General features: G+C 38.9%; 63 protein-coding genes, 1 tRNA gene, 1 other RNA gene and 2 pseudogenes (1 of these 67 running past the window's edge). 54 read left to right on the top strand and 13 right to left on the bottom strand.

Translation table 11 applies throughout. The features are described from left to right. From spoVAC to yjcZ, 4 genes are all read left to right on the top strand, one after another. Positions 1 to 424, top strand: partial view of a stage V sporulation protein AC gene (spoVAC, locus tag AB1471_RS07150; protein WP_367779059.1) — the 3' portion only. It extends 44 nt beyond the left edge of the window; 424 of the gene's 468 nt are visible here — the last part of the coding sequence; its start codon lies beyond the left edge, outside the window; it ends in the stop codon at positions 422 to 424. Beyond that, positions 421 to 1,464, top strand: coding sequence for a stage V sporulation protein AD (gene spoVAD / locus AB1471_RS07145; RefSeq protein WP_367779058.1), 1,044 nt, complete (start codon positions 421 to 423; stop codon positions 1,462 to 1,464). The genes spoVAC and spoVAD overlap by 4 nt, the downstream gene beginning before the upstream one ends. 4 nt (positions 1,465 to 1,468) lie before the next feature. After that, positions 1,469 to 1,825, top strand: a complete 357-nt coding sequence (gene spoVAE / locus AB1471_RS07140) for a stage V sporulation protein AE (RefSeq protein WP_367779057.1) — start codon at positions 1,469 to 1,471, stop codon at positions 1,823 to 1,825. A gap of 83 nt (positions 1,826 to 1,908) precedes the next feature. Beyond that, on the top strand, positions 1,909 to 2,064 hold the full coding sequence (gene yjcZ, locus AB1471_RS07135; RefSeq protein ID WP_367779056.1) for a sporulation protein YjcZ: 156 nt from the start codon (positions 1,909 to 1,911) through the stop codon (positions 2,062 to 2,064). A 146-nt stretch (positions 2,065 to 2,210) separates the two neighbouring features. On the opposite strand, the gene AB1471_RS07130 is transcribed toward yjcZ, so the two are convergent. Further along, positions 2,211 to 2,375, bottom strand: coding sequence for a hypothetical protein (locus AB1471_RS07130; RefSeq protein ID WP_367779055.1), 165 nt, complete (start codon positions 2,373 to 2,375; stop codon positions 2,211 to 2,213). Positions 2,376 to 2,420: 45 nt separating this feature from the next. On the opposite strand from AB1471_RS07130, the gene spoVIF reads away from it, so the two are divergent. Together spoVIF and AB1471_RS07120 are read left to right on the top strand one after the other, a co-directional pair. Further along, positions 2,421 to 2,678, top strand: a complete 258-nt coding sequence (gene spoVIF / locus AB1471_RS07125) for a sporulation-specific transcription regulator SpoVIF (protein ID WP_367779054.1) — start codon at positions 2,421 to 2,423, stop codon at positions 2,676 to 2,678. A 124-nt stretch (positions 2,679 to 2,802) separates the two neighbouring features. Next, a complete protein-coding gene (locus AB1471_RS07120; RefSeq protein WP_367779053.1) occupies positions 2,803 to 3,099 on the top strand; it encodes a hypothetical protein in 297 nt (98 codons plus the stop codon). A gap of 45 nt (positions 3,100 to 3,144) precedes the next feature. Here AB1471_RS07120 and AB1471_RS07115 read toward each other — a convergent pair whose 3' ends face one another. From AB1471_RS07115 to AB1471_RS07105, 3 genes are all read right to left on the bottom strand, one after another. Beyond that, a complete protein-coding gene (locus tag AB1471_RS07115; RefSeq protein WP_437342345.1) occupies positions 3,145 to 3,567 on the bottom strand; it encodes a GNAT family N-acetyltransferase in 423 nt (140 codons plus the stop codon). A gap of 4 nt (positions 3,568 to 3,571) precedes the next feature. Further along, complete coding sequence (locus tag AB1471_RS07110; protein WP_367779051.1) at positions 3,572 to 4,087, bottom strand: YjcG family protein; 516 nt, start codon at positions 4,085 to 4,087, stop codon at positions 3,572 to 3,574. Positions 4,088 to 4,171: 84 nt separating this feature from the next. Next, a complete protein-coding gene (locus AB1471_RS07105) occupies positions 4,172 to 4,906 on the bottom strand; it encodes an alpha/beta hydrolase (RefSeq protein ID WP_367779050.1) in 735 nt (244 codons plus the stop codon). A 153-nt stretch (positions 4,907 to 5,059) separates the two neighbouring features. Between AB1471_RS07105 and AB1471_RS07100 the strand changes: the two genes are divergently transcribed. From AB1471_RS07100 to AB1471_RS07075, 6 genes and pseudogenes are all read left to right on the top strand, one after another. Beyond that, the gene (locus tag AB1471_RS07100) at positions 5,060 to 5,599 is read left to right on the top strand and encodes a phosphatidylglycerophosphatase A family protein (protein WP_367779175.1); all 540 of its coding nucleotides are present in this window, start codon (positions 5,060 to 5,062) and stop codon (positions 5,597 to 5,599) included. A 266-nt stretch (positions 5,600 to 5,865) separates the two neighbouring features. Further along, the gene (locus AB1471_RS07095) at positions 5,866 to 6,855 is read left to right on the top strand and encodes a TAXI family TRAP transporter solute-binding subunit (protein WP_367779049.1); all 990 of its coding nucleotides are present in this window, start codon (positions 5,866 to 5,868) and stop codon (positions 6,853 to 6,855) included. A gap of 65 nt (positions 6,856 to 6,920) precedes the next feature. Continuing rightward, positions 6,921 to 7,463: a DUF1850 domain-containing protein gene (locus AB1471_RS07090; protein ID WP_367779048.1), complete on the top strand. Its 543-nt coding sequence runs from the start codon at positions 6,921 to 6,923 to the stop codon at positions 7,461 to 7,463. Continuing rightward, positions 7,456 to 9,447 (top strand): TRAP transporter permease, encoded by a 1,992-nt coding sequence (locus AB1471_RS07085; protein ID WP_367779047.1) that lies wholly within the window; start codon positions 7,456 to 7,458, stop codon positions 9,445 to 9,447. Before AB1471_RS07090 ends, AB1471_RS07085 begins: the two co-directional genes overlap by 8 nt. 246 nt (positions 9,448 to 9,693) lie before the next feature. Continuing rightward, positions 9,694 to 9,765: transfer RNA gene (locus tag AB1471_RS07080), tRNA-Val, on the top strand. A gap of 220 nt (positions 9,766 to 9,985) precedes the next feature. Then, a pseudogene (locus AB1471_RS07075) lies at positions 9,986 to 11,026 on the top strand (PBSX family phage terminase large subunit); the annotation flags it as partial. A 437-nt stretch (positions 11,027 to 11,463) separates the two neighbouring features. On the opposite strand, the gene AB1471_RS07070 reads toward AB1471_RS07075, so the two are convergent. Further along, positions 11,464 to 12,252, bottom strand: a complete 789-nt coding sequence (locus AB1471_RS07070; protein ID WP_367779046.1) for a hypothetical protein — start codon at positions 12,250 to 12,252, stop codon at positions 11,464 to 11,466. Between the two features lie 782 nt (positions 12,253 to 13,034). Here AB1471_RS07070 and AB1471_RS07065 point away from each other — a divergent pair. From AB1471_RS07065 to ssrS, 9 genes are all read left to right on the top strand, one after another. Beyond that, positions 13,035 to 13,214, top strand: coding sequence for a YjzC family protein (locus AB1471_RS07065; protein WP_367779045.1), 180 nt, complete (start codon positions 13,035 to 13,037; stop codon positions 13,212 to 13,214). A 383-nt stretch (positions 13,215 to 13,597) separates the two neighbouring features. After that, positions 13,598 to 15,091 carry a spore germination protein gene (locus AB1471_RS07060; RefSeq protein WP_367779044.1) on the top strand — a complete coding sequence of 498 codons (1,494 nt, stop codon included), beginning with the start codon at positions 13,598 to 13,600 and terminating at the stop codon, positions 15,089 to 15,091. Between the two features lie 6 nt (positions 15,092 to 15,097). Further along, positions 15,098 to 16,183 carry a GerAB/ArcD/ProY family transporter gene (locus AB1471_RS07055; RefSeq protein ID WP_367779043.1) on the top strand — a complete coding sequence of 362 codons (1,086 nt, stop codon included), beginning with the start codon at positions 15,098 to 15,100 and terminating at the stop codon, positions 16,181 to 16,183. Then, positions 16,180 to 17,304, top strand: coding sequence for a Ger(x)C family spore germination protein (locus AB1471_RS07050; RefSeq protein ID WP_367779042.1), 1,125 nt, complete (start codon positions 16,180 to 16,182; stop codon positions 17,302 to 17,304). Before AB1471_RS07055 ends, AB1471_RS07050 begins: the two co-directional genes overlap by 4 nt. A gap of 175 nt (positions 17,305 to 17,479) precedes the next feature. Next, positions 17,480 to 18,598, top strand: coding sequence for an NAD(P)/FAD-dependent oxidoreductase (locus AB1471_RS07045; RefSeq protein WP_367779041.1), 1,119 nt, complete (start codon positions 17,480 to 17,482; stop codon positions 18,596 to 18,598). Positions 18,599 to 19,229: 631 nt separating this feature from the next. Further along, positions 19,230 to 19,394, top strand: coding sequence for a hypothetical protein (locus AB1471_RS07040; protein WP_367779040.1), 165 nt, complete (start codon positions 19,230 to 19,232; stop codon positions 19,392 to 19,394). Between the two features lies 1 nt (position 19,395). Beyond that, on the top strand, positions 19,396 to 19,569 hold the full coding sequence (locus AB1471_RS07035; RefSeq protein ID WP_367779039.1) for a DUF3813 domain-containing protein: 174 nt from the start codon (positions 19,396 to 19,398) through the stop codon (positions 19,567 to 19,569). A gap of 161 nt (positions 19,570 to 19,730) precedes the next feature. Continuing rightward, complete coding sequence (locus tag AB1471_RS07030) at positions 19,731 to 20,105, top strand: nucleotide excision repair endonuclease (RefSeq protein ID WP_367779038.1); 375 nt, start codon at positions 19,731 to 19,733, stop codon at positions 20,103 to 20,105. Between the two features lie 109 nt (positions 20,106 to 20,214). Continuing rightward, positions 20,215 to 20,409: non-coding RNA, 6S RNA (gene ssrS / locus AB1471_RS07025), on the top strand. A 103-nt stretch (positions 20,410 to 20,512) separates the two neighbouring features. On the opposite strand, the pseudogene AB1471_RS07020 reads toward ssrS, so the two are convergent. Continuing rightward, positions 20,513 to 20,689: pseudogene (locus tag AB1471_RS07020) on the bottom strand (manganese catalase family protein); the annotation flags it as partial. A 53-nt stretch (positions 20,690 to 20,742) separates the two neighbouring features. Here AB1471_RS07020 and AB1471_RS07015 point away from each other — a divergent pair. After that, entirely contained in the window at positions 20,743 to 21,330 is a 588-nt protein-coding gene (locus tag AB1471_RS07015; protein ID WP_367779174.1) for a cupin domain-containing protein, read from the top strand. A 653-nt stretch (positions 21,331 to 21,983) separates the two neighbouring features. Here AB1471_RS07015 and AB1471_RS07010 read toward each other — a convergent pair. The 3 genes from AB1471_RS07010 to AB1471_RS07000 are packed head-to-tail and all read right to left on the bottom strand — an operon-like array spanning position 21,984 to position 23,080. Next, entirely contained in the window at positions 21,984 to 22,553 is a 570-nt protein-coding gene (locus tag AB1471_RS07010) for a manganese catalase family protein (protein WP_367779037.1), read from the bottom strand. Positions 22,554 to 22,578: 25 nt separating this feature from the next. After that, positions 22,579 to 22,842, bottom strand: coding sequence for a spore coat protein CotJB (locus tag AB1471_RS07005; RefSeq protein WP_367779036.1), 264 nt, complete (start codon positions 22,840 to 22,842; stop codon positions 22,579 to 22,581). A gap of 13 nt (positions 22,843 to 22,855) precedes the next feature. Further along, positions 22,856 to 23,080 carry a spore coat associated protein CotJA gene (locus AB1471_RS07000; RefSeq protein WP_367779035.1) on the bottom strand — a complete coding sequence of 75 codons (225 nt, stop codon included), beginning with the start codon at positions 23,078 to 23,080 and terminating at the stop codon, positions 22,856 to 22,858. A gap of 632 nt (positions 23,081 to 23,712) precedes the next feature. Here AB1471_RS07000 and AB1471_RS06995 point away from each other — a divergent pair. Then, positions 23,713 to 23,979: an ATP synthase subunit C-like protein gene (locus AB1471_RS06995; protein ID WP_367779034.1), complete on the top strand. Its 267-nt coding sequence runs from the start codon at positions 23,713 to 23,715 to the stop codon at positions 23,977 to 23,979. A gap of 140 nt (positions 23,980 to 24,119) precedes the next feature. Here AB1471_RS06995 and kynA read toward each other — a convergent pair whose 3' ends face one another. Beyond that, positions 24,120 to 24,977: a tryptophan 2,3-dioxygenase gene (gene kynA / locus AB1471_RS06990; protein WP_367779033.1), complete on the bottom strand. Its 858-nt coding sequence runs from the start codon at positions 24,975 to 24,977 to the stop codon at positions 24,120 to 24,122. A 108-nt stretch (positions 24,978 to 25,085) separates the two neighbouring features. After that, positions 25,086 to 25,583, bottom strand: coding sequence for a hypothetical protein (locus AB1471_RS06985; RefSeq protein WP_367779032.1), 498 nt, complete (start codon positions 25,581 to 25,583; stop codon positions 25,086 to 25,088). Between the two features lie 252 nt (positions 25,584 to 25,835). Here AB1471_RS06985 and AB1471_RS06980 point away from each other — a divergent pair, with 252 nt between their 5' ends. From AB1471_RS06980 to AB1471_RS06840, 29 genes are all read left to right on the top strand, one after another. Beyond that, a complete protein-coding gene (locus AB1471_RS06980; protein ID WP_367779031.1) occupies positions 25,836 to 27,161 on the top strand; it encodes a phenylacetate--CoA ligase family protein in 1,326 nt (441 codons plus the stop codon). A gap of 83 nt (positions 27,162 to 27,244) precedes the next feature. Next, positions 27,245 to 28,201, top strand: coding sequence for a 1,2-phenylacetyl-CoA epoxidase subunit PaaA (paaA, locus tag AB1471_RS06975; protein WP_367779030.1), 957 nt, complete (start codon positions 27,245 to 27,247; stop codon positions 28,199 to 28,201). A 17-nt stretch (positions 28,202 to 28,218) separates the two neighbouring features. Continuing rightward, on the top strand, positions 28,219 to 28,572 hold the full coding sequence (gene paaB / locus AB1471_RS06970) for a 1,2-phenylacetyl-CoA epoxidase subunit PaaB (RefSeq protein ID WP_367779029.1): 354 nt from the start codon (positions 28,219 to 28,221) through the stop codon (positions 28,570 to 28,572). Beyond that, positions 28,569 to 29,372: a 1,2-phenylacetyl-CoA epoxidase subunit PaaC gene (gene paaC / locus AB1471_RS06965; protein ID WP_367779028.1), complete on the top strand. Its 804-nt coding sequence runs from the start codon at positions 28,569 to 28,571 to the stop codon at positions 29,370 to 29,372. Before paaB ends, paaC begins: the two co-directional genes overlap by 4 nt. 31 nt (positions 29,373 to 29,403) lie before the next feature. Then, a complete protein-coding gene (gene paaD / locus AB1471_RS06960) occupies positions 29,404 to 29,913 on the top strand; it encodes a 1,2-phenylacetyl-CoA epoxidase subunit PaaD (protein WP_367779027.1) in 510 nt (169 codons plus the stop codon). A gap of 32 nt (positions 29,914 to 29,945) precedes the next feature. After that, positions 29,946 to 30,257, top strand: a complete 312-nt coding sequence (locus AB1471_RS06955) for an EthD family reductase (RefSeq protein WP_367779026.1) — start codon at positions 29,946 to 29,948, stop codon at positions 30,255 to 30,257. Then, positions 30,247 to 31,026, top strand: a complete 780-nt coding sequence (locus AB1471_RS06950) for an enoyl-CoA hydratase/isomerase family protein (protein WP_367779025.1) — start codon at positions 30,247 to 30,249, stop codon at positions 31,024 to 31,026. The genes AB1471_RS06955 and AB1471_RS06950 overlap by 11 nt, the downstream gene beginning before the upstream one ends. A 15-nt stretch (positions 31,027 to 31,041) precedes the next feature. Next, positions 31,042 to 31,815 carry an enoyl-CoA hydratase-related protein gene (locus AB1471_RS06945; RefSeq protein WP_367779024.1) on the top strand — a complete coding sequence of 258 codons (774 nt, stop codon included), beginning with the start codon at positions 31,042 to 31,044 and terminating at the stop codon, positions 31,813 to 31,815. 33 nt (positions 31,816 to 31,848) lie between these two features. Beyond that, positions 31,849 to 33,366 carry an aldehyde dehydrogenase family protein gene (locus tag AB1471_RS06940; RefSeq protein ID WP_367779023.1) on the top strand — a complete coding sequence of 506 codons (1,518 nt, stop codon included), beginning with the start codon at positions 31,849 to 31,851 and terminating at the stop codon, positions 33,364 to 33,366. A 138-nt stretch (positions 33,367 to 33,504) separates the two neighbouring features. Next, positions 33,505 to 34,374, top strand: coding sequence for a 3-hydroxyacyl-CoA dehydrogenase (locus AB1471_RS06935; protein WP_367779022.1), 870 nt, complete (start codon positions 33,505 to 33,507; stop codon positions 34,372 to 34,374). After that, entirely contained in the window at positions 34,371 to 35,573 is a 1,203-nt protein-coding gene (locus tag AB1471_RS06930; RefSeq protein WP_367779021.1) for a thiolase family protein, read from the top strand. The genes AB1471_RS06935 and AB1471_RS06930 overlap by 4 nt, the downstream gene beginning before the upstream one ends. A gap of 136 nt (positions 35,574 to 35,709) precedes the next feature. Beyond that, positions 35,710 to 36,585: a phenylacetic acid degradation operon negative regulatory protein PaaX gene (paaX, locus tag AB1471_RS06925; protein WP_367779020.1), complete on the top strand. Its 876-nt coding sequence runs from the start codon at positions 35,710 to 35,712 to the stop codon at positions 36,583 to 36,585. 16 nt (positions 36,586 to 36,601) lie between these two features. Further along, positions 36,602 to 37,555 carry an NAD(P)H-dependent flavin oxidoreductase gene (locus AB1471_RS06920; RefSeq protein ID WP_367779019.1) on the top strand — a complete coding sequence of 318 codons (954 nt, stop codon included), beginning with the start codon at positions 36,602 to 36,604 and terminating at the stop codon, positions 37,553 to 37,555. A 379-nt stretch (positions 37,556 to 37,934) separates the two neighbouring features. After that, entirely contained in the window at positions 37,935 to 38,954 is a 1,020-nt protein-coding gene (locus AB1471_RS06915) for an ABC transporter substrate-binding protein (protein ID WP_367779018.1), read from the top strand. A gap of 18 nt (positions 38,955 to 38,972) precedes the next feature. Further along, the gene (locus AB1471_RS06910; protein WP_367779017.1) at positions 38,973 to 39,983 is read left to right on the top strand and encodes an ABC transporter permease; all 1,011 of its coding nucleotides are present in this window, start codon (positions 38,973 to 38,975) and stop codon (positions 39,981 to 39,983) included. After that, positions 39,967 to 40,761, top strand: coding sequence for an ABC transporter ATP-binding protein (locus tag AB1471_RS06905; RefSeq protein WP_367779016.1), 795 nt, complete (start codon positions 39,967 to 39,969; stop codon positions 40,759 to 40,761). The genes AB1471_RS06910 and AB1471_RS06905 overlap by 17 nt, the downstream gene beginning before the upstream one ends. A gap of 169 nt (positions 40,762 to 40,930) precedes the next feature. Next, positions 40,931 to 41,311 (top strand): thioesterase family protein, encoded by a 381-nt coding sequence (locus AB1471_RS06900; RefSeq protein ID WP_367779015.1) that lies wholly within the window; start codon positions 40,931 to 40,933, stop codon positions 41,309 to 41,311. A 50-nt stretch (positions 41,312 to 41,361) separates the two neighbouring features. Then, on the top strand, positions 41,362 to 42,474 hold the full coding sequence (locus AB1471_RS06895; protein ID WP_367779014.1) for a Leu/Phe/Val dehydrogenase: 1,113 nt from the start codon (positions 41,362 to 41,364) through the stop codon (positions 42,472 to 42,474). 32 nt (positions 42,475 to 42,506) lie between these two features. Then, positions 42,507 to 43,577: a pyruvate dehydrogenase (acetyl-transferring) E1 component subunit alpha gene (gene pdhA / locus AB1471_RS06890; protein ID WP_367779013.1), complete on the top strand. Its 1,071-nt coding sequence runs from the start codon at positions 42,507 to 42,509 to the stop codon at positions 43,575 to 43,577. Next, complete coding sequence (locus AB1471_RS06885) at positions 43,574 to 44,569, top strand: alpha-ketoacid dehydrogenase subunit beta (protein ID WP_367779012.1); 996 nt, start codon at positions 43,574 to 43,576, stop codon at positions 44,567 to 44,569. Before pdhA ends, AB1471_RS06885 begins: the two co-directional genes overlap by 4 nt. Before the next feature lie 11 nt (positions 44,570 to 44,580). Then, a complete protein-coding gene (locus AB1471_RS06880) occupies positions 44,581 to 45,795 on the top strand; it encodes a dihydrolipoamide acetyltransferase family protein (protein ID WP_437342340.1) in 1,215 nt (404 codons plus the stop codon). Continuing rightward, on the top strand, positions 45,795 to 47,228 hold the full coding sequence (gene lpdA / locus AB1471_RS06875; RefSeq protein WP_367779011.1) for a dihydrolipoyl dehydrogenase: 1,434 nt from the start codon (positions 45,795 to 45,797) through the stop codon (positions 47,226 to 47,228). The genes AB1471_RS06880 and lpdA overlap by 1 nt, the downstream gene beginning before the upstream one ends. Positions 47,229 to 47,339: 111 nt before the next feature. Continuing rightward, on the top strand, positions 47,340 to 47,777 hold the full coding sequence (locus AB1471_RS06870) for a GNAT family N-acetyltransferase (protein WP_367779010.1): 438 nt from the start codon (positions 47,340 to 47,342) through the stop codon (positions 47,775 to 47,777). A gap of 253 nt (positions 47,778 to 48,030) precedes the next feature. Further along, positions 48,031 to 49,152, top strand: a complete 1,122-nt coding sequence (gene hppD, locus AB1471_RS06865) for a 4-hydroxyphenylpyruvate dioxygenase (protein ID WP_367779009.1) — start codon at positions 48,031 to 48,033, stop codon at positions 49,150 to 49,152. Between the two features lie 60 nt (positions 49,153 to 49,212). After that, positions 49,213 to 50,316, top strand: coding sequence for a histidinol-phosphate transaminase (gene hisC, locus AB1471_RS06860; protein ID WP_367779008.1), 1,104 nt, complete (start codon positions 49,213 to 49,215; stop codon positions 50,314 to 50,316). A 4-nt stretch (positions 50,317 to 50,320) separates the two neighbouring features. Next, positions 50,321 to 50,941, top strand: coding sequence for a flavin reductase family protein (locus AB1471_RS06855; RefSeq protein WP_367779007.1), 621 nt, complete (start codon positions 50,321 to 50,323; stop codon positions 50,939 to 50,941). A 7-nt stretch (positions 50,942 to 50,948) separates the two neighbouring features. After that, a complete protein-coding gene (locus AB1471_RS06850) occupies positions 50,949 to 51,917 on the top strand; it encodes a fumarylacetoacetate hydrolase family protein (protein WP_367779006.1) in 969 nt (322 codons plus the stop codon). Next, positions 51,883 to 53,037 carry a homogentisate 1,2-dioxygenase gene (locus AB1471_RS06845; RefSeq protein WP_367779005.1) on the top strand — a complete coding sequence of 385 codons (1,155 nt, stop codon included), beginning with the start codon at positions 51,883 to 51,885 and terminating at the stop codon, positions 53,035 to 53,037. Before AB1471_RS06850 ends, AB1471_RS06845 begins: the two co-directional genes overlap by 35 nt. A gap of 236 nt (positions 53,038 to 53,273) precedes the next feature. Next, positions 53,274 to 53,447, top strand: coding sequence for a hypothetical protein (locus AB1471_RS06840; RefSeq protein ID WP_367779004.1), 174 nt, complete (start codon positions 53,274 to 53,276; stop codon positions 53,445 to 53,447). A gap of 383 nt (positions 53,448 to 53,830) precedes the next feature. Here AB1471_RS06840 and AB1471_RS06835 read toward each other — a convergent pair whose 3' ends face one another. Beyond that, positions 53,831 to 54,265 carry an SACOL1771 family peroxiredoxin gene (locus AB1471_RS06835; protein WP_367779003.1) on the bottom strand — a complete coding sequence of 145 codons (435 nt, stop codon included), beginning with the start codon at positions 54,263 to 54,265 and terminating at the stop codon, positions 53,831 to 53,833. Between the two features lie 198 nt (positions 54,266 to 54,463). On the opposite strand from AB1471_RS06835, the gene AB1471_RS06830 reads away from it, so the two are divergent. Continuing rightward, complete coding sequence (locus AB1471_RS06830; protein ID WP_367779002.1) at positions 54,464 to 55,513, top strand: M42 family metallopeptidase; 1,050 nt, start codon at positions 54,464 to 54,466, stop codon at positions 55,511 to 55,513. Between the two features lie 136 nt (positions 55,514 to 55,649). Continuing rightward, complete coding sequence (locus AB1471_RS06825; RefSeq protein WP_367779001.1) at positions 55,650 to 57,113, top strand: UDP-N-acetylmuramoyl-L-alanyl-D-glutamate--2,6-diaminopimelate ligase; 1,464 nt, start codon at positions 55,650 to 55,652, stop codon at positions 57,111 to 57,113. A gap of 47 nt (positions 57,114 to 57,160) precedes the next feature. Here AB1471_RS06825 and AB1471_RS06820 read toward each other — a convergent pair. After that, on the bottom strand, positions 57,161 to 57,671 hold a 511-nt coding region (locus AB1471_RS06820), incomplete at its 5' end, for a nucleoside transporter C-terminal domain-containing protein (RefSeq protein ID WP_367779000.1).

Here is a 57,671-nt window from a genome sequence, read left to right as displayed (position 1 = left end):
GGATGTTCACGATGAAAAACGTCCAGTCCTTTTAAATTGCATAAAGGCATTCGTCGTTGGGGGAATTATTTGTGCTATTGGACAAGCAGTCACAGTCTTTTTTATATTGTTTTTCCCATTTACCGAGCAAACAGCGGGGAATCCAACTGTCGCTGTAATGGTGTTTATTGCAATGCTTTTAACTGGTTTTGGAGTTTACGATCGCCTTGGTCAATTTGCTGGGGCGGGGAGCGCAGTGCCGGTCACAGGGTTTGGTAATTCTGTGATTAGTGCGGCAATTGAACATCGATCTGAAGGGTACGTACTTGGTGTTGGCGGCAACATGTTCAAGCTAGCAGGATCTGTTATTGTTTTTGGTGTTGTAGCGGCATTCTTTTTAGCGATCATCAAAACTTTACTCATTCAATGGGGGGTTTTGGGATGACACAAGGAATGACGTGGACATTTACTAATAAACCAGCCATTCTTTCTACAGGTGTTATAGGAGGTCCTTTTGAAAAAAAGAGTCCGTTTGCAGACCTGTTTGATGGTTGTGAAGATAAATTATGGATGAATGAAGATAGCTTTGAAAAAGCAAACCGACATATCATCGAACGTGCGATAGATACAGTGATAGGGAAAATGTCTTTGCAACCGACAGCTATTGATGCATTGCTGATGGGAGACTTAATCAACCAGATGACCCCCACAAGCCTGGCAGCACGAACGTTAGCAGCTCCTTATCTTGGCTTGTTCAGCGCGTGTGCAACTTCAATGCAAGGCTTAGCCCTTTCTGCCGCTTTAGTCGATGGAGGGTTTTGCAAAACAGTATTAACTGGTGCGTCAAGTCATAACGCAGCAGTAGAAAAGCAGTTTCGTTATCCGACTGAATATGGTGGTCAAAAACCTCCTTCTGCCCAATGGACTGTTACGGGATCGGGTGTCGCGATTGTGGGTCAAGAAACGCCTCAACATCCTGCCCTCGCGTTTATCGAGAAGGCGACGATTGGAAAAGTGATTGACCGAGGAACGAATGATCCATTTAATATGGGTGCTGCCATGGCTCCTGCGGCGACTGACGTAATTGATCGTCACTTTCAAGATACGAACCAGAATCCATCAGATTACGACGTCATTGTCACAGGTGATTTAGCGTTGATTGGTCATCGAATAACAGAAGATTTATTAAATAGCAAAGGGTGGACATTTAAGGAAGGGCAATTTCTTGATTGTGGAAAAATGATGTATGTTGAGAGTGCTGGGGTTCAAGCGGGTGCAAGTGGTCCTGCATGTTCTGCCATGATGATTTACAGTCATTTTCTAAACGAACTGAAGAGAGGGAAGATTAAAAAAATGCTTGCAGTTGCGACAGGAGCTCTACTTTCACCGTTAACTTCTCAACAAAGTGAAACCATTCCTAGTATAGCCCACGCTGTTGCGCTTTCCGGACCTACTCAAAATTCACCTCAAGGAAAGGAGGGATAACCTTATGTGGCCTTTCTTTTTTTGGGCGTTCGTTGTAGGTGGTTCGATTTGCGTTATTGGTCAACTAATGATGGATGTGGGGAAACTAACACCAGCACACACACTTAGCGCACTAGTAGTTGGTGGAGCTGTGTTAGCAACATTCGGACTTTATGAACCGTTGATTGACTTTGCGGGAGCGGGTGCAACGGTTCCAATTACCTCATTTGGTAATGCATTGTTACAAGGGGCAATGCAAGAAGCTGACAAACATGGGTTAGTGGGGGTGCTAACTGGAATGTTTGAAGTTACAAGTGCTGGGATCTCAGCGGCTATTATATTTGGGTTTATTGGTGCTGTAATTTTCCGACCAAAAGGTTGATTCGTGGAAATCTCTCTTTTGCCCACGCCTTCACTCCTTCTCTTTCATAATATATGAGAGAACGAAGGGAGGAGGTGAAGTTTATGTGTGGTTACGGATATGGCGGCGGCGGCTACAGCTACGGCGGAGGCGGCGGCGGCTACAGCTACGGCGGCGGCGGCTTTGGTGGCTGTGGTTGCTTCGTACTGATTGTAGTCCTCTTCATCTTGTTAATTATCGTGGGAGCAAGTTTCTGCTAAAAGGCCAGTGGAGTCCATTTTGGATTCCACTTTTTTGTGGACTGGAAATCACCCATGGCGTTCATTTTTATTGACTTTCATATATTGAGAAGTGTTACCCGAATGAGTAGCGGCGACCTTACGATTTTTTGCAAAACTCGCATAGCTTAAGCACGATCCTGTTGAATGAGCGCAGCGCTTTTGGTTCTTCCAGCTTCAGCGGCTAGCTCCTCAAGGTCATAAGTTACATTGTAAAGGACTCCTACTTTTGCATCGCGCCCTATGCTTGTCGGAGCTGAAAGAGCCGCTTCCGCTTTTGGTGCTTGAACCAATTGTTTTTTCGCTACATACAATAATAGTGAAAAGGAGGGAATACTATGAACGATGCTTTTTTTAAACGAATGGAAAAAAAAACAGGTGTGAGCATGGATAACGTGTTTTCACTTGCTCAATCTTTTCAGAACGCTGATTTCAAAGATGTAGAGACCGTTCGCCAGCTAATTAAACAAGTTTCTCAAGTCGCGAACAAACCTATAACGAAAGAGTTAGAAGACAAAATCGTAGAAACGATTACTGCAAAAGGTGGTAAATCCATCGACTTCAATACGATCACAGATATGATGAACAAAAAATAACATTTTGTTTCATCGTTCCTACCCTCACTAAAATAAAAAATCGTAAAATTCAGTAAATGTTTATTTGATGAAGAGATTGGGTAAATAAACGATACAAACAACGATCTTTTAGGGGGGAAAGAAGATGGGGTACATTGCGCCAGTCAACAATTATCAATACCAACAATATGCCGAAAGAGTAACGATGAAACCATATGACCCATATAACTTGACTCCGGTTCAACGTATAGCTCCATATGACCGATCAAAGAAAGAATTTCAAGATCATCTCGAACGTGAGCTTGAATTCAGATCAGATAAAAAAAAAATGCCAAAAAGAAAAACAGAAGGGGATTTTGACCAATCGTCCATTCCTTCTATATCCCCACATATGATCCCTAAATTCACAGGCAAAGGACGTCATGTTAATGAGACGATCTAAACTAGTAAAAAAAAGCCTGACGATTTAGAAATCGTCGGGCTTTTTTTACATGTGCTTTTCCATCGATTTGTGCGGAATCCCCGCATCTAAAAATTCGTCCGAAGTAATATGGTAACCGAGCTTTTCATAAAATGAAAGAGCGTGTGTTTGAGCATTTAGCTTTAATGTTGTATATCCATTCTTTACTGCATATTTTTCAATTTCGGTCATAAGCAGTGCGCCAGATCCGTTCCCTCGGTGTGAAGAAAGAACACAAATGCGTTCAAACTTTCCTTTGGAGTCTACCGAGCGAAAACGGCCTGCTCCAACGGGGGTTTTGGCATCGTATAATACAAAATGTTCGGAAGATTCTTCGTGATGATCAATCTCTTCTTCTAGAGGAACAAGTTGCTCATCGACAAAAACAAGTTTGCGAACGGTAAATGCATCATCTTTTTGTTGTTGGGTTGAAACGTGTTCGACATGCAGCATTTTATATATCCTTTCCTATACGGAACGTCTCATATACAGTCCAAGATCCGTTTTCCAATTGATAAAGAAGATGAAAGCGATCAATAGATTCTTCATGATTTACACCTGCCATACGAAGTGATCCGTATACATCTGAATGTTCATCATCTGATAATTTTTGAGCAATCGTGATATGCGGTACGAATGAAAATTCAGGTGAACCACCCAGGTCTTCTGTGTGCAAAGCATCATGAAGAGCAAGCAACTCGGGTGTGTCCTCCGCTTTCATGTGAATAACATTGTTTACAGGTTGGAATGAACTAATTTTGTAGGCACGTAATGTAAATGGTTGTGACTGTTTGCCCACTTTTATAAGCTTGTTTGCAATTTCACGAATTTCTTCATCCGTTGCTTCAAACACGTTTTTCAGTGTTAAATGTGGTGGAATCAGTGAATAGTGCGGGTCATATCGTTTACGATAAGAATTCGCCAAATCCTGTAGCTTTTTTGATGGAAAAACTACGACGCCGTATTTCATCTCTAGCATACCTCCTTTAAACTAATCAATCAGCACGTGTAATCATATTCATTATATCAAATGGTTATGAAATTGAGTATCAATTTAATATGAAGTCTTCGGGAACATCATTTTCATCACACGTTCTAAATCTGGTTGCCAATATTTCCACGTGTGCCCTCCTTTGAATTCTTCATAGAATACGGAGAAATTTTGTTTCGTCATTTGTTCATGAAGTTCACGGTTTGGAGTAAGGAAGTCTTCCTCTGATCCTCTTGTCGTCTTAACAGACGTTTCCTCTGTACCTATAATATGGTACACGTTGATCAGGTGTACATCTTTAAATGAGCGTGTGGCTTGCAATACATTTTCATTTACAAAAGGGGATTGCATAATAACACGTCCAAAAGTATGTGGGTAATTCAACGCCGTTTTATAAGAAACTGTACCTGCGAGTGAGTCGCCAATCAACGCTCTACCTAAACCCATTTGGTACGTTGGATATTCAGTATCGATAAATGGAACCAATTCTCTTGCTAAAAAGTGAATATAGGCATCGTGTTGCTCTCCATCTGGGTGGTATTTTTTTGACCGATCTTTTACATCTTTATAGGGAACGCCAACGATAATAACATTTTCTATTTCCTCTTGGGCTAAAAGCTTTTCCGTCAACCGCGGAAGACGACCAAGCTGAAAATAATCCTTGCCATCTTGTGCAATCAAGACTGTATATTTATATAGTGGTGAATAATTGTGTGGAAGATAAATAAGAAGTGTCATGTCTTCCTTGAGCGTTTCGCTGTACAGAGTATGTTCTTTAACGGTACCTGTGTGAACCATCTAACTTTCCTCCATTTCACTTTCATCAATAGACGTTTAAAGCGTTTACAGATAGGATAGATTGTATCATATAATCTTAAGTATACAACCAATGACATGATTTAGACGATCATTTCAATTCTACAAATTTAAAGGGGGATTTATAAAATGACAATGAAACGAGTTCATTCACGCGAGGTTACAAAGGCGGCGCAAGATTGCTTATTAGATCGAGGAGTTGAGATCATCGATATTGCTGAAATTGTGATGCAAATGCAATCACCATACAATCAAAAACTAACGATGGAGGAATGTGTCGATAGTGTTGAAAAAGTATTGATGAAGCGAGAAATTCAACATGCACTATTAGTTGGAGTAGAACTTGATCGCTTGGCAGAACAAAAAAAGCTATCAGAACCATTACAATCAATTGTTGAGTCGGATGAAGGGCTTTTTGGTGTTGATGAAACGATTGCACTGGGCGCTTCTCTTGGATATGGAAGTATTGCTGTAACCACGTTTGGTCATCTAGATAAAAATAAAATTGGCATTATCGATAAACTCGATACGAAGGGGATCGGTGGTGTCCATACGTTTCTTGATGATATGGTTGCAAGTATTGCCGCCAACGCTTCATCACGCTTGGCCCATAGATTGCGTGATATGGAAGAAAACTTACCTAAAGAAGAGCGTCGCATAATTGAAGACGAATAATAGCTATTCCTTCAACTTTAAACATATTTTATACAAAATATATGCATGATTTATTGTGAGTAAATAGGGAAAATGAAAAGAATGAGAGAATAGAAATAGTTTTTTGATAATTTTTGATAATTAATGTAAACGTTTTAAATACTGTATAAATAAGGTTTCTTTCGACTTTACTTTTGTTGAAAATTCAATAAATTTGACAATGATGTCATATTACGTGATAGAATAGTATACGTGATTATGAAAGTTTATAAGAAGGGGGAGCTACGATGAAAAAGAAAAAGTTTTATTTAGGTATGGTGATGCTTTTGGCTGTATCCATGTTCTTAGCTGCATGTGGTGGCGATGATACTAGCGAGGGAGACAGTGAAGGTGAATCAAATGATTATCCTGATATCCTAACCATTGTAACTGGTGGAACTGGTGGTACATATTACCCGCTAGGAGGAACCTTTTCTACCTTAATTCAAGATGAAACTGGAATTAAGACAAGCCCAATTACATCAAATGCATCTGCTGAAAACATGGCAATTCTTGATAAGGAAGAAGCTGATATCGCATTTGTTCAAACAGATATTGTTTCTTACGCAGTAGAAGGTTCAAATATGTTCGATGAACCTCTCGAAACGATTCGTGGCCTAGCAACGCTATATCCTGAAACAATTCAAATTGTCACAACAGCTGATTCAGGAATTAAGTCTGTTGAAGATCTTGCTGGCAAACGTGTTTCAGTAGGTGAATCAGGTTCAGGTACAGCTTTAAATGCTGAACAAATTCTAGAAATACACGGAATCACAAGTGACGATTTTGATGAGCGTCTCTTAGATTTTGAGGACTCGACAACGGGTATTCAAGACGGTTCAATCGATGCAGCATTTATTACTGCGGGAACGCCAACAGGCGCGGTTGAAGGTCTATCTGCTCTAGTTGATGTTGTAATCGTTCCTGTAGAAGCAGATAAAGCGGAAGAACTTATTGCAGCTTATCCATTCTACTCAGTAGAGGAAGTGCCAGAAGGCTCGTACGGGATAGACAGCGCTGTTCCAACAGTAGCCGTTCAAGCCATGCTTGCGGTATCATCTGAACTTTCTGATGACGTTGTATATGACATGACGAAAGCCATTTTTGAAGGTGGCGACAAGATCACACATCCTAAAGGTGAATTCATAACGGCTGATACTGCACTTCAAGGAATTGGTATTGAGGTCCATCCTGGAGCACAACGTTACTTTGATGAAAAAGGCGTAGAAGCTCAATAACCTTTATGAAGGCAAACAGACCTGTTTGATGGTCTGTTTGTCTCTTCTTTCGGAGATGACTAAAAATGAATCGTGCGAACGCTTTTTTTATTTCTAAGAAGTTTTGGATAATAAGTTGTTGTATCTTAGCCTTCCTTGTTTTATTATTCGTTTTCATGCCGATTAAAAAAACGTTAACTTTTCAGGATCTATACTCAGGTGAAATTTTAGCCTACGTTCCAATAGAGGAAGGGCAATCCTTCCAACTTGAATATACACACTCGATACATCGATCTACAGTGATCGATACGTATAAAATCATTTCTGACAACCGAATTCAACAAACGACTCTTCAATATGAAGACATGGCGATCGGTATGCCATCAGGTGCTTTATTTGAAGAAGAAACGTTTGTAGAGAAAGATGGGAAGTATTTCATAGAAAATATGAATCGTGTATTTCCATCCATAAATTTAAGTACAAGTCAGGTAGTTGTGAGTCATAAATTAAATGTAAGAAACAATCAATACGAACTGCATGAGTATATAGCACCTGGTTCTTTTATTACAATTGAAGTAAGAAAATTAACAATTTTCCAACTGATGAAAGGAGTGAATATGAATGGATAAGGAAAAAAACAATGACCAGATCCTTGAAAACAAAGAGGATGGCCAGTTTACAGAAGAACAGCAACAAGAATTACTAGAAAAATATGATCCTGAAGCGAGAACTAAGCAGTACAAGGGCATTTTAAATTGGATTGTATTTGCAGGACTAGTCGCTTTTTCAGTTTTCCAAATCTATGCTGCGTTCGTTCAGTCAATCCCAAGACAAACGCTATTATCAATTCATTTAGGCTTTGCATTAACGCTCGTGTTTTTACTTTTCCCTGCACGGAAAAAATTAAAAACAAACAAACTTACCTGGTATGATGCAATTCTTGCCGCGCTATCGATATGGGTTGGAGCATACTATCCACTTAATGTAGATCGGATTGTAAACACTATTGGTAGTATGTCAACGATGGATTTTGTTACAGGATTGATTGCTATTTTACTAGTATTAGAAGCAACACGAAGGGCAGTTGGATTGCCAATTACAGTCATTGCATCTATATTCTTAGCGTATGCTTATTTTGGCCAATCAATGCCCGGCTTCTTGAGGCATAGAGGGCTTGATTTAGAAGGTCTAGTTAATACGATGTATATCTCTTCGGAAGGGATATTTGGTACACCGCTGTACGTATCTGGTACCTTTATTTTCTTATTCCTATTGTTTGGAGCATTCCTTGTTAAAACAGGAATTGGTAAATATTTTAATGACTTAGCGGTTGCATTTGCAGGTCGACAAATTGGTGGACCTGCTAAAGTAGCCATTTTCTCAAGCGCGTTACAAGGGACAATCAGCGGTAGTTCTGTTGCAAATGTGGTTACATCGGGTTCAGTTACAATTCCTATGATGAAACGTCTAGGGTATCGTAAAGAATTTGCAGGTGGGGTAGAAGCAGCTGCATCAACGGGTGGACAACTTATGCCACCGATCATGGGAGCAGCAGCATTCCTTATGGTTGAATTTATTGGAGGTATTACGTACTGGGAAATTGCAAAAGCGGCTATGATTCCGGCATTGCTTTATTTCACAGGGATTTGGATCATTACGCACTTTGAAGCGAAACGAACAGGACTAACAGGCTTACCTGATAGTGAAATCCCGAAAAAATCAGAGGTTCTGAAGAAATTTTATTTATTAACACCTATTTTTGCCGTTGTGTTTTTATTATTTAGTGGAAACTCGATTATTCGAGCGGCACTCTATTCAATTGTCATTACGATTCTTGTCAGCATGATTCGCAAGGATACACGTTTAAACATTAAGAAGTTTTTTGATGGACTTGCTGATGGTGCAAGAACGGCGCTCTCTGTTGCGGTTGCAACTGCGTGTGCAGGTATGATCGTTGGTGTTGTTACAAAGACCGGACTTGGTATAACGCTTGCAGGTGGGCTTGTAGACTTGTCTGGAGGAATCCTGCTTGTAACGCTGTTCTTAACAATGATTGCATCGATTATTTTGGGAATGGGTTCACCGACAACGGCTAATTATGTTATTACAGCGACCATTGCCGCACCAGTCTTAATCATGCTAGACGTACCACCACTTGCTGCTCACCTTTTCGTATTTTATTTCGGAATTGTGGCAGACATCACACCACCGGTTGCACTTGCAGCCTTTGCGGCGGCTGGGGTATCCGGCGGGGAACCAATACGAACCGGGCTAAACGCAGCCAAGCTCGCCATTGGAGCATTTATCATCCCGTATATGTTCGTACTCTCTCCGCAACTATTATTGATTGATACGACTCCAATGGAGATTACACTAACAGTCATCACTGCAGTTGCTGGTATGGTAGCCATTGGAGCAGGGATCATTGGTTATTGGTATCGCTCGCTTCATTTTATTGAGCGAATACTAGCGGTAGCAACTGGTTTTATGCTTGTATATCCAGATGGCATGACAGACATCTTAGGGGTAGGACTATTTATTGCGTTACTTGTTCTCCAGTTTGTTTGGAGACGCGAAGATACGAATAAACTGCAACCTGCACGAGGAGCTTAATATTAATATTTTAGAAGGTCTCGACGAAATAAAATTTCGTCGAGTTCTTTTTTTAGCATCTCTTGTTGATATTTTTTTGCACAAACTAGTTTGCTATATGGCTTTTTGTTATTGAAATTATGGGAAGAATTAGCTGAAGATTACTAGATAGGGATTGACGTGCAGTTCTTAATCGTTTAAAATTAGGACTGTCGAAAGTAGTACATAAGTAATTCCTAAGATCATGATTGTGATTTGAATTATTGCGATCCGATAGTTCAGCGGGAGAATACGTCCTTGACAGGGACGGGGTCGGGGGTTCGAATCCCTCTCGGATCATACCGAACAAACGCTTATACACCAATGTGTATGGGCGTTTTTTTATTTCTATAATTATTTTAATTAAGTTGTTTTGTTGACCATTATAATAAATAGAATATATGTTCCTATAAATACATCACTTCAAGACTTATACCTTCCTCTAATACTATCTCTCTATTCCTTTTTTTATAGAAAAGTAATAGATTATCGTCACCATCGTCACCGTAGTAACAAAAGCTTCTTTGGCAAGTCACCACTTATCATCACTCATAAGGAAACAGGTACAGCATTCTATTTTCATGGTGTAGACGATCCAATCAAAATTAAGTCAGCCAAAATTGCTAAAGGGTACGTTATGAGCCTCTGGTTTGAAGAATGTAGTGAGTTCAAGGGTGTTGAGGACATCGACACAGTGGAAGACACATTCATTCGTGAACAGATCGGTAACGGTAGGCAAGGAATGGTCTATTATAGTTATAATCCACCACGCAACACGTATTCATGGATCAATGAATGGAAAGATAACAAGGTAAACGATCCTGATTACTTTCTACACCATTCGACATATTTAGACGATGAGAAAGGGTTTCTATCTCCGCAGTTGCTTAGAAAAATAGATAAGTACAAAGAGAACGATCATGATTATTGGCGCTGGATGTACAGTGGTGAAGTGATCGGTCTTGGTGATAATGTTTATAACATGAACCACTTCCATTGGATTGATGAGTTGCCGCAGGATGATCATATTATATTAATCGATGTGGCCATTGATACAGGACACCAAGTATCGGCAAGCACCTATTCAGCCTTTGCATTGACTCGCAAGCATAATGTTATTCTATTAGACACCTATTACTATTCTCCCGCTAATAAGACGGTCAAGAAGTCTCCTAGTGAGTTAGGTGATGACTTGAACCAGTTCATGAATAATATAACCGAAAAATATAACAAGTATTTTGATACTAAGACAATAGATTCAGCAGAGGGCGCATTAAGGAATCAATTTTATAAGGATCACCACGATTATTTGCGTCCAGTTAGGAAATTCAAGAAGATAACCATGATTGACCATGTACAACAACTATTGGCCGAAGGTAGATTCTATATGCTACGTAATGATAACAACCAAATATTCTACGATGAACATAAGAAATACCAGTGGGACGAGACGACTTTCGAGGGTGATGATCCGAAGGTTATTAAGGAAGACGACCATTCTTGTGACGTATTTCAATATTATACAGTTGCTAACCTTAGAAAGTTAGGTTTGAAATGGTAGTGATGTAATGGGGGGGTGTACTTAATGGTACATCCTCTTTTTTTATGTCTGTGAGGTCGATTCTATTGCATTTATCTTTACAAAGGTGGGTGTATGGTCAGTAGGTGCGAATATGAACCGTACGGAATTACCGTACAGTCACCCATTTCGAATTAACCATTCCAACAAGAACTCTTTTGTCTTCTCGGCGGGATAATACCATTTACCTCCCACTTTATATTTTGGAAAATCGGGGTGGTAAAAAAAGTACTGTTGTATGGAACTCAAACTCATGCAAGTTCTACGAGTTAATTCCTTCGTATCCCGAAATAAAAGGTCACTGTCCAGTTTCTTAATCGGTCAAATGGACACCGTTTATAGAATTTGATTTGAAGTAAACAAAAAATCCCCTCTACCGATTGGCGGAGGGGTGTTTTTTTGTTTGTATGATTCTATAACTATTCTTTCGGATTTAAAGAGAAATCAAACTTATGTTTAGAATAGTCACCTGTATCAAATTCAATTGCTTGAGACCATTCTCCATTAGGTGCATAGTTTACCACACCCATATCATTCCCAGCATTTACTGTACTTACATCTTCAATAAAGAATATAGATAAAGCGTTAAATGGTTCATCTTTTTTTGCTTGCTTTGTCACATCTTCAGCAATTAACTTTAATTGTTCTTCAGTAGCGTATATGTCGGAGGGAATGACCCAATAATTAGGTCTAATGGTTACATCCCCTATGTTACTATCCGTTATTTCCACTATTTCATAATCAATAAGGACTTTATTTGCTTCTTCTTTTTCTTTAGCAGCTTCTTCTTCTCTCTTTTCTTCTTCAATTTCAGCTTGTTTCTCTGCTTCGATTCTTTCTTCTTCTTGTGCTATTTCTTCTTTTTCTTCATCGGTTAATAAAGCCTCTTTTAATTCTGCTTTCGTGTCTTTTAATTCCTTTTCTTTATCTTTAATTTCACTTTCTACATTTTTAATTTCTTTTTCCAAGTCGTCTATTTCTTCATTTTTAACATTTTCTGTTTTTGATACAGCCGAATCCACAGCGCTTTGTATTTTTTTATCGCTGGATTGGTTTACTCCGGATAATACCATGCTCATAAATAGCAAGCCAATGCCTATATAAAGATTTTTCTTAGATGGTTTTGCTTCTTCATTTGTTGCTATCTTATTCTTGAAAATCCACACAATTAATACTATTATTCCTGACAATCCTAACAATGCTGACATGTTAATCCTCCAAAAGTTTAATATAATTTTTACATTCCGTAAATGAGTATACATTATTTGATCTGAAAAGGATTCATATATTTTTTACCATTTTTTTCTTCCCCGCTCACGCCCACCATTTGCCCACTTCTGTTTGAAAAGGTATGACATGTTATGAAAAGCGAATTTGTTAAAACGTTGATTTAATACGGTTTTAAGTATTGAATCGCGTTCTTTAATAGGTTGAAATGATTTTTGTTCTGTATATAAAGAAAAACTTCTACCCTTTTTTGTTGACCAATTGTTGACCAAACTGACCATCAATGATGATAACCCAACAGATCTAACAAAAAAATCCTATACAAATGCTGATATAACAGCATTTAACCTAAACTACCCTAGTTGATAATAACGACATTACAGACTTGACAGGGACGGGGTCGGGGGTTCGAATCCCTCTCGGATCATACCGTACAAACGGCTTATACACCAACGTGTATAAGCGTTTTTTTTATTTCTATAATTATTCTAGTTCACGCGTTTTGAAAGAAGTGGATAAAGGTGAAAACAGTGTAGAGTAGTGGTTTATCGTGGCGGTTTTCATCATTAAGCACGTGATAACAAAGAAGTGATCAAAGAAGAATCATAACATCTAAAAGAAACCTTAATCATTGTTTAACAATCTAAGTACACCTAGTTTTATTTGGTTAAGAACATAAGTGAAAATTGAAATGAAAATCATTCATAAACCTCCTTAAATTCGTAAAGACTATAGAGTATCTATATAAAAAGGAGTGAAAAAAGTGGGGCAAAGTCATCAATTTAAGCCCGGAAACAAGGCGCCAAACAATGGGTTTTATGTGGAAATCGGTGAAACCGGAAGCACAGTAAATAAACCGAAGAAAATTAAGTTGGAAGCAGGAGACTCTTTTCCTGAAACAACTAACCATAATCGAGTATGGACGTACCAACGTAAACCCTAGTACAGGTGTGCTTTAGCAATTTAAGTAGGTAAATTCAAGTCGTAAGTTCGGTGCTAATAAGTGTCACACTAAACTACCTCCATTCCCTATGTGTTTAAGGGAAAGAGGTAGTTTTTACTACATCTTGACATCGGAGGCTGAAGTTAGCAACATAAAATCTTGAGCGCTACGAATTTTCATTGAAGGACCTAATGGTGTGATACCTCATTCCTTCATTTTTCACTGATTATTTTCAATAACCTGGCTACATACTGTCTTTTTTGATTTTTAAAAAATAGACAGTAAAACTTCTCCAAGTTCTTTGTCATTAGGTTTAGGTGAGTAATAATAAACATTGCCGTGGTTCATACTAAGCCCATCTAACACCAAAAGGAGGTGCGGGTATGAGTCTTTTGAGAATGGTTCACAAGTTAACTCAAAAAAAACAACCGAAAAAAGTACCCCCTGCACCTTTGAGGAAGAAGAAAGAATTTGTTACCTTACAAGCAATTAAAGAAAAACTTGGAGATATAGATGATGTTGTTTATCAAAAGATAAGAACATCTGAAGGGATAGCTACGATTATTTACTATCGTTCACTTATAGAACAAGAAATATTGCTACAAATGGTGATTAACCCACTATTACAGCAAGAGGAAACGATCGTTCATTCAACCGAACCATTAGATAAAGAAGACCTCTCAAACGTAATATCCCTTTTAACTCAAGGTTTTACGATTGTTTTTATTCATAAAGAAAATGTTTTTTTTTCATTAAATACTGTAAGCATGCCCCAACGTTCTATTAGCATTTCAGACAAAGAATCGTCTGTTATAGGACCACAAGATTTTTTTACAGAAGTAATGGACACAAATCTTTCTTTAGTTAAAAGACGTATACACAGCTCAACACTAAAAAGTAAAAATTATACCATTGGGGCGGAATCAAATACAAAAGTTTCTGTCTTATATCTAGACAATATAGTTAATAAGGAGAACTTAGATAAAGTCATAACAAAAGTTGAAGAAAATAAAGATTATACTGATTTTTATGATGTATCTATATTAATGCAACTGATGGAAGACCAGCCACTGTCACCTTTCCCTCAATATAACATGACGATAAGGGCTGATTTAGTTACGAAATATCTACTGGATGGGCGCGTCGTTGTGATGATGGACAACAGCCCAGAAGCCATTATTTGTCCAACATCTTTTTTTGAACTGTTTGTTCCAACTGAAGATTATTACAATCGATGGACGAGCTCATCATTGTTGCGTATGCTGAGATTTTTCGGTTTTTTTGTGACCATTATTTTAACACCCACTTATATTTCGGCATTGACTTTTCATCCAGAGCTTATGCCTTTTGAGGTGTTAGTTAACTTACAAGAGTCAAGAGAGAGGGTCCCGTTTCCTCCAGTCATTGAAGTGCTGTTTATTGAGCTTGTAATTGAAATATTAAGAGAAGCAGGATCCCGAATGCCGGCGAAAATCGGTCAAACAATCGGTATCGTAGGAGGAATTGTTATCGGGACTGCTGCTGTTGAAGCGGGTCTCATCAGCAACGTGTTGGTAGTATTAGTAGCGATATCAGCACTGCTCTCCTTTTTACCACCAAACTATTTAATAAGTAATACTAGCCGGTTCATTCGGTATGTGTTCATCCTTTCAGCTGGTATGTTTGGAATGTATGGACAAATGGCTGCGTTTGCTTTACTTTTTATTCATCTTTTAAATTTAACTTCTCTAGGTACTCCTTATATGACACCCGGTATACCTAGAACATGGTCAGACTTGTTAGACAACGTGGTCCGTGCCCCTATTTCGTTACTCAGATTTAAAAAGGGTATGTCTAGAAGCCATCAGAATAAAATTCGCCCTTTAGATGAGGAGTGATAGGTAGTGCACATTAATCAAGTGAAAAAACTGAATGGCTATCATGTTGTATTTCTCGTACAAAGTTCCCTGGTTGGGGTGGGCTTGTTATCAATGCCTTACCTAATAAGCCCCATGGGATTTAGCCAGTGGTGGCTTCCATTGGTATTTGGCATTGTCGCAAATATTACCCTTATCCCGATGATTTGGCTACTCAAACAGTACAAAAATCATAATATATATACCATTAACGAGAAGTTATTAGGCAAATGGTTGGGTAGGTTTGTAAATTTATTACTTGTCTTGTACGCAACTGCTTTTGGAGCATCACTTATTGAAAGATATCTGGATCTTGTACAGGTTTCTGCTCTACCAGACAAAACGATTATAGGATCTCTTATTTTCTTTTTATTCCTTCTAACTTATATTATTCATGGGGGAATAAAATCAATTGCAAGATTTTGTATCATGACGTTTTTTTTAACGCTTCCAATGATGTATTTTTTGCAATGGGGATATGTGGATGGTGAAATTAGCCATATGCTTCCTTTCTACACTTTTACATCTGAAGAGTTTGTAAAAGCCTTTAAAGATGGCTATGTTACGATGATTGGGTATGAGTTGATTTTAGTTTATTATCCTTACGTTATCCATCAACAAAAAGCGTTCAAACATGTATCTATAGGGATATGGATAAGTTGCATTATTTACTTTTTGGTTACGTTTGTTGCTGTGATGTTTTTTTCAGAATGGCAGTTGGCAAACATTTTATACCCGATTTTGAAGTTGTTAAAATCGGTAGAGATGTCATTTATTGACCGAGTAGACGTTATGGGGATTTCATTATGGGTGTTTCTCGTTTTATCCACTACATCAGTGTATATATGGGCAGGGAAAAAAGGGCTGGACTCATTACGTTCGAACAATAAGACGTATCACTTATACATTCTTGCTATTATCCTGTTCATAGTTGTAGCCATTCCTTTTTCTGATTCATTTGAAAAAATATGGCATAGTAGTATCAATTATGTGGGCTATGGGATCATTTTATGGCCAAATTTGTTAATCATCATTCATTTGATTAAGTTTAGAAAAAGGGAGAGTGTCAAATGAACCGTTCCTTTTTGCTAACACTATCCTTTAGTGTGCTAATGATCACAGGGTGTGCAGGTGAAACGCGAGATACTTCGGTTGAACACGTAGCACTGGTGAGTGTGATGGGGATTGATTATATTGATGAAAAAAACATGAAACTGACTGTAGCCATTCCGGTGCCAACAGGCGAATCAACGGCTGAAAATACTAAGGATACTCAAATCTTTTCAACAGAAACGAAATTGATGCAAGAGGGAATAATAGATATTTCTTCACAAGCAGACAAAAGAATTAAATTAAATGGATTAGAAGTTATTATGTTTGACCAAAAATTTGCTGAGAGTGGGAAGATGTTGTCTGTCCTGGAAAATCTTTATCGGGATCCCACTGTTGGAGGCCATGTACGCATTGTTGTGGTGAAAGGCAGCTCGGAAAAAGTTTTGACTGCTGATTATACTGAAGAGCCAAGTATAATTAGCTATCTAATTACCTTAATGAGACCGCAAATCAATAATACGTATGGTCCCTTCACCACAATTCATGAGTTTATGTATGCTCAAACAAATCCAGTGTTGGACACCTTAATTCCATATTTAGAAAAAGAAGAGTCATTGCCGAAAGTAGCGGGTATGGCTTTAATCGATAGTAATAGTAAAGAGATGATACAAAAATTTAATTTAGAACAAGGTAAGTTAATTCATTCGTTGCAAGGCACTAGAGAGATCCCACCGTTCTCATTTAACTTAAGCGAAAACTCTTCTGAAGAAGAGAGAGTAGTGATAGATCTTATTACAAGTAAATCGAAAATTAAAGGCAATAAAAATATTAATGACCCTCACTTAACTGTTGAACTTAAATTCAATGGAGCATTGACGGAATACCTTGGGGATAAAGATCTAAGTAACGGAGAGGATTTCGCCAAGCTTGAGAAACAAATAGGTGAACACCTGGAAAACCACACAATCGATTTATTGAATGAATTAAGTGACTTAAGGGCTGATCCTGTTGGGTTCAGTGAAAAATTTAGAATGTATTATGATGGTGAATGGACAGAGGATCTAACGGAACAAATCGTATCCACAGCGCAATTCGATGTAACTGTAGAGATGAAAATTCTAAATGTCGGATCCCTAAAATAATCCAGACCTTATGATCAAATTTCTCACATAGTCGAAGCCTCAGTAACTTTTCATAAAGGACTGAGGCTTTTTTTAAACCGAAATATACATCTCAATTAATTCGAATTGAGTCTCTAGACAATCTTTTGTAAAATAAACTAGGCAATAAAAGACGCAAATAGAAAAGGTGTTATTTATGAAATCAACGATTGTTGTTGGGGGAGGTATTCTTGGAGCTTCGACTACTTATCATCTTGCGCGAGCGGGAGCGCAAGTGATGCTCGTAGATCGTCAAGATCCGGGTCAGGCAACAGATGCTGCAGCTGGGATTGTGTGTCCATGGTTGTCTCAGCGACGCAATCAAGCGTGGTATTATCTAGCAAAAGAGGGTGCACGATATTACAGTGATTTAATTGGTATGCTAGAAGAAGATGGAGAAACAGATACAGGTTATAAGAGAGTAGGGGCGATCAGCGTTCATAAGGATGAAAACAAGCTAGATGGCATGGAGGAGCGGGCTTATAAAAGACGCGGAGATGCTCCTGAAATCGGTAAAATAACACGATTATCTTGTGCTGAAACGAAAGCAATGTTCCCGCCACTTTCTGAAGAATATAGCTCGGTTCATATAAGTGGTGCGGCACGAGTCAACGGACGCGCACTACGTCAATCAATGGTCCGTGCAGCAATTAAACATGGAGCGACTTGTATTCATGGTAATGCAACGATTCTTACTGAAAAAAACAAGATTATTGGAGTTAAAATTGATAATCGTGAATTTTTTGCAGATCAAGTGATCGTAACAGCAGGTGCGTGGGCAAATGAGTTACTAGTATCAATTGGAATAGAGCTTAATGTCACATCTCAAAAAGCACAAATTGTTCATTTAAAATTGCAAGAAACAGAAACAAGCGCATGGCCAGTCGTTATGCCTCCAAACGATCAGTACATTCTGTCATTTGATAAGGGCAAGATTGTGATGGGGGCTACCCACGAAAATGATAGAGGGTTAGATCAACGTGTCACTGTTGGTGGACTACATGAAATTTTTGATAAAGCATTAACGGTTGCTCCTGGATTAGAAGAAGGGGCCATGGTTGAAACAAGGGTTGGATTTAGACCGTTCACCCCGGGATTCTTACCTGTAATTGGTTTTGTTCCAGACACTGAAGGTCTATTATTTGCTAATGGACTAGGTGCTTCAGGTTTAACAGTAGGACCTTTTTTAGGAGCCGAACTCGCGAAAATTGCTTTAGGGAAAGAAACTAAGATCGACCTTGATCTATATAAAGTAGCGGGTGCGCTAAAAAAATGAGAATTTGTTCCAGTCATAGGAAATAATTAAAAAACGGTGCGCCATTAACGCACCGTTTTCTCGCAAGTGTTCGAATGGTTTATTAGACATGTAATTGAACTTTGACAAACACCTCATTTTCATGAAAATGGTTGACGTTAAAAATGGTTAGTTCGATTCATGTCCAAAGCCTTCACCCCATCTGGAGTTTTTTCGTTCCTTGCTCTAATATGATGCTCATTTACCCTTGGCATATACATGTAAAAAGTGTAATGAGAAAAAGAGCGAATTTGGTTCAATATAAGAAATTAAAAAAACGGTACGTCATTGACGCACCGTTTTCTTGCAAGTGTTCGAATGGTTTATACGACATGTAGCTGATCTCCGACAAACACCTCATTTTCATGATAATGATTGACGTTAAAAATGGTCAGTTCGATTCATGTCCAAAGCCCTCACCCCATCTGGAGTTTTTTCGCTCCTTGCACTACTATCATGTGCACTTACATTTGACACAAAACATGTAAAATTTTCCACAAAATAAGTTCCTCTAAGATCCAATTATTACCCATATAGACTAACGCATTTTTAGCCATAATAAGAACGACACAGTGAGATGTGTTAATAAGCAAAAACTTCGGGGGGATTCATAATGGGGAAAAGAAACAAATCAAAACGTTTTGTCAAACAAGGCAAAGATTCTGTTTCACAGCATGATCAACGCTTCCCATACCATATGACGTACGCCGAAGCTGAAACACAAAAGGCAGACAGAGAGAACGGATCATCCATTGATCCAACGCTTGGAGGATTTTAACGTGAAAAATAAACTCTTTCAAGAAGCACGGGGGTTTGTAGACCAAGCTCTCACATCAAAAGACGAAAAAGATGTCGCAAGAGCAAAAAACAGCCTGTCATCCGCTTTTGCAAATTCTACAATAGATGAGCAAAAGCAATTAAGTGAAATGCAGCAAAAAATCCGGCAGCTATAGACAAACAAAAGGAAGCTGATAGGTGATCAGCTTCCTTTTGTAAATGAACTGAAAAATGCTTGAGAAGAGGAGAATCACCTAGGTTTACGATAAAGCAATCATGGATTTTAGTATATAGATATGGTAATATTAATCCTTATACAATGTGAGGACGTGATGAAATGATTAACATTGAAATACCAAACGCGGATATAAGTATTACCGAACGAAAGCAAACATCGAATGCGAATGAACCTGAAATAAAGTCTATTCACGGATTTATTGATTTCCACCAAATTCCACGTGATAAAGGTGGCATTTTTACGTTTTATAACGTGAATGATGAATTACTATTTGTCGGAAAGGCACGTAAGCTTAGACAACGTGTAAAAAAACATTTTGAAGATACCGTGTCACCAGTTAAAAATCACCGTGATGAAGTGTATCGCATTGATGTAAGCATAGTCGATGATCCAACTCACCGTGAAATTTATGAAACGTACATTATCAATGAGCTGCGAGCTAAATATAATGTAGACAAAGTTTTTTATAAATAGAAACTGAAGAGACTTTCCGATCCTTAGCATCTAATCGTGATGGAAAATTGGTCACTTATTTAGGGAAAATGACTATTGATTTCAATAAATAGATGAGGTATGATTGTAAAACAAGCTGCGTTGTTCGTACTAACTAATTAAGTTTTAACCTTTATACTGTAACAGGGAGTTTAACATAAAAATGGAATTGTCAAGTCTCCGTCTATATGACTAGGAGGACATACATGAACATTTTTGCAAACACCCACTTTGAAAAGTGGTGGTTTAAAACTTTCTTAAATCATACGGCAAATGTGGCTTATAATATTTCAAACGATAAAATCAGTTCCTTCATAGGGGCTGATTTTTTAGTTTAGGAACAAAATAAAGAAGCAAATCAACATAAATTTGTCGACTTGCTCCTTTATTTAAAAGACCTTTTTACGATCTCTCTCTTCAATAAGTAATTCCACGGCTTCTCTAAATCGCTGTGAATGAGTTCTCTTTCTCTTAAGAAGCGCAGGCCGTCATTAAGATCTGGGATCGTCTGATTGGTCAATAATCCATTGATACGTTGCGCGTGCTTTTTCTTCAGTACGTACATTACTTTAACAATTGCATAGGATAATTTTATAAACGTGAAGGGAATAAGGTGAAAATGTATAATTATCCTTATATGTATCCATATCAATATCCTTATTATGGTAATGCTCCAAGGTATAGCTATTGCAGACATCCTAGTTACGGGACTTTTCCTCATGAAAGCATATGTTATTCTCTTCCCTCTTCCAACGGTGATGGAAGTATTTTGTTAAAAGATTATGGAACAAAACCATTTGTCGTTAATATCAATGAAGCAACAAAGCAAAACAATACGTATCGCACTGCTATATGGACAGGAACACATTTACAAGCTACATTAATGAGTATCGATGTTTGCGATGATATTGGCTTGGAAATGCATCCTGACGTTGATCAATTCTTACGTATTGAACAAGGACAAGGGATTGTTCAAATGGGCAAAAGTAAAAATAATTTAAACTTTGAAAGAATTGTGTATGATGATTCTGCAATATTTATACCAGCTGGAACATGGCATAATCTAACAAATACAGGGAATATCCCACTAAAACTTTACTCGATATATGCTCCTCCTAACCATCCATTTGGGACTGTCAATGTTACCAAAGCAGATGCTTTAGCTTCAGAAGAAGGCTATAATCATGACTATGTAAATTTTCGGTAAAATACCAGATGAATGATACAGTACACGGAATTTTGGTAAAAGAAGGATTACGGATGTTAAAAGGGGAATAAATTCCACACACATTCTTCAAGAATTTATTCTAATGGGAGTTCTTGTAGGGAAAGGGTATTCTCCTGAAAGAGTATACGAAACAGTTGAAGAATGGCAACGTACAGGAGAATCTAAACTTCTTCAGCAAAGCAAATATATGTTGTAATAAAGTAAAAATATTTAGTTAATAGTTCATTTGTGAACCTCTGTTATTTCTACATTTAAAAAATCACAAACGTTAGATTAACAATTGAGGAGCGATTCTTTAATAAGGATCGCTTTTCTTTTTGGACTTTAGGGTAATGCTAATCGAAAAAAGTATAAAGCATTTTTTGTTGAAGTTAATGGACTAACGTGGTGCTTATGTTAATTACATAGTGGTTGTGAAGACATAACCTCACTAGGACTATTGAGTGAGATAAAAAAGGGAGCTTTATTGGTTCCCTTTTATTTTTATGCCAAAAGACTATGAATAGGAGTGTTAAAGAATGGCAAACAAAGAGGTTACGTTGAAGTTGAATTGGACAAGAAAAGGAACTTTCGTTTTACAATGAACGTAAAGAAGCAAATCAACACATAAATATGTCGACTTGCTTCTTTATTTAAAAGACCTTTTTACGATCTCTCTCTTCAATAAGTATTTCTACGGCTTCTCTAAAACGCTGTGAATGAATGATCTCTCTTTCTCTTAAGAAACGTAGACCGTCATTAAGATCTGGATCATCTGATTGGTCAATAATCCATTGATATGTTGCTCGTGCTTTTTCTTCAGCTGCGATATCCTCATATAAATCCGCGATTGGATCACCTTTTGCTTGTATGTAGCTAGCAGTAAAAGGAACGCCGGCAGCATTGCTGTAAAACAAAGCACTATCATGACTAACATAGTGTTCTGCAAGGCCAGCATCTTTCAGTTGCGTTGGTGTTGCATCCTTCGTTAATTTATAGATCATCGTGGCAATCATTTCTAAATGAGCAAACTCCTCGGTCCCTATATCTGTTAACAGCCCAATTACTTTATCTGGGATTGTGTAACGTTGATTTAAGTAGCGGAGGGCTGCTGCTAGTTCTCCATCTGCTCCTCCGTATTGTTCCGTTAAGTATTTAGCCAGGGTTGGATTACATGTACTTACTTTTACAGGATACATCAGCTTTTTTTCATAAGCCCACATTGTTCGTTCACCTCATGATTCTTTCTTATATTTGCCAAGGCCATGGTCCGCTATTCCAAGTCCATTCCTGTTGATTTGTATTCGGACTTCCGAACTGTAAAGGACCAAAGGTTGATTCGAATTGTGCTTTTAATTGTTTACAGTAAACCGCGCATTGGTTATATTGTTGAATTGCTTGAGAATCTGAAGGGTGTGTGTCTAAATACAATGCAAGCTCATAGAGAGTAAAATCGATGGCTTGGATTTCCTCTAATTGTGTATAGTACTCTTTAGGCAGAGGCTTATTCATTTTTTAACCTCCTTTACTTTTTATACGGATTTTCATAATAATCATAAAAAGGTGTCCACAGTGTCCCTTTTTTTAGTGCTTCAATTGGTGAAAATTGCTGAAGATTTCGCGGCTGAAATCCAATATATAGATTCGGTGGTGTACTATAGTATTTTCTTTGAAGAGGTGGGCATGGGTCAAAGGGACTATGATAAGGGACGTAAGATTTTGTAGAATATTCATCCGTTTTTTTGGTCACTCAATTCACCTCCAATTAATGTTGACTTCACATTATATTCATCTTTGATGGATATAGTACAGGCAGGTAGATTAACTAACTACAGGAATACCCACAGGCTCGTTGCTTTAATTTGAAAACAAAAAAGTGCACAACTTTTCATCCAATTGTTTAGAATTGTTTCCAAAATTTGTGCACTTTATTCGTTGTTAAGTTAGAATAAATTATTTGGTGGGAAAATGATATTTATGACAGAAGTGATTTCAGGGGGAAGTTGAGATTATAAATGAACTAAAGTTGCTTTAAACACCCTCACAAAAAAGTTAGCGTTCAGTTCGAGCTCTAGCTTTTTTGAATTGAATAGTAAGTATTGTTCCTCAAACTTGCTCCGTTTAAGAAACTGATAAATGCCTTCCCTCGAACGTTATTTAATTGGAATAATCCATTACAAGTATTTTCTTTAGAGAAAAATATCAGGCAGTGTGCTTCTAATTGAATAAATTTTGATTTTCTATAACGGTCAAACCTCTATTAGATTAATCATATCAGTAAATCTCAAGATTTAGAGATACCCTTTAATTTTTTGAAATAGGTACACCAGACCGATTACACACTCATAAACTATATGAATATGGCGGGAAAGGAGTAAAAGCATGAGCACTTTAAAGAAAATCTCCTGTGGTTTATGTTGCATTAGTGCAGGGCTTGCTATGTTAGCTTATATTGGTCTTGGTCTAGGCTTAGGTACGATGACAGCAGCAGCCGTAGAAGCTATTGGTCGTAATCCTGAAGCTGCAATGAGTGTAATCATTGCACTAATAATAGGTGTTATAGCTATACTAATATTAGGTGTATTGGCTTTCATCGTAGCTAAAAAGTTAATATGTGTTGCTAAACGTTCTTGTGATTCAGATTGTTAACGTTTTGATTCATCGTCACTTACGGTGAAAAAATTGTGATGTGAACGAGGAGGCGTAAGCGCCCATAAGAATAGGCTTAGGAGTCGTGATACAAAAAAGTGCACAACTTATCGGTGCACTTTATTCGTTGTTCATTTAAATTAAATTTCGGTTCTTAAATCCCATAATTCAGGAAAGAAGCGTTGATCTAATACTTTTTTTAAATAAGTTACACCAGATGATCCACCTGTCCCAACTTTAAAGCCAATGATGCGTTCAACCGTTTTCATGTGACGGAATCGCCATTGTTGCAACCAGTCCTCAATGTCTACTAGTTTTTCTCCAAGCTGATATAAATCCCAATATTGATCAACATCACGGTACACAGTTAACCATGCTTGTTTTACGCTTTCATCCGCTTCATAAGGCTCAGAAAAATCGCGATCAAGTAGATCCGAATTAATTTCTAACCCAGATTTGGAGAGCGATTGAATGGCCACATCATACAAACTAGGGGCATGGAAAGCTTTTGTTAGGGTGCTATGTAATACAGGGTCTTTCTCGTAAATTTTTAACACATGGCTTGTTTTGTAGCCAAGGGTGAATTCAATCATGCGATACTGATACGATTGAAACCCCGATGCTTGACCAAGTGAATCGCGAAACTCCATATATTCTGCTGGAGTTAATGTTGAAAGCACATCCCAGGCTTGGATAATTTGGGATTGAATTTTTGATACACGAGCCAATCGTTTAAAAGAAGTAGCAAGTTGTCCGTCTTGTATTGCTTTTATTGCTGAATTCGTTTCGTGTAAAATAAGCTTCATCCACAGCTCACTCACTTGGTGAATCACGATAAAAAGCATTTCATCGTGATGGTCTGATAAACAATTCTGAGCAGACAATAACTCATCTAGGTTTAAATACTCACCATATGTCATACTTTTAGCAAAGTCAGTGTGAATTCCTTTTTCACTAGCAGTGGTGGGGTCTTGAAATTGGCCTTTGTTGATCGACATTTGAAACCTCCTCGTGAGCATATCATCCATTGATTATGATTTATCTATTATCTTTTATCTATTGTAACGTGATAACACAGAATTAGACAATGAGCTATAAATAACAGCTCACCTCACCAAAAGGGTTACGAATGAGGTGAGCCTACTTGCCATTAAATTTTTGTAATCCCATAGAATTTTCCACTCTTTATCGACTTTTGTGACATAGATATATTGAACATAATCAAAATGTCCATATTTGCCGACGAGAGTGAGTGTGGCTATGATTTTATAGGCAGTTAGTGGTTTAGAATCAGCTGTCATTTTCCAATTCTCCACTTTTTCAGGTTTACTGAGCGAGTAGGTAAAGGTGTCTGTTCCAAACTGGTTCACGACTAAATCTGTTCGATCGATAATATAGTTATCTTTGGAAAAACGCTCTTGCATCTCTTGGTGGAATAATTCCCATGCTGCTGAATAATTAGCTTGTTGTTCAAGTTGATAAAATTCATCGACTGTCGCACTCGCTTTATCTGCATTTGAAGGTAAAAGGAGAAGAAGTAAAAGAGTAATTGCTAAGAATATGGTGATCAGAAGAGGTATTTGTAATGAGTGTTTTCTTCGCATCCTAAACACTCCTTTCGAAAGGTTCATTATTATAGGTATGACAGAGAGTGTGAAAATCTGTGTGATTTTTTTGTTTAGCACAACATCATGACTAAAAGCCCTTTCCCTTATGATAAGTGGGGGCTTTTTCATGCTTTTTTAGGACAATTAATAAAAAACATTGACTTTTCTGATAATTAAAGGTATTTTCATGGTACGGTATCACAAATATATTTTAAACGTAAAAATGTCGTTATGCGAAGAGGTGTGGGAATGATCTTACGCAAAGAAGAAACGTTTTATCGAGAGAAGATGAAAGAGCTACAGTTAACGAGACTGAAAAAAACGATAGAGGGAGTTTACGAGACCGTTCCTTTTTATAAGCATCGCTTTAATGAGGCAGGACTCGAACTTTCTCAACTAAGCCACCTAGAACAGATTCAACAGCTTCCGTTTACAACAAAACAAGATTTACGTGACAATTATCCATTTGGAATGTTTGCTGTTGACCAAAGTGAAATTATACGGATCCACGCTTCTTCAGGTACGAGTGGCAAGCCGACAGTTGTAGGTTACACGAAAAGTGATATCTATGTGTGGAGTGAACTTGTTGCTCGTGCCATCATGATGGCTGGCGCAAAAAAGGGTGAAGTGTTACATAACGCGTATGGCTATGGTCTATTTACGGGTGGTCTTGGACTCCATTATGGTAGTGAAATGCTAGGCATGGCGACCGTTCCTGTATCAGGTGGGAATACGGACAAGCAAATTCAATTGATTCAAGACTTTAAACCTAGCGTCATTTGTGGCACCCCGTCTTATACACTGCATATTGCTGAAAAGATGGAAAAGCAAGGCATTTCTCCTTTTGAAAATTCTTTACGGGTAGGCATTTTAGGAGCAGAGCCTTGGTCTGAAAAAATGAGAAGTGTGCTTGAAGAAAAGCTCGGGATCAAAGCGTGTGATATTTATGGACTAAGTGAAGTCATGGGGCCAGGTGTTGCGATGGAATGTCATGAAGGTCAAAATGGACTTCATGTGGCGGAAGATCATTTTTATGTTGAGGTAATCGATCCCATAACGCTACAACAAGTGGAAGATGGTCAAGAAGGTGAACTTGTATTCACAAGTTTAACAAAAGAAGCGTTTCCGGTTATCCGTTATCGCACAGGTGATATCGCTTCGCTATCGAGAGAAAAATGTGTGTGTGGTAGAACAACCACGAGAATGTCACGAATTAAAGGGCGGATTGACGATATGATCATTGTTCGAGGAGTAAATGTCTACCCTTCAGAAATCGAACATCAATTGCTTTATTCCAAAGAAGTAGTGCCACACTATCAGCTGTATGTTAACACAACAGGTACGATGGATAGGGTATCGCTTCACGTTGAGCTTACTGAAAAAGTTTATAAAGAAGCTAGTTTTTCAGTTCAGCATGCAACCGTACGGAAGATTTCTACTGACATTACACGACGGCTTAAAAATCATTTAATGGTTTCAATGGACGTTACGGTTTGTGCACCAAATACAATTCCGCGATCAGAAGGAAAAGCAGTTCGCGTCATTGATCAACGGGTGCTAAACAGTTATACGTGAAAAATTCAGAACATTCCGTTGAACTTTATGTAACATTAATATATAATTACGTTAAATAAACGTTATATAAGGTGGTGGAATATATGGTGAACGAAACGATGCTAACAGAAGAAAAATATGAACAGTTTTTGGCTCGCATTGAGGCGGGGGAAAAGATCGAAGCGGATGACTGGATGCCGGATGAATATCGAAAAGTGCTGATAAAGCTAATTTCGATGCATGGAATCAGCGAAATAATGGGTGCATTACCTGAGAAAGAATGGGTACCAAAAGCGCCATCTTTAAAAAGAAAGCTTGGGATTATGGCGAAAGTACAGGATGAAATGGGTCATGGTCAATTGCTCCTTCGTGTAACAGAAGATTTAATCAAGCCACTTGGGCGTACCCGTGAAGATCTTATGAATGATCTTTTTACAGGAGATTTAAAGTTTCATAATGTATTTCATATGGAAGCGCCTACATGGGGAGATGCAGGGTTAATTGGTTGGCTCGTTGATGGTGCTGCAATTATTACACAGACAAATATGTTGAGTGCTTCTTACGGACCATATGCGCGAGCACTTAAGCGGATTTGTGCAGAGGAAGTGTTTCACGCACAGCACGGCGAAGCAATTATTATGGCCCTTGCAGAAGGAACAGATGAACAACAGACCATGATTCAAGATGCGATTGACCGTTGGTGGGAATCGCTCCTTATGTTTTTTGGACCAGGAGATGCAAAAGCTACAGGATCATCTAAGCAAGATATTACAGCCAAGTACGGTATTCGTTCAAAATCCAATGAAGAACTTCGCCAAGACTTTTTCACGAAATACGTTCCTAGAATACTGTCACTTGGCTTAACGATTCCCGACCCTACGATGCATTACGATCAAGGGAAGGAAGAGTGGATTTACCAGCAACCCGATTGGTCTAAATTCAAAGAAATTGTTCAAAACAGAGGACCAAAATCGAAAGATCGCTTGCGACTTCGTGAGCTGTCTTATGAAAATAATGCATGGGTAAGAGAAGCACTAAGTCCAAAGAGTGAAGTCGTTTAGAAGGGGGGAAGTCGTTTTTGAGCTTAAAAAGACATGAATTTTATCAAGAGTATGAAGTGTTTAGCAAACGTACACATACCGCTACCATGCAGTATCAATTCAGCTTGCTTGCTCCAAATGAAGAACTTGCACTCGTTTTAGCACAAGAGAACTTTATGAGAAGAGAGCCTGTAGTGGATATTTGGATTGTGAAGCGATCGAATATCCGAAAAATGTCACCTGATGAGAGGGCGTCACTGTCCCGCCTTCAAAACAAAGACTATCGAAACACGAAAGGTTATGGCTATCTCAAGAAAAAGTGGCGTCATTACGAGCAAGAAATGTTAGATGAAAAAGAAATCCTCTCTTGGGGAGGGAAGATTAAAACATGACGGACCAAACGAAAGAGGCATCGAACCAAGCGCTTATAGAATTACTATATCAATTAGCGGATGATGATTTCATCTTAGCGTACCGAGGATCTGAATGGCTCGGTTTGGCACCTCATATTGAAGAAGATGTTGCCTATTCTTCAATCAATCAAGATACGATGGGGCATGCAACAATGTATTATCACCTCTTAGAAGAACTTGGCGAAGGACAAATGGATGATTTAGCGCATGCACGAGAAGCGTCAAAGCGGAAAAATGCCATCATTTTAGAGCGTGTAAATGGTCCTGGACATTATTTAAAAGAACCAAGATATGACTGGGCATTGGCCGTTGTGCGTCATTATTACTATTCACAAGCGAAAAAGATCAAGATAGATTCCTTGAAGTCTTCTTCCTACAAACCACTGGCGGATGTAGCGGTAAAAGTGAGTATGGAGCTTTATTATCACTTAATGCACTGGAACGTGTGGTTCAAACAGCTCATTGAAGCAGGTGGTGAAGCAACAGAACGTATGGAAGCAGCCATTGAAGTTGTACGTGCTGATTTTGGTGATGTGCTATCACTTGGTCCTTTAGGTGAAGACATGACTAAACTTGGTTTAATTGAAAAAGAAGAACATTTAAAGAAACGTTTTCAGGAAAAAATGACACCTGTGTTTGAGTCACTTGGTCTTCTCTACAACTCAGAACTAGGACAAAGAAGTGGCAAAGGACGTCAAGGAGAGCATACAGAAGATTTACAAGATGCTTTAAAGACGTTAAGTGAAGTGTATGATTCAAATCCTGTCGCGGTCTGGTAGGGGTATTCTTTTGAAAAGGGGTGAGTGAAAAATGAAATGGTCTGATGATTTCACCTCAGAGCAAAAAATTCAATTAACAAATGCATTGCAATCTGTGAAAGATCCTGAAATTGATTCCATTAGCATAATTGAACTTGGTATGGTGGACCGAGTAGAAAGAAATGCACAAGAACTCACGATCTATATGTTGCCAACCTTTATGGGCTGCCCAGCTTTAGATATTATTAAATCAAATGTTTTGAAAGCGGTTTCTCAATTAGTGTGGATTGATCAAACAATGGTTTCATTCATTAATGATCCACCTTGGACCTCAGAACGAGTGACAGAAGTTGGAAGAGAACGCTTAAAGGAGTTTGGTATTTCACCACCACCAAAGCATTTTAGTATGAGTGGCGAGTGGCACGTTCAATGCCCGTATTGTGATTCAACTTATACGGCAATGGACAATATTTTTGGACCAACAGCGTGTCGAAGTATTTTGTATTGCAAATCGTGTAAAAATCCATTTGAAGCAATGAAGCCAGTATCAACGATGATGTAAAAACTATTTTTCTATAAAGGGAGATGTTTAGATTGGTAAAATTGATCGCATTGTACAAACACCCAGAAAACAAAGAAAAGTTTGATGACCACTACTTCGGCACACATGCTCCGATTACGGCAAAAATTCCTGGACTGCAAAAAATGGTCGTAACAAAAGTAGTCGGAAGTCCAATGGGTGGAGAAGGAAAATACTATTTGATGTGTGAGATGGTTTATGAGAGTCATGAAGCGCTTAAAGAAGCGATGAAATCAGATGAAGGTAGAGCGTCTGGCAAAGACTTAATGTCATTTGCTGGTGACCTTGTCACGTTAATGATCGGCGAAGAATTGGATGGAGAATGAAAGTCGATCGATTGAAACGAGGGTGGAAGGTCAAGTAGGTTTTATTACACTTAACAGACCCAAAGTGTTGAATGCGATCAACCGGCAAATGTTGTCTTCCATCGTTCGAGAAATGGAAGAATTTGATCGGGACGACAACGTGAAAGTAATTGTCTTACATGGCAATGGTCGTGCATTTGCTGCAGGTGCTGATATTGATGAAATGATGAACGATGATTCAATTGATCTTGAACTGTTAAATCAGTTTGTTGAATGGGATCGCTTAGCTTGGGTTAAAAAGCCCATCATAGGAGCGGTTCAAGGGTTTGCGTTAGGCGGTGGATTTGAGCTTGCCCTGTGCTGTGATATTTTGCTAGCTTCAGAGGATGCGGAGTTCGGTTTTCCAGAAGTAGATCTAGGTGTCATGCCAGGAGCTGGAGGAACGGTGCGACTAACAAAACTTGTTGGTCGGGCGACAGCAATGAGATGGCTTTTGACTGGAGAACGATTTACAGCTAAAGAAGCATTGGACTCTGGGGTTGTTTCAAAGCTCGTGCCTAGTGATCTTTTGTTGGAAGAAACCGAGAAATTCGCTTCAATAATCGCTAACAAACCATCTCTATCAATCAGGTTTATTAAAGAATCTGTGCACAAAGCAGAGGATACATCTATATATGAAGCAATGCAGTTTGAACGCAAAAACTTCTCTTTGCTATTTTCATCCGAGGATCAAAAAGAAGGCATGAACGCATTCAAAGAAAAAAGAAAGCCTCATTTTAAAGGGCAGTAGAAGGGAGGATACATATTGTTTAAAACGATTAAGTATGAAGTACACGATAGAGTGGCTTGGCTGACACTCTATCGCTCGGATAAGTTAAATGCATTCACAGAAGAGATGCATAGCGAAATGCTAACAGCACTAAAAGATGTTGAACGCAATGAAAACGTACGATGTCTAGTGATCACAGGTGAAGGTCGTGCGTTTTCGTCGGGAGAAGATCTTGATGGAGTAACAGAAGGACTAGATCACGGTCATGTCATACGGAAGCGATATACACCTGTGTTGATTCAATTAGCGAAAATCGATAAGCCTGTAATAGCTGCAATAAACGGTATAGCTGCAGGATCAGGTTTCAGTTTAGCGTTAGCTTGTGATTTTCGACTCATGCATGAACAAGCAAAACTCGTTCAGGCATTCATTCATGTTGGTTTGATTCCGGACTCAGGGAATTTATATTATTTACCAAAACTCATTGGGCACGCGAAAGCACTTGAACTAGCGGTTTTGGGAGAAAAAGTAACTGCTGAAGAAGCGAAGGAAATTGGACTCGTAACGAAAGTGATTGATGGAGAGAATTGGATGGAAGGGGTTTCCAGCTTTGCTGAACGCCTAGCCAACATGCCAACACGGGCGATTGGGTTAATTAAACAACAGCTCCAAGCGAGTTGGGATATGCCGCTGGAATTGTTTTTAGAAAAGGAAGCGTATGGACAACGGATGGCTGGATTAACGAGCGATCACCAAGAGGGAGTTCACGCTTTTATGGAAAAGAGATCACCTGATTTTGCAGGGAAGTAAAAACTAACAACAAAAGGAATAGGGGATGAAATCATGTCAATCGTAAAAGAAGAAAAACTAGCACAGCTTGATGTAAAACGTGAAAGCTATCAGTTAATAATCAATGGGCAGCGAATGGATAGTACAGATGGAGAATCATTTGTTACAGTGAACCCGGCTACAGGTGAAGAAGTAGCAAGAGTAGCTAGAGCGTCAAAAGAGGATGCTGAAAAGGCAGTTGAAGCAGCAAGACATGCGTTTGATCATGGTAAATGGCGTCATTTTCCGGTCAATAAACGTTCAAGAACGCTTAATAAAATCGCTGGAATTATGCGCTCACGATTTAATGAGCTTGTTGAACTTGAGGTTTTAGACACAGGGAAATCACTTGCTGCAGCACAAGGTCAAGTGATGCAAGCGATTGAAGATTTTGAGTTTTACGCAGGGGCAATTGTTAGTCATCGTGGAAGTGTTAACTCACTGCCGGGTGCATTCCAAAACCATACCGAGTCTGAACCAGTAGGCGTATGTGCGCAAATTATTCCGTGGAATTATCCACTTATGATGGCTGCATGGAAAGTAGCACCCGCCATCGCCGTGGGTTGTTCAATTGTAGTTAAGCCTGCGTCGTTAACGCCACTTACAGCGATTGTTCTTGGGGAAATTTGTATTGAAGCGGGTGTCCCAAATGGAGTTGTTAATATTGTACCTGGAGCGGGTTCTGAAATTGGAAACTATTTAGTTGAGCATGAAAACGTAGATAAAGTGGCATTTACTGGATCAACTCCTATCGGGAAAAGCATTATGGAACGTGCATCAAGTACCTTAAAACGCGTGACTCTTGAGCTAGGTGGTAAGTCACCAAGTCTAGTGTTTGATGATGCTGACATCGAAGCTGCAGTAGATGGTTCATTGTTTGGTATTTTCTATAACTCTGGACAATCGTGTGAAGCACGCTCACGTTTATATGTTCATGAAAATATTTACGATGAGTTTATGGAAAAATTCATTGAGAAAACGACGAAATTGAACCTTGGCAACCCATTCGAAAAAGATACACATGTTGGAGCAATCATTAACCAAGACCAGTTGGATGTGATTGATAGCTATGTGAAATCTGCTAAAGAAGCAGGTGCAACAATCGAGACAGGTGGTAATGTGGCTAAAATCGAAGGCTATGAAAATGGTTTTTGGTATGAACCAACGATTATCTCGAATACGACACATGACATGAAAGCTGTTCAAGAAGAAATTTTTGGTCCAGTTGTTGTCGTGATGAAATTTAGCGATGAAAAAGAAGCTGTCAAGCTAGCGAATGATAGTGATTATGGACTTGGTTCTGCGATTTGGACAAAAGATCATGCGCGTGCTACACGAGTTTCTAAGCAAATTCAAGCGGGGATCGTAATGGTTAATTGCCCATTCTCTGCTTTCCCCGGTACACCTTTTGGTGGTTATAAACAATCTGGCTTTGGTCGAGAGTTATGTGTTGAGACATTAGATTTATATTGTGAAACAAAAAGCATTGTATCCTACTATGGTGGACGTCCGTTAAATCCACTAGGCGTTTAACTATCATAATGAATTAGTAGGTGAGGGATCCTAATTTATCATATAAAAGGAAAAAGTTCGTTCGGTGACTTAAATCCTTCCTATGGTGTAACGGATCCTTTCCTACTTTCTAACGTGAAGAAGATTGGAGAGATACACATGAAGAACATTGTCGTTATTGGTTCTGGCGTGATGGGCAGAGGGATTGCCTATGTTGGGGCAGTTGCAGGCTTTTTTGTAACACTTGTTGATATAAATGAAAACCAGCTTAACCTTGCAAAAACAAACATTGAATCACTATTTAAAAAGGGAAGAGATCGTGGCAAGCTTTCAAGAGCACAATATGACAATTACCCGGGAAATTTTCACTACACGACGAATCTAGATGAAGCATTCGAACAAGCTGACTTTATTATCGAAGCAGTTCCAGAAAAAATGGATATAAAACGAGCGGTCTTTAAGAAAATGGATGAGTTCGCACCGGCTCATGCTTTATTTGCAACGAATACTTCGACAATGAGCCCAACAGAGATTGGATCTTTTACACGTCGTCCTGAAAAAGTCATAGCGATGCACTTTTTTAATCCAGTACATAAAATGCCGTTAGTTGAAATCGTTCGTGGACTTGAAACCAATGACGAAACAGTTGAAGCAACAATAGAGCTTACTCATGCGTTTGGCAAAGAAACTGTGGTGATAAATGAGTTTCCTGGTTTTGTAACGAGTCGAATTTCTGCTTTAGTTGGCAATGAAGCATTTTATATGCTGCAAGAAGGATTGGGTACACCAGAAGAAATTGATAGAGCAATTAAACTAGGATTGAACTATCCGATGGGGCCGTTTGAACTGGGCGATTTGGTGGGATTAGATACTAGATTAAATAACTTGAAGTATTTACATGAAAAATTAGGTGAAAAATATCGTCCTGCACCTTTGCTTGAAAAATACGTGAATGCGGGTAGGCTTGGACGGAAATCTGGTCAAGGTGTTTATGATTACAGCGACCAATTAGGAGTGAACGTTAAGTGAAAGAAGTCGTAATTGTAGACGCAGTGCGGACACCCATAGGGAAATTTAAAGGAGCACTTAAGTCTGTGCGACCTGATGATCTTGGTGCAGTTGTGTTAAAAGCACTATTAGAACGAAATCCTGGACTCGACCCTTCCCAAATTGAAGAGGTCGTATTTGGCAATGCCAATGGTGCGGGTGAAGATAATCGAAATGTCGCACGAATGTCTGGGTTACTTGCTGGGCTTCCGATCGAGGTAGCGGGAACGACGCTTAACCGGTTGTGTGGGTCGGGGATTGATGCGGTAAATTATGCCGCACGTGCGATTATGGCAGGTGAAGGCGACATTTTCTTAGCAGGTGGAACAGAAAGTATGACGCGGGCTCCACTTGTCATGAAAAAACCAGAACAAGATTATCCAAGAGGAAAGATGGAACTGCTTGATACGACAATTGGTTGGCGATTTATCAATCAGAAAATAAAAGAACAATACGGTACGGATAGCATGCCAGAGACCGCTGAAAATGTGGCAAACAAATATGACATTTCTAGAGAAGCACAAGATCAATTCGCATACGATAGCCAAATGAAAGCACAGCAAGCGATGGAACAAGAACGATTTAAAGAAGAAATCGTTCCAGTCATATATAAAGATCGTAAAGGAAATGACATCACTGTGACGGTCGATGAACATCCAAGAAAAGATTCAACTCTGGGAAAACTTCAAATGCTTAAACCTTTATTTGAGAAGGGGACGGTAACAGCAGGAAATGCATCAGGAATAAATGATGGAGCATCTGCGTTACTTTTAATGTCGCGTGAAAAAGCAGATGAACTTGGTTTAAAGCCGCTTGTTCGCTATGTAACGTCAGCCACAGCTGGTGTCGAGCCTTCCATCATGGGGATTGGGCCAGTCTATTCAACTCAAAAAGCTTTGAAGCGTGCAAATTTAAACATGGATGATATCCATTTGATTGAGTTAAATGAAGCATTTGCTGCACAATCATTAGCATGTATAAATCAACTATCAATTCCTCATGAACGTGTGAATGTTAACGGAGGTGCCATTGCGTTTGGCCACCCATTAGGAGCAAGTGGTGCACGCATTTTAACAACTCTTATTCATGAAATGAAAAAGACGAATAGCAGATACGGACTTGCTACGATGTGTATTGGAGTTGGGCAAGGAATTTCAACCATTGTGGAAAATACTGATTAGATGCTGCTATAGAATTAGTAACAAGATGCTCCCTTTAAAAATGCTATGATAAGACAAGACGTCACTATGGTAAATTGATAGAATAGAAAAAGACAGTGGCTGACTATGTCATGAAAAAAGTAGAGGATGAGCATTTATGAATACAAGGTCAATGATTTTCACCCTTTATGGGGACTACATACGCCATTATGGCAATGAAATTTGGATTGGAAGTCTAATTCGTTTATTGAATGAATTTGGACATAATGATCAAGCTGTGCGTGCGGCCATTTCACGAATGAACAAGCAAGGATGGGTACAAGCTGAGAAAAAAGGCAATAAGAGCTTTTATTCACTGACTAACCGTGGCGATAAGCGAATGGAAGAAGCTGCAAACCGTATTTTTAAGTTGAAACCAGAACAGTGGGATGGCAAATGGAGAATGTTAATGTACACGATCCCTGAAGAAATTCGTAGCATTCGTGATGAGCTACGAAAAGAGCTTTTATGGAGTGGATTCGGTTCGATGTCAAATAGCTGCTGGATTTCACCAAACAAGTTGGAGAAACAAGTGGATGATTTAATTGAGAAATATGACATTAAAGATTATGTTGATTTTTTTGTGGCTACGTATGAAAGTCCACACAATAGCAAGCGTCTGGTTGATAAGAGCTGGAACTTAGATGCTATCAACGAAAAATATAAGTTTTTTATCACAGAATATAGTCAAAAATACATCATTGATAAAAGGGAAATTCAAAAAGGTGCGATGTCTGATGCAGAGTGTTTTGTAGAACGCACGAGGCTTGTGCATGAATACCGTAAATTCTTGTTCGTAGATCCGGGGCTTCCTGAAGAGTTACTACCTGAGAATTGGCTTGGTGGTCATGCGGCTTCTTTGTTCAGTGAATATTATCGAGAGTTGGCTGAACCTGCCCTACGTTTTTTCGAGACTGTGTTTCGTCAAGGAAATGAAATGACGAAAAAGAATGCTGCGTATGATGCGCTTGATCATCCATTTATGATCAATTAATTTTGGGGTGAACTAAATGAATAAGTTAACAGAAACGCTTGGGATCAAATATCCGATTATTCAAGGTGGGATGGGCAACAGTTCAAATGCATCTCTTGCAGCCGCTGTATCAAATTCAGGGGGATTAGGGATGATCGGTGCTGGTACGATGACTCCCGAGAGAGTGGAAAAAATGATTTTAGATACAAAAAGGCTCACAACTGAACCATTTGGGGTGAATATAGCCATCAGTGTTACCCCCCATGTAAAGGAAATTGTGGGGCTTATCCTGAAACATAAAGTATCAGTTGTATCCTTGTCAGCGGGGAACCCTGTTCCGCTAATCCCTCTATTAAAAGAACATGGAGTTTCTATTTTAAGTGTGGTTGCATCAGTAAAGCACGCCAAAAAAGCTGAAGCGGCGGGTGTCGATATTCTTGTTGGCGAAGGCTATGAGGCAGCAGGGATTAACTCGCATTTAGAGACGACTACGTTTGCGCTTATTCCTCAGCTTGCTCAAGCTTCATCTCTTCCAGTTGTTGCGGCTGGCGGAATTGGAGATGGTAGAGGTCTTGCGGCAGCGATCATGTTAGGTGCGAGTGGTGTGCAAATGGGTACGCGCTTTATTGCAACAAAAGAGTCTACTATGCATCAAAATTACATTAACTCGGTACTACAAAGCTCGGACCATGGTACGATGATTGTAGGAAGATCCGTCAATAAAATAAGACGAGTGCTACCAACTCCCTATCTTGAAGATGTAATAGAGAGAGAAGGAAAGGGATTTACCGTTGATGAATATGCTCGTTTAACCTCTGAAACACACCATGTAAATGCTGCTGTGTTGGGGAAATTTGATGAAGGATTTATCAATGGAGGCCAAATTGCTGGTCTAATTCAGGATGTCCCGAGTGTAGATGAACTTCTAAAGCGCACGATGAAAGAGGCAAAAGAATGCATTAGTGAGACGTTCTTTCTTTTTAATCAATAAGCGTCCTTCTACCATTAACTGAAAATTATCATTACATATAATTATCAGAAAATAATATTGACTAGTTATTTTGTCAGTGATACTATTACGTTAAATTAACGAAGCTGAAATTTTTTATCACATCATTCATGATTACGATTAGTTGTTTCTCATTGCTCAAGTTGAGATAAACAATCATACATTTCATTCAATGCCATTTAGGATTTGATCAGGTCCGATCAGAACGGACAACAAGGTTAAGAAAGTGGATAAAATGTATGCGCTTACAATGGCGAAGGGAGAATTTCTGTATTTCACAAAGGACTTGACGCTTCCTTTAAAGAATGGGATTATGATAAAATCACTATTTTTCTAGGTATATACTAAAAGGGGGATTATAATGAAAAAGAAACTTGCTGGGTTCTCGTCTGTATTTTTGGCTAGCGCACTTATCCTTGGAGCATGCGGTGGTGACGAAGCAGATAATGGGGGCTCTTCATCAAACGGTGATGATAAAGAGAATGTAACGATTGGTGTAACACAAATTGTTGAACATCCTTCTTTAGATGATGCATTTGAAGGATTTAAAGAAGCGCTCGAAGAAAATGGCTACATTGAAGGTGAAAATGTAACCTTTGACGAGCACAACGCAGCAAATGACATGAGCGCTAACTCAACGATTGCAACTAATCTTGCAAGTAGCGGTGTGGATCTTATTTTTGCTAATTCGACACCGAGTGCTCAAAGTGTATTAAATGCAACTACTGACATCCCGATTGTTTTTACAGCAGTTACAGACCCAGTTGGTGCTGAACTTGTTGAAGCGCTGGACAAGCCGGGTGAGAATATCACAGGTACAACAGATAGTCATCCTGATGCGATCAGCAACACGATTAACTTTATGATTGACGAACTTGAAGCAGACACAATTGGTGTTATTTACAATGCAGGTGAACAAAACTCAACTGTCCAATTTGAGGAAGTTAAACGAATTGCTGAAGAAGGCGGAGTGAAAGTTGAAGGAGCTTCTGTTTCAACATCAGCTGAAGTGAAACAAGCAGCTGAATCGCTTCTAGGACGTGCGGATGCAATGTATGTTCCAACAGACAACACAGTCGTATCTGCATTAGATTCGGTTATTGGCGTAGCGGAAGACAATGACATCCCACTACTTGTAGGTGAATTGGATTCAATGGAACGTGGTGGATTGGCAGCAAGTGGATTTAATTATTTCGATTTAGGCTATGACACAGGCTTGATGGCTGTAGATATATTAAATGGAGATAAAACTACTGCAGAGATTCCAGTCGCACTTCCTCAAAGCATAGAGCTTGTTATCAATACACAAGCTGCAGAAAAACAAGGGGTAGAGATTAAAGATGAGTGGTCAGATATGGCCGAGATGTTCGAAGGGAACTAGCTGAAAGGATGATTCAACGTGTCAATTGCCATTTTTGGTGCATTTGAGTCTGGGATCATTTACGCGATCATGGCGCTCGGCGTCTACTTATCTTTTCGTGTCCTAGACTTTCCTGATTTAACGGTAGACGGCAGCTTCGTTACGGGAGCTGCGGTTGCCGCGACTTTAATTATTAACGATGTAAATCCGGTTATCGCAACACTTGTTGCAATGTTTATTGGATTTATTGCCGGCTCGATGACTGGTGTCTTGCATACTTTTGGAAAAGTAAATGCATTGTTATCAGGAATTTTAATGATGATCGCCTTGTATTCAATCAATCTACGTATAATGGGACGGTCAAACGTACCACTTCTCAATACAGATACAATGTTTGATCATATTCAAGCGTTTTGGGTGACAATAGGGTTGGACGGAATGTTGAGTTCGATCTTTTCACCACTCGGTTTAACACCACGAACGTATAGTGTGTTGTTCACGATGATTGTCGTCACATTTATCATCAAGCTTTTATGTGATCAATTTTTAAAAACAGAAATTGGTTTAGCGATTCGCGCAACGGGTGATAACAAACGAATGATTAGGAGTTTTTCAGCGAATACAAATTTACTTGTCATTCTCGGTTTAGGAATCTCCAATGCACTTGTTGCTTTATCTGGTGCGCTTATTGCTCAATATGGCGGGTTTGCAGATGTTGGTATGGGGATTGGTATGATCATCATCGGACTTGCATCCGTCATCATCGGGGAAGCCATTTTTGGTACAAAAACGATTGCACGTGTAACGCTCGCTGTAATCGGCGGAGCAATTATTTACCGTATTGTAGTAACTCTTGCACTGCGAGTGGATTTTTTAGAAACAGGCGATATGAAACTGATCACAGCTGTAATTGTAATCATGGCATTGATTACACCGAAAGCAATTGATGGATATCGAGATAGAAAAAGGAAAAGACAGAGATTGAAAGAAATGATGGCTCTCTCAACTAATCAACAAGAGGAGGAGTCACAAAATGCTGCACTTAAATAAAATTCATAAAGTTTTTAATGAAGGCACTCCAGACGAAAAAATTGCCTTGGACCAATTGAACCTTACACTTGATAAAGGGGATTTTGTTACCATTATTGGAAGTAATGGAGCCGGGAAATCGACTTTAATGAATATGATTTCGGGTGTGCTTTTACCTGACATTGGAACCGTAACAATCGAGGATAAAAACGTCACATTGATGACTGAGTATAAACGCTCGAAAATGATTGGACGTGTTTTTCAAGATCCAATGGCAGGAACCGCACCGTCGATGACGATCGAAGAAAACTTAGCAATGGCTTATTCGCGAAATAAATCTCGAACGTTTAAAAGAGGCGTCACAAAAAAGCGTAAGGAATACTTTAAAGAAGTTCTGAGTACGCTTCATTTAGGGCTAGAAGATCGCTTGAACGCAAAGGTTGGGTTGTTATCTGGTGGTGAAAGACAGGCGTTATCACTTTTAATGGCGACATTTACAGAGCCATCCATTTTACTACTAGATGAGCACACCGCTGCACTTGATCCTTCAAGAGCCGAGTTAATTACAAAGTTAACGAAGGAAATTGTTAACGAGTATGGATTAACAACGCTGATGGTTACACACAATATGCAACAAGCTATTGATTTAGGAAATCGTTTAATTATGATGGACAAAGGTCAAATTATCTTAGAAGTCGATGAAGAAAAAAAGAAAGATCTTACGGTAAAACAGTTATTGGTTGAGTTCCAGCAAATTCGTGGAAAGCAAATGACCAGTGATCGAGCATTGTTATCATAGGAGTATGCGAAGGGGATGAGTGTGTTAAGAAACACACTCATCCCCTTTTTGGTCTTGGGTATATTTTTTGAATTTATTGACTATTCTATCGACACGATGTTATTATATCGTTAAATAAACGTTATATAAAAATTTTTTCATAAGAATTAATGTTAAATGGGGTGATCAGTTGAAACCAGGGCTTAAAATCGGTTATGAAGAAAAACTTGTAATCACTGTATCTAGTGATATGTTTGCAAGGTTTGACAACAGTGTTGTGCATCCACTCTATTCAACTGTGTCATTGGTTTATCACATGGAGTGGGTATCAAGAAATATCATTCACCCTTATTTAGAAGAAGATGAAGAAGGGATGGGGGTGGAGGTAGAAGTGAAACATATTTCTGCAGCTAACGAAGGTTCAATGGTGGAATTTCACGCCAAGGTTACAACTTATACTGAAAAAGCAGTCATTACGTCTATTGAGGTATACAGTAGTGAAAAATTGGTTGCAACAGGAACTGTAAAGCAAGCAATCTTACCAAAAAAAATCATAGAAAAAATGTATTAAACTATTTTTTTTTGAATTATGTAAGCGTTTTCTAAACAAAGGGGGAGAATATGGTGCAAATGTTTGAAAAAATTAGAGGTCATGAGCAGGTCGTTTTTTGTAATGACGAGGAGACAGGGTTAAAAGCCATTATTGCGATACATAACACATCTCTTGGACCAGCGCTTGGTGGTTGTCGTATGCAGCCATATGCAAGTGTAGATGATGCTCTAGAAGATGTACTAAGACTTTCAAGAGGTATGACGTATAAGTGTGCTGCGGCGGACGTTGATTTTGGTGGAGGAAAAGCGGTCATTATCGGAGATCCAGAAAAAGATAAAAGCCCAGAATTATTGCGGTCATTTGGTCAATTTGTCGAATCATTAAATGGACGATTTTATACAGGTACAGATATGGGGACAACACCGGAAGATTTTATTCATGCGCTAAAAGAAACCAATTGTATTGTTGGGGTTGATGAAGTTTATGGTGGTAGTGGAGATTCATCCGTTCCAACTGCTCAAGGTGTAATTTATGGCTTACAAGCAACGAACAGAGAGCTTTATGGTTCAGATGAGTTAGTAGGGAAAAGTTATGCGATCCAAGGTCTAGGTAAAGTGGGAGCAAAGGTTGCTGAACAGCTAATGCTTGCGGGAGCAAAAAAAATATTTGTTACAGATATTAATCCGCTTGCAATCGATGATGTTCAAACGTTAGGTAAAAGGTTGAATGTTGATGTTGAAGTCGTTGAGGGAGAGGAAATTTATTCAGTTGAAGCTGACATTTTTATCCCATGTGCGATGGGTGGGATTTTACATGATACATCGATTGATCAATTAAAGGTAAAAGCTGTTGTAGGGTCGGCAAATAACCAACTACTTCACGAAGAGCACGGAAGAATGCTAAAAGATAGAGGGATCTTGTATGCTCCTGATTACATTGTCAACGCTGGTGGTCTAATACAAGTAGCAGATGAGTTATATGAGCCAAACAAAGAACGTGTACTTCGTCAAACAAAAGCGATTTATAACTCATTATTAAATGTTTATTTGAAAGCAGAAGAAAGTGGACTGACGACGGTTGAAGCATCTAATTATTTTTGTGAACAGCGTATGAGATCCCGCGCAAAAAGAAACAGCTTTTTTTCCCATATGAAACGTCCAAAGTGGGCGGTCAGGGTATGACTACCATCCGAATGGTGGAAGGGGGAACCACAATGGAAAATCAATTTCCCATTCAACAGTTTCTTGATCCTCAAGGAAATTGGATCAGTGAAAATCATCAAGAGCTTTTAACAGAGGAACGAACCAAAGAGTTTTACCAACAGATGATTCGAATTCGTACATTTGATCGAAAAGCGGTTAGCCTCCAAAGACAAGGACGGATCGGCACATATGCAGCTTTTGAAGGTCAAGAAGCTTCACAAGTCGGAAGTGCACTCGCGTTAAACAAAAAGGATTGGATTTTTCCGACTTACCGTGATCATGGTGCAACGATGACGTTCGGTCATTCACTTCGTAATGTATTGTTGTTCTGGAACGGACGAAATGAAGGCAACATTCCACCTGAAGGGCTGAACATTTTCCCACCTGGTATTCCAATAGCAACACAACTCCCTCATGCTGTAGGTGCTGCTTTTGCAGAAAAAAGAAAAGGTACAAAAAAAGCTGTAATTACGTATTTTGGAGATGGAGCAACATCTGAAGGTGATTTTCACGAAGGCTTAAATTTTGCAAGTGTATTTAGTTCACCTGTTGTGTTTTTTAATCAGAATAACCAATACGCGATTTCAGTTCCCATGTCCAAACAAATGAAGACAAAGACTATTGCTCAAAAAGGATTAGCGTACGATATTCCGAGCGTAAGAATTGATGGAAATGATGTGTTTTCCGTTTATGTACACACGCTTGAAGCACTTGAACGAGCTCGAGCCGGACAAGGACCAACGTTGATCGAAGCTGTTACTTGGCGTTACGGCGCCCATACAACTGCTGACGATCCATCAAAATATCGTGACCAACAAGAAAGCACCAATCGTCGTGAAGAATCGGATCCGTTACTAAGGTTGGAGCGTTGTATGAAACAAAATGGCTGGTTTAATGAAGAATGGGTGAACAAAATCACAAACGATGCTGTTCAAGAGGTTGAACAAGCAGTGGAAGAAATGGAAGCATACGTAAAACCTGATCCTGCAATGATCTTTGACTATGTGTATCAAGAAATTACACCATCTCTAGCCAAACAAAAGAAAGCACTTCTTCACATGCTAGGAGGAGATGAGCAATGACAACCACAGTCAAAACAAATTCACTAACACTTGTCACAGCGATAACTGATGCTCTTGCCGTCATGTTAAAAGATGACGAGAACGTTTTGTTATTAGGAGAAGATATCGGGAAAAATGGTGGTGTTTTTCGTGCGACGGAAGGCTTACAAGCTGAATTTGGTGAAGATCGAGTCATTGATACACCACTTAGTGAAGCGGGTTTTGTAGGTGCCGCAATTGGAATGGCTGCGAATGGCTTAAAGCCAGTTGTAGAAATTCAGTTTTTAGGTTTCATTTATCCAGCGTATGAGCAGTTAATGACGCATGCTGTACGTCTTCGCTCACGTACATTAGGGCATTATTCTGTTCCACTGGTCATTCGAGCACCCTATGGAGCTGGGGTGCGGGCACCTGAGATTCATTGTGATAGCACCGAAGCCATTTTTACTCATATGCCGGGAATGAAAGTTGTCTGTCCTTCCAACCCATATGATGCAAAAGGGCTTATGATCGCGGCTATTGAAGACCCAGATCCTGTTCTTTTCTTAGAGCCCATGCGTAGCTATCGAGCGGTAAAAGAAAATGTTCCTGAAGGGAAATATTCGATCGAAATTGGAAAAGGAAACAAGTTGGTTGAAGGTGATGACGTAACAATCATTACATGGGGAGCAATGGTGCCTGTTGTAATGAATGCAACGAAGAGGCTAAGAGATGATGATGTATCATGTGATGTCATTGATTTGCGTACCTTGTCGCCTTTAGATGAAGAGTTAATCGCAGAGTCTGTTCAGAAAACAGGCAGAACGGTTATTGTGCAAGAAGCCCATCCAACAAGTAGTGTCGCAAATGACATTATGTCTGTAATCAATGAAACGTGCTTTTTGTACCAAAAAGCACCCGTCGAAAAGGTGTCAGGTTTTGATACACCTGTCCCTTATTTCAGCTATGAAGATTTTTATCTACCTACACCTGAACGCGTCATACATGCTGTAACGAAAGTGATGAACTTTTAAGGAGGAGCGTCATGATAAAAGTGAAACTTCATGATATTGGAGAAGGAATGACCCAAGCAGACATTAACCATTTCTTCGTCGAACCAGGAGATGTCGTGAAAGCGGATGATCCTTTAGTCGAAGTTCAAACAGACAAAATGACTGCTGAGATTCCAGCGCCAACATCTGGTACGATCAAAGAAATTAAGGTGGAAAGAGGTTCTACCGTTGCCGTAGGAACAACGGTTATGATTTTAGAGCCCCAAGGGACATTTAGGACCACTCGTTCAATAGACAAAAAGGTTGAAAAAAAAGTTTCAAATAGGGAGGCAGAGGGGCAGTTTAAACCCTCTCATTCACCAAAAAGAATTCTAGCTGCACCCTACACACGAAAAATCGCACGAGAAAATGACATTAAGATTGAACAAGTCAACGGAACGGGTCCAGCGAATCGTATAACAGATGAAGATGTGTATTCGTTTATTAACGGGTCAAGTCAATCTGCCACTGATGTACCAATGGATGCTCCCGTTAAAACAGATGATCAAGCATCACCAAAGACGATCCCGTATAAAGGTATGAGAAAACAGATCGGCAAAAAAATGGTTCAATCGCTCTTTACGATTCCGCATTGCACGCATTTTGAGGAAATTGATGTGACTGAATTGATTTCACTGCGTAAGCAACTAAAAAAACAAGGAAAGTCAGTTTCTGCAACGATCTTCTTTATGAAAGCATTAACCATTTGTTTAAAAGAATTCCCTCTATTTAACGCTTCGCTTGATGAAGAAAACGAAACGATCTTTCTTTATGACGAGTGTCACATTGGATTGGCAACCGATACGAGCGAAGGTCTCATTGTACCTGTCATGAAAAACGTCGAGAAAAAATCGTTTGCCAAACTTCAGTTAGAAATGAAAGAGCTTATAGATAAAGCAACAAATCAATCACTTACACTACAGGAGTGCAAAGGCAGTACATTCACAATTAGCAATGTTGGACCATTGGGGGGAAGTACAGGTGCAACGCCAATCATTAACGCACCTGAAGTTGGACTCATGGCATTTCACAAAACGAAGAAGAGACCCGTCGTCAATGAGCAAGATGAAATTGTTGTTCGCTCTATGATGAACATTTCAATGTCGTATGATCATCGAGTTGTTGATGGAGCAAGTGCTGTGGCATTTACAAACAGATTTACTGAATTAATCGAAAACCCAACGCTGTTAGTAGTGGAGTTGATGTAATGGTTGTCGGAGAAATTGTTGAAGAAAGAGATCTTGTCATTATCGGTGGTGGTCCTGGGGGATATCATGCTGCAATACGAGCTGCACAGCTTGGATTAAAGGTAACGATCATTGAGAAAGATGACCTTGGTGGAGTCTGCTTAACAAAGGGGTGTATTCCTTCAAAGCTTTTTGCAACGTCTGCTGTGAAAATGGAAGAATTGAAAGACCTGAAAAAATTTGGAATTCATTTGGATGGAGCCCACTTCGACTTAGATGTTCTACATAAAGAGAAAGAATCAACGATCGACCAGCTTAAAAAGGGAGTTCAAGGACTCCTGCAATCTAATGACATCGAGTGTATTAAGGGCTCAGCTTATTTTTTATCAAATGATCGATTAGGTGTAGAGCATGAACATTCCTTTATGGTTTATCGTTTTACATCAGCAATTATTGCGACAGGTAGTACAAGAGAGGCAGTCCAAGCGGTTGATCATATACGGGTACTGGATTGTGAATCGATTTATACAGTAAAAGAAATTCCTAATCATCTGATCGTTTATGGGGATGATTATTTAGCTTTAGAAGTTGCCACAACCTTTCGTCAGCTAGGTTCTAACGTATCGATTTTGTTGTCTGAAGGTAAGCATAATTTTTCGTTCGATTCCTCGATTAATAAAGAATTAATGAGACAGTTGAAGAAAAAAGGGATTAAAATTTTAAAAGGAATGTCACTAAAAAGCGTGAATCAACAAGATGATGTGCACGTACAGACTGAAAATGAAAAGATGGAAGAGTCTACGCTCCAAGGGTCGCATATCTACCTAACGACAAAAACAGTTCCAAATACTACTCATCTTGGAATTGATCGGTTAGAGATGAAGAGAGATGAAAGCGATCATCTTGTAACGGATGAAAAATGTCAAACATCTATTAACGGGATCTATGCTGTTGGTGATGTGACAATGGGTCCAAGTTTAGCGGTTAAAGCGATCAAACAAGGAAAAGTTGCAGCAGAAAGCATTGCTGGTCATGCAACTGAGATGGATCCATTCTTTATACCAACAGTTATTCACACAAACCCTCCGATGGCGTTTGTGGGACTTACAGAAGAACAGGCGAACGAGCAATATGAGGAAGTGAATACTGCCGAATTTCCTTTAGGGGGGAATGGATTCGCAACAGTCATTGGCAAACGTGATGGTCTCGTTAAAGTGGTCATAGATGCAAAAACAGATCTTATTTTAGGCATTCATATGATCGGGCACGGAGCGGTTGAATTAGCTTCTACTTCAGCGTTAGCACTTGAAATGGTGGCTCGTACTGAGGATTTAACGTTTATGCACTACCCGCATCCAAGTATGAACGAAGGCCTTTTAGAGGCAGTGGAAGCATTGACAGGTAAGGCGATTCATCTATCTGCTAATAAGCAAGTGAAAGAATCGGTCACTTAATTCAATAGTTTACCTTAATCAATCGAACTTTGTTGATGATTTATATGAAATAAGAGATCAGAAAATTCGAAATATTTATGGACAAAGTGCTAATAGGGAGGAAAATACGAAGTGAGTATTTTAAGAGCAACGTCAAATGAGCTTGATGATCTGGCAGAACTTTTTGATTTATACAGAGTATTCTACGAACAAAAATCTGATTTACCTGGTGCAAGAGCTTTTATAAAAGAAAGATTAAACAACGAGGAATCAGTCGTTTTTATCGCTTTCGAAGAGAATGATCCAATAGGCTTTGTTCAGCTATATCCAACCTTTTCATCAGTAAGTATGAAAAGGACATGGGTGTTAAACGATTTGTATGTGAAAGAAATAGCTCGAGGAAAAGGGTTTGGAGAAAAATTACTACATAAAGCAATTACATTTGCAGAGGGAACGGGAGCAAAGGGAGTATCACTTGAGACAGATAAGGAAAACGTAATAGCTCAAAGCCTTTATGAGAAAGTTGGTTTTATAAGAGAAGCGAACCACTTTTATATTTTTCAAATTTAAAAAATGTAGGAATGTATATACGCCTGCTTTCGCTTTTGTTGCATCCAGCTCCGTGCCGTCAGGCGATCCGACTGCGGTGGTAAAGAACGCACTCCTCGCTGTCTCTCTTACGCCTGTCGGTCCTGAACGCTTACTTTTACTTTTATGCAGAACAGCGTTATAGCTTTACATGGTGCTCTTGAGGAAAGGTAGACTCTTTATTTATACTATAGTCAGAATAATTGAAATGAATTTGTTGAATGGAGGAAATTGAATGAAAAAAGAATCTGTAGCTATGGATCCACAAGTCCAAGATTTTTTTCCAGTTAAAGATGTAGATTATTTAGAGATGTATTCTGGTAACGCGAAACAATCCGCTCATTATTTCTGTACAGCTTTTGGCTTTAAGATCGTTGCATATTCTGGGTTAGAAACAGGTAACCGTGACACGGTTTCATACGTACTTCAGCAAAACAAAGTACGTCTTGTCATTACAGGATCATTAAATGATTCATCTGCCGTTGCTAAATTTGTAAAAAAACACGGTGATGGTGTTCGAGATATTGCTTTAGCGATGGACGATGTTGAAACGGCTTACGAAGAAGCAGTCTCTCGCGGTGCAATCGCAGTGAAAGAGCCATATGAAGTGGAAGATGGTCATGGTGTAGTGAAAAAAGCTGTAATCGGAACATATGGAGATACCATTCATACATTGATTGAGCGTAAAAACTATAAGGGTGTGTTTCTACCTAGCTTCGAAGAATATCAGTCATCTGCATCTATTCCGACTGTAGATGCAGGTATTATAGCGGTTGACCACGTGGTAGGAAACGTAGAGCGCATGCATGAATGGACTTCATACTATGAGAACGTAATGGGCTTTAAAGAAATGAGACACTTTACCGATGCGGATATTAATACAGAATACTCTTCGTTGATGTCTAAGGTTATGCATAATGGAGGACGTATTAAATTTCCGATCAACGAACCTGCTGAAGGAAAACGTAAATCACAAATCCAAGAATATCTTGAGTTCTTTAACGGACCAGGTGTACAGCATCTTGCTATTCTGACAGAAGATATTGTGAAGACAGTCGGAATATTGAGTGAAAAAGGTGTGGAGTTTTTGAATACACCGGCTAGCTATTACGATACACTGAGCGAACGTGTGAGTGATATAGATGAAGAGATTGAGAAGTTGAAAGAATTGAACATTCTTGTTGATGGTGATGATGAGGGATATTTATTACAAATTTTCACAAAGCCGATTGTAGACCGTCCAACTGTATTTATTGAGATCATTCAGCGCAAAGGGGCAAAGGGATTCGGTGAAGGGAATTTCAAAGCGCTTTTTGAATCGATCGAACGTGAACAAGAGCGTCGAGGTAATTTATAAGCATGAAAGAGAGGGAGGTTCATTCTCCCTCTTTTACTTGTCAGGGAGGAGAGACCTAGGGTGAATGTACCAATTAAAACGCGTGCTCAAATTGAATCCATCGCGCCATATGTGTTAGGACAATCATTAGAAGATATAAAACAAGAGCTTGGAATTTCTCATGTTTATAAGATGTCCGAAAACGAAAATACATATGGTAGTTCTCCTAATATTAAAAAATCGGTGATTAAATCTTTGGATAGTCTTCATTTATATCCTGATGGAGCTGTGCGAGAATTAAGAGCAAACCTTGCACATTTTTACTCAAAAGATCCGAGCGAATTTATTTTAGGAAATGGATCGGATGAATTGATCAGGTTGCTCACTCGAACGTTTATAAGTGAAGGTGATGAAGCGGTAATGGTCGATGTGACTTTTCCTCGTTATCAAACGAATGTGATAATCGAAGGTGGTACACCAGTCATCGTTCCACTTGTTCATGGCGTTCATTCGCTACAAAATATGAAAAAAGCGATTACTAATCATACGAAAATGGTGTTTATCTGCAATCCTAATAATCCAACTGGAACAATTGTAGGCAAAGATGAACTGCTAGACTTTATTGAATGGGTGCCAGCTAACGTCTTAGTCATTTTGGATGAAGCGTATTATGAATATGTATATACAGATGATTATCTAGAATCATTGCTACTTTTACATAAACACCCCAATGTTGTGGTTTTGCGTACATTTTCAAAAATATATGGTTTAGCAAGCTTGCGAATCGGCTATGGGATTGCCCATCCGATGATTATTGAAGAACTGTTGAAAGTGAAAGAAGTGTTTAATGCGAATGGTCTTGCCCAAATTGCGGCTCTTGCTGCACTGGAAGATCAAGAATTTATCAGGGAGTGTTCAGACAAAAACGCTTCAGAGCGTAAAAAAATGGAGAAAGCACTTGATCAACTAGGACTAACTTATTTTCCTTCTCAAACAAATTTCATTATGGTGGACACGAAGAAATCTGGTCAACACGTTGCATTTGAGTTGTTAAAAAGAGGGTTTATCGTTCGTTCTGGTCATTTGCTTGGGTACCCATCAATGTTTAGAGTCACCATAGGTAAACCACAAGAAAACGAAGCTTTTATTGAAGCATTAGCACAATGCATGATTGGAGAGGAGTGACGAAATGGACGTTCAACCTGGATCACTTCACTGGAAAGACGCGTACAAACTTATGATTGGGTCCATTTTGCCAAGGCCCATCGCATTTGTCTCCACAATCGATGCAAAAGGGGTCACGAATTTAGCTCCCTTTAGTTTTTTTACAGCGATTTCTGCTGAACCGATGATGGTGTGTTTTTCTCCGATGCGAAATGGTGAAAACGGTTCTAAAAAAGATACGCTCGTCAATATCGAACAAACAAAGGAATTTGTTATCAATATTGTGAGTGAAGAAATTGGCGAACAAATGAACCATTGTGCCACCAATTGGGCACCGGATATAGATGAATTTACAGAAGTCGGTCTAACGAAAATGGAGAGTGTAACTGTAAAACCACCTCGAGTAAAAGAAAGCAAGGTTCAACTTGAATGTGTACTGCATGAAGTTCTTCATTTTGGTGATCATCCTGGTGCGGGCAGTCTCGTTGTTGGAAAGGTCATGCATATTCATATTGATGATTTGATTTATTATGATGGCAAAATTGACTCCAAAGGCTTAAATCCAATCGGTCGATTAGCAGGACAAATGTATACGAAGGCAATGGCTGACACATTTGAAATTAAACGTAAAAAGGTTGAAAGGTGAGATCAGTATGAAATTTATTACCTTTCATACATTCGATAAAAAGAAGAAAGCTGGATGGATGCAAGAAGATAATCTAATCATTGATATGCATGCGGTGACAAGTGGTCAACTACCTTCAACTATTCTTGAACTAGTAGAAGGAATGGAAACATTCATGCCGTTAATTCAAAAATTTCCACCTTTTCAATATGGGGACAAAGGTGTTTACCTTTTGGAAGAAGTTCAGCTAGATGCACCGATCCCACGGCCAGTAAGCATTCGTGATTTTTATGCATTTGAAGCGCATGTGAAAACAGCTCGAGCTAGAAGGGGGCTTGGTGTAGTTCCCGAGTGGTATGACTTTCCGGTGTTTTACTTTACGAATCACATGTCGGTTACAGGTCCATACGATTTCATTGTACGTCCACCAGATTGTCAGTCGCTTGATTATGAGCTGGAAATCGCGTGTGTGATCGGCAAAGAAGGAAAAAACATTTCAGCAAGTGATGCAAAGAATCATATATTTGGTTTTTGCATCATGAATGACTGGAGTGCTCGAGATCTTCAGCGAGAAGAAATGAAAGTTGGATTAGGTCCGGCAAAAGGCAAAGATTTCGCTACTTCATTTGGACCATTTCTTGTGACGTTAGACGAACTAGAGAGTTTTAGGAAAGGAGAACAGTATCATTTAGAAATGATAGCTAAAGTGAATGGCATACAGCTTTCAAAAGGAAACGTTAAAGATCTATACTACACGTTTGGAGAGATGATTGAACGAGCATCCAATGGTGTGACGCTGTATCCTGGAGAAATGATTGGTTCAGGAACGGTTGGAAGTGGCTGTATCCTTGAACTAGGGGAGGAAGTGCACCCTTGGCTTGAGCCAGGTGATGAAATCTCATTATCTATTGTAGGGCTTGGAACATTAACGAATAGGATTATTGAAGAGAGAAGGGGTCAAAATGTTTTATCGTCAGTTAGGGAAAATTCCACATAAGCGCCATACGATGTTCAAAAAAGAAGACGGGTCCCTTTTTCGTGAGCAGGTAATGGGAACAAAAGGGTTTTCAGGTACGCAATCTATTTTATATCACCACTTTATGCCGACAGAAGTAGCGAAGTCCGAGTTAATCGGACCGTATTTGCCCGAGTATGAGGAAGAACAATCACTAAAACATCGCCATTTTTTAACGACTCGTCTACAAGAAAAAGGAGACGCGATTTCTGCTAGGGAGTATGTGCTAGGCAATGATGATCTATTAATTGGTATCATTCATGCTTCAAAACCAATGGAATCGTATTATCGCAACGGTGATGGAGATGAAATGTTGTTTGTTCATTTTGGCTCTGGGGTGATTGAAACAATGTTTGGAACGATCACGTACAAGCCAGGCGACTATGTGGTGATTCCGATTGGTACCATTTATAAAGTGATTCCTACTGAAGGTGAAGAAACGAAATTCCTCGTTGTTGAATCGTTTAGTCAACTGACCACTCCAAAGAGGTATCGTAATGAATACGGTCAGCTGCTAGAGAACAGTCCGTTTTGTGAGAGAGATATTAGAGGACCTGAACAACTCATCACACATGATGAGAAAGGTGAGCATGTTATGTTAACGAAGTCGCGTGGCTATATAAACAAACACACGCTAAACCATCATCCGCTTGATGTCGTGGGATGGGACGGTTATTTATATCCATGGGTGTTCAACATTGAAGATTTTGAGCCAATTACTGGGCGCGTTCATCAGCCACCTCCTGTTCATCAAACATTTGAAGGGCATAATTTTGTCGTATGTTCATTTGTACCGAGAATGTATGATTATCACCCAGAAGCGATCCCAGCACCGTATTATCATAGTAACGTGAATAGTGATGAGCTACTGTATTATGTGGAAGGAAACTTTATGAGCCGTAAGGGGATTGAGCAAGGATCAATAACATTACATCCGTGCGGAATTCCACATGGTCCTCATCCGGGAACAACTGAAGCCAGCATTGGTAAAACAGAAACACTGGAGCTTGCTGTAATGATCGACACATTCCGACCACTAAAAACGGTGAAAAAATCACAAGAGATCGAAGACACGAATTATATGTTTACATGGATGGAATGAAAATGAGTATAGAAAGAGAAGGGTTGATTGTAGCTCTTCTTTTTTTTGCTCTCCAAATGTGTGCTATAATTAAATCATTGATGCTACAGCGGTCATTCGGGAATATTGACATATTTTTGATACAATCAATTGGTCAACACAGATGAATGGCTAAGCAGGGAAAAAAGACAATCATTGAAGCTTTACGTTTCGTTCCATTGCTCAGCACAAAATAGTCGGAAATTGGAGGATGGACGATGAAAACATATAAAAATAAATTTATTGATGGTGAACGAGTATTACTAAATGGAAAAGTTGTCATAATTAAGCAATGGTCTTATGTAGCAAATATGAAACGTTATTCTTATATTATCGAAGAAGATTCGGTAACTTTTTACTTTGAAGAAGAGTTGAAAAAACTAGTTGAATAATGATGGATAAAATAAAAAGCTGCAGTCCCAAGTTAGAATGGAACTGTAGCTTTTTTAAAAACACTTCTTTATATTAAGAGCTGTATAAAAATAGATGAGCGAAAGAACCATTATATTGCACGAAATGAGCGGGTGTATAGGGTGAAAAGTCCATAATAAAAGCACTTCTTTTCATTATGAAATGATAATTTCTGTAATAATGTTATAAAAAATTCAAATTACTCCCCATATCCCGGGAATATGATAATTATTTTTTTCTTTACACCACTATGACGAATAGCACGAACACCAATTACAAAACAATATAATCTTGCATGGGTATAATCGCTTTTACCTATATATTGCATGAAGTTGCAAATTAATCTATTATGACTCTCATGCTTTCATAAAATAGTGGGTTCTACTTGAATATCCACGTTTCCTTTTAAAGCACGTGAGATCATGCAACTTTCTTCAGATTGATGCATATAACGAAGAATTTGTTCTTGTTTATTTGATTCTTCTTTCATGCGGACTGTGGGTCTATGTATTATTTTTTTGTATGTAATCACTCCTTTTTCTACTTCAACGATCCCTTCAGATTCAAGAGACATTTCTTCGACTTCAATACGCGCCCGTTCTAACTTAGCAGCGAGGGTGATGATGTAGCAGGTTGCTGCTGCACCTAGTAACATTTCATCAGGATTGGTCCCGATGCCTGGACCATCCATTTCTCTAGGAATTGAAACTTTAGTCGTTAGGTTTGTTGTTTTAATGGTTCCTACGTTATTTCGACCGCCAGGCCAATTGGCTTTTAACAAAAACGAATGTTGTGCCATAAGGGTACTTCCTTCCTATTAAAGGTTATGGTGTTAGTTTATCATGTCATATGAAATGAGTCATTTGTGGTCAACTATAGTAAAGATTTGATAGAGTTTCTAAGCTACAATTGTTCTTTCTATTCACATATTTGTTGAGTATAGGACTGTAAGTATGGTAATCTAATCAAACCATTTAGTCGAAGGGGAGTTACTCAAATGACCTATCCGAATACAAAGGAAACTGTAGAGGTAATAAAAGAACTTGTATCCATTCCAAGTCCTTCTGGACATACAGAAAAAGTAATTGAGCACGTTAAAGAATGGCTTTCTGCCCGGAATATTGCCTCTTATATAAATAATAAAGGAAGTTTATTTGTTACGATCAAAGGTCAAGATCATTCCAAGCAGCGTGTATTAACAGCGCACGTAGATACGCTAGGTGCGATGGTTAAAGAAATTAAACCGGATGGTAGATTAAAACTATCCATGATCGGTGGTTTTAGATGGAATGCAGTGGAAGGGGAGTACTGTTCGATTGAAACATCATCAGGAAAAATAATTTCTGGCACCATTTTAATGCATCAATCCTCCGTACACGTTTATAAAGATGCCGGTACTGCTGAGAGAAGTGAAAATAATATCGAAGTAAGAATTGATGAAGTTGTACATTCAAAGGAAGAAACGAAAGCATTCGGCATTGAAGTTGGAGATTTTGTTTCCTTCGATCCGCGAGTGGAGTTAACAGAAAGTGGATTCGTTAAGTCTCGTCATTTAGACGATAAAGCAAGTGTAGGTATGCTGATGAAAGTAATCGAAAAAATCACGAGTACAAATGAAACCATTCCACATACTACCCATTTTATCATTGCAAACAATGAGGAAATTGGTTATGGAGGAAATTCTAATATACCTGTTGAAACCGTTGAATACATAGCAGTTGATATGGGTGCTCTAGGTGATGGGCAATCATCGGACGAATTCACTGTTTCAATTTGCGCGAAAGATAGCAGCGGACCTTACCATTATGGATTACGTAAACATTTAGTTGCGCTTGCTGAAAAACACGAAATTGCCTATAAAGTAGACATTTATCCATATTACGGTTCTGATGCTTCAGCAGCCATTAAAGCAGGGCATGATATTAAACATGGATTGATCGGGGCGGGAATCGACGCCTCACACGCATACGAACGTACGCATGAGAGCTCGATTAAATACACAGAATTACTTATCTATCACTATTTAAAATCCGAAATGGTTCATTAATTGTGATTTTATACCGTTGCCACCTATCAAAGGATTGATTTTTATGAAAATAGAGTGTCAGAGCTATTCATCCTGTCATCCATCCGTTAAAATGAGAGGGTAAACAAGATTCTAATAAAAATTGTGAGGAATAACGATGAATACCTATGACCTATTAAAACCACTAAATTTAATAACCACAATTGGAACACTTCCACAGACAGTTGAGCATATTGAAGTGGACTCCCGTGCTGTAAAACCGGACTCCATTTTCTTTTGTATAAAAGGGCATACGACAGATGGTCACGATTACGCGCAAAATGCCATCTCTAATGGTGCAACGGTTATTGTTGCGGAAAAAGAGCTTGATGTTGATGTAGATAAAGCTGCATTAGTTGTGGTGAAAAACTCTTCAAAAGCGCTTGCATTTATTTCAAACCTATTCTATCAGCAACCGTCAAAAGACATGATGGTTTTCGGGGTAACTGGAACGAATGGTAAAACATCTGTTACGAACCTCATTCACCAATTATTACGTCATGGTGGTGAACACTCTGCCTTGTCAGGTACGATAGGTTTTGATTTGGATGGAACGTTATATGAAAGTGCAAATACAACAAGTGATCTTATCACGACTCAGCGCATGCTTGTCCAAGCAAAAGAAGCGCATGTATCAAACATGATATTTGAAGTGTCTTCACATGGTTTATTAGAAGGAAGGCTGTGGGGAGTAGACTTTGATGTTGTTACATTTACCAACTTGAGCCATGATCACCTTGATTTTCACGGGACAATAGAGCATTACGGTTATGCAAAAGGTTTATTATTTTCTCAACTTGGACAAGATCTATCCAAACCCAAATATGCTGTATTAAATCTTGATGATCAATGGTTTGACCGCTATTCGTATATGACACCATTTGAAGTCATTAGTTACAGCATGGAGCAAGATGCAGACTTTGCAGCAAAAGATATTCAATACTTAGACGATCGAACTCTTTTCCGTTTAGAGTCACCTGAAGGAACCTTTCAAGTAGAAACACAATTGCTTGGAACATTTAACGTATCAAATGTTCTTGCAGCGCTTGCGTCACTATATGCTAAGGGTGAAAGTGTTGATTCACTGATTGAACGTTTAAAAGATATTCCACCGATTTCTGGTCGAATGGAACGCGTTCAAACAACGGCACCTTTATCTATTTATATTGATTATGCTCACACGCCAGATGCGATTGAGAAATCAATTCAAGCTGTGATGCCATTTAAGAAAAATCGTATTTTATTCCTTGTTGGAACCGGAGGTAATCGTGATAAATCTAAGCGCCCAACGATGGCAGAAAAAGCTTCACTTGCAGATTACGTCGTCTTAACGACAGATGATCCCCGATATGAAAGCTACGACAGCATTTTAGCAGATTTAGAAAAAGGGATGAAGCATGATCAATATGCGTTAATTGGTGATCGTGAAGAAGCGGTCCGTCATTTGATGGAAATGGCAGAGCCCGACGACATAATCATTTTCGCAGGTAAAGGACATGAGGATTACCAGATCATCGAAAATACGAAATACCCGCACAGTGATCGTGAAATAGCTTTAGAAGTTATTGGTTCAAGGTTTTAACACAAAAGGAGCTTCCCATTTTTGGGATAGCTCCTTTTGAAATAATATTATATAAACATTCCTGCAATTGCTGCGGAAAGCATAGATGCAAGAGCACCGGCAAGCACTGCTCGAAGACCGAGGCGTGCTACATCAGGACGACGTTTTGGTGAAAGGTTACCTATGGAACCAAGTAAAATTGCGATTGATGAAATGTTTGCAAAGCCACATAATGCAAATGTAATGACGGCAACTGTCTTATCAGACAGCTGATCGATCATTGGGGCGAAGTTTGCATAGGCAACAAATTCATTAAGAACAAGTTTTTGTCCGATAAAATTACCAGCTTGAAAGGCTTCATTCCAAGGAATACCAATAGCAAAAGCAAGCGGTGCAAAAAGATAACCAAGAAGTAATTCAATCGACAGGTTTTCAAATCCAAAAATCCCACCGATACCACCTAAAAGCCCATTAAGCAGGGCAATTAACGCGATAAACGCAATCAACATAGCTCCTACATGTAAAGCGATTTGTAGGCCTGTACTGGCACCTTTTGCTGCTGCATCAACCACGTTTGCT

Source organism: Jeotgalibacillus marinus, from assembly GCF_040801915.1.
GTDB classification, from domain to species: domain Bacteria; phylum Bacillota; class Bacilli; order Bacillales; family Jeotgalibacillaceae; genus Jeotgalibacillus; species Jeotgalibacillus marinus.
Note: the sequence above shows the minus strand (reverse complement) of the source record. Positions and strands in the feature narration are given on the sequence as shown.

Excerpts from the sequence above, each read along its gene's own strand:
- AB1471_RS07030 (WP_367779038.1), top strand. The coding sequence starts at position 19,731 with ATGATTAACATTGAAATACCAAACGCGGATATAAGTATTACCGAACGA.
- yjcZ (WP_367779056.1), top strand. The coding sequence starts at position 1,909 with ATGTGTGGTTACGGATATGGCGGCGGCGGCTACAGCTACGGCGGAGGC.
- paaX (WP_367779020.1), top strand. The coding sequence starts at position 35,710 with ATGAATACAAGGTCAATGATTTTCACCCTTTATGGGGACTACATACGC.
- AB1471_RS06850 (WP_367779006.1), top strand. The coding sequence starts at position 50,949 with ATGAAATTTATTACCTTTCATACATTCGATAAAAAGAAGAAAGCTGGA.
- AB1471_RS06855 (WP_367779007.1), top strand. The coding sequence starts at position 50,321 with ATGGACGTTCAACCTGGATCACTTCACTGGAAAGACGCGTACAAACTT.
- AB1471_RS07110 (WP_367779051.1), bottom strand. The coding sequence starts at position 4,087 with ATGAAATACGGCGTCGTAGTTTTTCCATCAAAAAAGCTACAGGATTTG.
- AB1471_RS06980 (WP_367779031.1), top strand. The coding sequence starts at position 25,836 with ATGATCTTACGCAAAGAAGAAACGTTTTATCGAGAGAAGATGAAAGAG.
- AB1471_RS07050 (WP_367779042.1), top strand. The coding sequence starts at position 16,180 with ATGAACCGTTCCTTTTTGCTAACACTATCCTTTAGTGTGCTAATGATC.
- AB1471_RS07105 (WP_367779050.1), bottom strand. The coding sequence starts at position 4,906 with ATGGTTCACACAGGTACCGTTAAAGAACATACTCTGTACAGCGAAACG.
- AB1471_RS06950 (WP_367779025.1), top strand. The coding sequence starts at position 30,247 with ATGGAGAATGAAAGTCGATCGATTGAAACGAGGGTGGAAGGTCAAGTA.
- AB1471_RS07045 (WP_367779041.1), top strand. The coding sequence starts at position 17,480 with ATGAAATCAACGATTGTTGTTGGGGGAGGTATTCTTGGAGCTTCGACT.
- AB1471_RS07120 (WP_367779053.1), top strand. The coding sequence starts at position 2,803 with ATGGGGTACATTGCGCCAGTCAACAATTATCAATACCAACAATATGCC.
- AB1471_RS07070 (WP_367779046.1), bottom strand. The coding sequence starts at position 12,252 with ATGTCAGCATTGTTAGGATTGTCAGGAATAATAGTATTAATTGTGTGG.
- paaA (WP_367779030.1), top strand. The coding sequence starts at position 27,245 with ATGGTGAACGAAACGATGCTAACAGAAGAAAAATATGAACAGTTTTTG.
- kynA (WP_367779033.1), bottom strand. The coding sequence starts at position 24,977 with ATGTCGATCAACAAAGGCCAATTTCAAGACCCCACCACTGCTAGTGAA.
- AB1471_RS06915 (WP_367779018.1), top strand. The coding sequence starts at position 37,935 with ATGAAAAAGAAACTTGCTGGGTTCTCGTCTGTATTTTTGGCTAGCGCA.
- paaD (WP_367779027.1), top strand. The coding sequence starts at position 29,404 with ATGAAATGGTCTGATGATTTCACCTCAGAGCAAAAAATTCAATTAACA.
- paaC (WP_367779028.1), top strand. The coding sequence starts at position 28,569 with ATGACGGACCAAACGAAAGAGGCATCGAACCAAGCGCTTATAGAATTA.
- AB1471_RS07010 (WP_367779037.1), bottom strand. The coding sequence starts at position 22,553 with ATGTGGGCTTATGAAAAAAAGCTGATGTATCCTGTAAAAGTAAGTACA.
- AB1471_RS06895 (WP_367779014.1), top strand. The coding sequence starts at position 41,362 with ATGGTGCAAATGTTTGAAAAAATTAGAGGTCATGAGCAGGTCGTTTTT.
- spoVAE (WP_367779057.1), top strand. The coding sequence starts at position 1,469 with ATGTGGCCTTTCTTTTTTTGGGCGTTCGTTGTAGGTGGTTCGATTTGC.
- hppD (WP_367779009.1), top strand. The coding sequence starts at position 48,031 with ATGAAAAAAGAATCTGTAGCTATGGATCCACAAGTCCAAGATTTTTTT.
- AB1471_RS06825 (WP_367779001.1), top strand. The coding sequence starts at position 55,650 with ATGAATACCTATGACCTATTAAAACCACTAAATTTAATAACCACAATT.
- AB1471_RS07005 (WP_367779036.1), bottom strand. The coding sequence starts at position 22,842 with ATGAATAAGCCTCTGCCTAAAGAGTACTATACACAATTAGAGGAAATC.
- AB1471_RS06920 (WP_367779019.1), top strand. The coding sequence starts at position 36,602 with ATGAATAAGTTAACAGAAACGCTTGGGATCAAATATCCGATTATTCAA.
- AB1471_RS07015 (WP_367779174.1), top strand. The coding sequence starts at position 20,743 with ATGTATAATTATCCTTATATGTATCCATATCAATATCCTTATTATGGT.
- AB1471_RS06995 (WP_367779034.1), top strand. The coding sequence starts at position 23,713 with ATGAGCACTTTAAAGAAAATCTCCTGTGGTTTATGTTGCATTAGTGCA.
- AB1471_RS07060 (WP_367779044.1), top strand. The coding sequence starts at position 13,598 with ATGAGTCTTTTGAGAATGGTTCACAAGTTAACTCAAAAAAAACAACCG.
- AB1471_RS06845 (WP_367779005.1), top strand. The coding sequence starts at position 51,883 with ATGTTTTATCGTCAGTTAGGGAAAATTCCACATAAGCGCCATACGATG.
- AB1471_RS06830 (WP_367779002.1), top strand. The coding sequence starts at position 54,464 with ATGACCTATCCGAATACAAAGGAAACTGTAGAGGTAATAAAAGAACTT.
- spoVAD (WP_367779058.1), top strand. The coding sequence starts at position 421 with ATGACACAAGGAATGACGTGGACATTTACTAATAAACCAGCCATTCTT.
- AB1471_RS07100 (WP_367779175.1), top strand. The coding sequence starts at position 5,060 with ATGAAACGAGTTCATTCACGCGAGGTTACAAAGGCGGCGCAAGATTGC.
- AB1471_RS07090 (WP_367779048.1), top strand. The coding sequence starts at position 6,921 with ATGAATCGTGCGAACGCTTTTTTTATTTCTAAGAAGTTTTGGATAATA.
- spoVIF (WP_367779054.1), top strand. The coding sequence starts at position 2,421 with ATGAACGATGCTTTTTTTAAACGAATGGAAAAAAAAACAGGTGTGAGC.
- AB1471_RS07085 (WP_367779047.1), top strand. The coding sequence starts at position 7,456 with ATGGATAAGGAAAAAAACAATGACCAGATCCTTGAAAACAAAGAGGAT.
- AB1471_RS06935 (WP_367779022.1), top strand. The coding sequence starts at position 33,505 with ATGAAGAACATTGTCGTTATTGGTTCTGGCGTGATGGGCAGAGGGATT.
- lpdA (WP_367779011.1), top strand. The coding sequence starts at position 45,795 with ATGGTTGTCGGAGAAATTGTTGAAGAAAGAGATCTTGTCATTATCGGT.
- pdhA (WP_367779013.1), top strand. The coding sequence starts at position 42,507 with ATGGAAAATCAATTTCCCATTCAACAGTTTCTTGATCCTCAAGGAAAT.
- AB1471_RS06940 (WP_367779023.1), top strand. The coding sequence starts at position 31,849 with ATGTCAATCGTAAAAGAAGAAAAACTAGCACAGCTTGATGTAAAACGT.
- AB1471_RS06985 (WP_367779032.1), bottom strand. The coding sequence starts at position 25,583 with ATGCGAAGAAAACACTCATTACAAATACCTCTTCTGATCACCATATTC.
- AB1471_RS06905 (WP_367779016.1), top strand. The coding sequence starts at position 39,967 with ATGCTGCACTTAAATAAAATTCATAAAGTTTTTAATGAAGGCACTCCA.
- AB1471_RS06835 (WP_367779003.1), bottom strand. The coding sequence starts at position 54,265 with ATGGCACAACATTCGTTTTTGTTAAAAGCCAATTGGCCTGGCGGTCGA.
- AB1471_RS06880 (WP_437342340.1), top strand. The coding sequence starts at position 44,581 with ATGATAAAAGTGAAACTTCATGATATTGGAGAAGGAATGACCCAAGCA.
- AB1471_RS06840 (WP_367779004.1), top strand. The coding sequence starts at position 53,274 with ATGAAAACATATAAAAATAAATTTATTGATGGTGAACGAGTATTACTA.
- AB1471_RS07040 (WP_367779040.1), top strand. The coding sequence starts at position 19,230 with ATGGGGAAAAGAAACAAATCAAAACGTTTTGTCAAACAAGGCAAAGAT.
- AB1471_RS06885 (WP_367779012.1), top strand. The coding sequence starts at position 43,574 with ATGACAACCACAGTCAAAACAAATTCACTAACACTTGTCACAGCGATA.
- AB1471_RS07095 (WP_367779049.1), top strand. The coding sequence starts at position 5,866 with ATGAAAAAGAAAAAGTTTTATTTAGGTATGGTGATGCTTTTGGCTGTA.